At 48.8% G+C, this 57671-nt stretch carries 51 protein-coding genes and 1 pseudogene (1 of these 52 running past the window's edge); 25 read left to right on the top strand and 27 right to left on the bottom strand.

What is annotated here, in order from left to right:
- The 20 genes from rplT to M3090_RS10225 all read right to left on the bottom strand — a co-directional run.
- Positions 1–113 carry the 5' end (the start) of a 50S ribosomal protein L20 gene (gene rplT, locus M3090_RS10320; RefSeq protein WP_249055943.1) on the bottom strand. Its footprint begins 238 nt before the window's first position, so 113 of the gene's 351 nt are visible here — the first part of the coding sequence; its start codon is at positions 111–113; its stop codon lies beyond the left edge, outside the window.
- 98 nt (positions 114–211) lie between these two features.
- Positions 212–409 (bottom strand): 50S ribosomal protein L35, encoded by a 198-nt coding sequence (rpmI, locus tag M3090_RS10315; RefSeq protein WP_249055941.1) that lies wholly within the window; start codon positions 407–409, stop codon positions 212–214.
- Positions 410–486: 77 nt separating this feature from the next.
- On the bottom strand, positions 487–1077 hold the full coding sequence (gene infC, locus M3090_RS10310) for a translation initiation factor IF-3 (protein WP_249055939.1): 591 nt from the start codon (positions 1075–1077) through the stop codon (positions 487–489).
- 126 nt (positions 1078–1203) lie between these two features.
- Positions 1204–3144 carry a threonine--tRNA ligase gene (thrS, locus tag M3090_RS10305; RefSeq protein ID WP_249055938.1) on the bottom strand — a complete coding sequence of 647 codons (1941 nt, stop codon included), beginning with the start codon at positions 3142–3144 and terminating at the stop codon, positions 1204–1206.
- A 78-nt stretch (positions 3145–3222) separates the two neighbouring features.
- Positions 3223–5271 (bottom strand): tetratricopeptide repeat protein, encoded by a 2049-nt coding sequence (locus tag M3090_RS10300; RefSeq protein ID WP_249055936.1) that lies wholly within the window; start codon positions 5269–5271, stop codon positions 3223–3225.
- Between the two features lie 118 nt (positions 5272–5389).
- Entirely contained in the window at positions 5390–5947 is a 558-nt protein-coding gene (gene def, locus M3090_RS10295; protein ID WP_249055934.1) for a peptide deformylase, read from the bottom strand.
- Positions 5948–5978: 31 nt separating this feature from the next.
- A complete protein-coding gene (gene ruvX / locus M3090_RS10290; protein ID WP_249055932.1) occupies positions 5979–6395 on the bottom strand; it encodes a Holliday junction resolvase RuvX in 417 nt (138 codons plus the stop codon).
- A gap of 59 nt (positions 6396–6454) precedes the next feature.
- Complete coding sequence (locus M3090_RS10285; RefSeq protein WP_249055928.1) at positions 6455–7519, bottom strand: hypothetical protein; 1065 nt, start codon at positions 7517–7519, stop codon at positions 6455–6457.
- A gap of 449 nt (positions 7520–7968) precedes the next feature.
- Complete coding sequence (locus M3090_RS10280; RefSeq protein ID WP_249055926.1) at positions 7969–9159, bottom strand: OmpA family protein; 1191 nt, start codon at positions 9157–9159, stop codon at positions 7969–7971.
- A gap of 57 nt (positions 9160–9216) precedes the next feature.
- The gene (locus tag M3090_RS10275) at positions 9217–9966 is read right to left on the bottom strand and encodes a YjbH domain-containing protein (RefSeq protein WP_249055960.1); all 750 of its coding nucleotides are present in this window, start codon (positions 9964–9966) and stop codon (positions 9217–9219) included.
- A gap of 43 nt (positions 9967–10009) precedes the next feature.
- On the bottom strand, positions 10010–10933 hold the full coding sequence (locus M3090_RS10270) for a carboxypeptidase-like regulatory domain-containing protein (protein WP_249055925.1): 924 nt from the start codon (positions 10931–10933) through the stop codon (positions 10010–10012).
- 16 nt (positions 10934–10949) lie between these two features.
- Positions 10950–12179, bottom strand: coding sequence for a hypothetical protein (locus M3090_RS10265; RefSeq protein WP_410553229.1), 1230 nt, complete (start codon positions 12177–12179; stop codon positions 10950–10952).
- A gap of 249 nt (positions 12180–12428) precedes the next feature.
- The gene (locus tag M3090_RS10260; protein ID WP_249055923.1) at positions 12429–13397 is read right to left on the bottom strand and encodes a PCMD domain-containing protein; all 969 of its coding nucleotides are present in this window, start codon (positions 13395–13397) and stop codon (positions 12429–12431) included.
- 227 nt (positions 13398–13624) lie between these two features.
- On the bottom strand, positions 13625–14731 hold the full coding sequence (locus M3090_RS10255) for a sulfotransferase family protein (protein WP_249055922.1): 1107 nt from the start codon (positions 14729–14731) through the stop codon (positions 13625–13627).
- Positions 14732–14929: 198 nt separating this feature from the next.
- Entirely contained in the window at positions 14930–16396 is a 1467-nt protein-coding gene (gene cysN, locus M3090_RS10250; protein WP_249055921.1) for a sulfate adenylyltransferase subunit CysN, read from the bottom strand.
- 42 nt (positions 16397–16438) lie between these two features.
- Positions 16439–17347, bottom strand: a complete 909-nt coding sequence (cysD, locus tag M3090_RS10245; RefSeq protein WP_249055920.1) for a sulfate adenylyltransferase subunit CysD — start codon at positions 17345–17347, stop codon at positions 16439–16441.
- Positions 17348–17475: 128 nt separating this feature from the next.
- Positions 17476–18072: an adenylyl-sulfate kinase gene (gene cysC, locus M3090_RS10240; protein ID WP_249055918.1), complete on the bottom strand. Its 597-nt coding sequence runs from the start codon at positions 18070–18072 to the stop codon at positions 17476–17478.
- Between the two features lie 127 nt (positions 18073–18199).
- Positions 18200–19771, bottom strand: a complete 1572-nt coding sequence (locus M3090_RS10235) for an SLC13 family permease (protein ID WP_249055915.1) — start codon at positions 19769–19771, stop codon at positions 18200–18202.
- Between the two features lie 11 nt (positions 19772–19782).
- On the bottom strand, positions 19783–20625 hold the full coding sequence (cysQ, locus tag M3090_RS10230) for a 3'(2'),5'-bisphosphate nucleotidase CysQ (protein WP_249055913.1): 843 nt from the start codon (positions 20623–20625) through the stop codon (positions 19783–19785).
- A 312-nt stretch (positions 20626–20937) separates the two neighbouring features.
- Positions 20938–21459, bottom strand: a complete 522-nt coding sequence (locus M3090_RS10225; RefSeq protein WP_249055911.1) for an SPOR domain-containing protein — start codon at positions 21457–21459, stop codon at positions 20938–20940.
- Between the two features lie 574 nt (positions 21460–22033).
- Here M3090_RS10225 and M3090_RS10220 point away from each other — a divergent pair.
- From M3090_RS10220 to M3090_RS10210, 3 genes are read left to right on the top strand one after another with little or no spacing between them, the layout of a single operon-like run.
- Positions 22034–22243, top strand: a complete 210-nt coding sequence (locus M3090_RS10220; protein WP_249055909.1) for a YtxH domain-containing protein — start codon at positions 22034–22036, stop codon at positions 22241–22243.
- 39 nt (positions 22244–22282) lie between these two features.
- Positions 22283–22660: a phage holin family protein gene (locus tag M3090_RS10215; RefSeq protein ID WP_249055908.1), complete on the top strand. Its 378-nt coding sequence runs from the start codon at positions 22283–22285 to the stop codon at positions 22658–22660.
- Complete coding sequence (locus M3090_RS10210; protein WP_249055906.1) at positions 22657–22944, top strand: hypothetical protein; 288 nt, start codon at positions 22657–22659, stop codon at positions 22942–22944. The genes M3090_RS10215 and M3090_RS10210 overlap by 4 nt, the downstream gene beginning before the upstream one ends.
- 281 nt (positions 22945–23225) lie before the next feature.
- Here M3090_RS10210 and M3090_RS10205 read toward each other — a convergent pair whose 3' ends face one another.
- From M3090_RS10205 to M3090_RS10195, 3 genes are read right to left on the bottom strand one after another with little or no spacing between them, the layout of a single operon-like run.
- The gene (locus M3090_RS10205) at positions 23226–26666 is read right to left on the bottom strand and encodes a DEAD/DEAH box helicase (protein ID WP_249055904.1); all 3441 of its coding nucleotides are present in this window, start codon (positions 26664–26666) and stop codon (positions 23226–23228) included.
- Positions 26656–27495, bottom strand: a complete 840-nt coding sequence (tatC, locus tag M3090_RS10200; RefSeq protein ID WP_249055903.1) for a twin-arginine translocase subunit TatC — start codon at positions 27493–27495, stop codon at positions 26656–26658. The genes M3090_RS10205 and tatC overlap by 11 nt, the downstream gene beginning before the upstream one ends.
- Before the next feature lie 9 nt (positions 27496–27504).
- Positions 27505–27723 carry a twin-arginine translocase TatA/TatE family subunit gene (locus M3090_RS10195; protein WP_249055901.1) on the bottom strand — a complete coding sequence of 73 codons (219 nt, stop codon included), beginning with the start codon at positions 27721–27723 and terminating at the stop codon, positions 27505–27507.
- 172 nt (positions 27724–27895) lie between these two features.
- Here M3090_RS10195 and M3090_RS15925 point away from each other — a divergent pair.
- Positions 27896–27994: pseudogene (locus tag M3090_RS15925) on the top strand (RNA polymerase sigma-70 factor); the annotation flags it as partial.
- Between the two features lie 5 nt (positions 27995–27999).
- Here M3090_RS15925 and M3090_RS10190 read toward each other — a convergent pair.
- Complete coding sequence (locus M3090_RS10190) at positions 28000–30492, bottom strand: bifunctional UDP-N-acetylmuramoyl-tripeptide:D-alanyl-D-alanine ligase/alanine racemase (RefSeq protein ID WP_249055899.1); 2493 nt, start codon at positions 30490–30492, stop codon at positions 28000–28002.
- A complete protein-coding gene (locus tag M3090_RS10185; protein ID WP_410553230.1) occupies positions 30468–31457 on the bottom strand; it encodes a GSCFA domain-containing protein in 990 nt (329 codons plus the stop codon). Before M3090_RS10185 ends, M3090_RS10190 begins: the two co-directional genes overlap by 25 nt.
- 567 nt (positions 31458–32024) lie before the next feature.
- On the opposite strand from M3090_RS10185, the gene dxs reads away from it, so the two are divergent.
- From dxs to M3090_RS10095, 18 genes are all read left to right on the top strand, one after another.
- Positions 32025–33920 (top strand): 1-deoxy-D-xylulose-5-phosphate synthase, encoded by a 1896-nt coding sequence (gene dxs / locus M3090_RS10180; RefSeq protein ID WP_249055895.1) that lies wholly within the window; start codon positions 32025–32027, stop codon positions 33918–33920.
- Positions 33921–33930: 10 nt separating this feature from the next.
- Positions 33931–35271, top strand: a complete 1341-nt coding sequence (gene trkA, locus M3090_RS10175; protein ID WP_249055893.1) for a Trk system potassium transporter TrkA — start codon at positions 33931–33933, stop codon at positions 35269–35271.
- A 133-nt stretch (positions 35272–35404) separates the two neighbouring features.
- On the top strand, positions 35405–35755 hold the full coding sequence (locus tag M3090_RS10170) for an NADH-quinone oxidoreductase subunit A (protein ID WP_249055890.1): 351 nt from the start codon (positions 35405–35407) through the stop codon (positions 35753–35755).
- On the top strand, positions 35746–36333 hold the full coding sequence (locus M3090_RS10165) for an NADH-quinone oxidoreductase subunit B (RefSeq protein WP_249055888.1): 588 nt from the start codon (positions 35746–35748) through the stop codon (positions 36331–36333). Before M3090_RS10170 ends, M3090_RS10165 begins: the two co-directional genes overlap by 10 nt.
- A gap of 3 nt (positions 36334–36336) precedes the next feature.
- Positions 36337–37929 (top strand): NADH-quinone oxidoreductase subunit D, encoded by a 1593-nt coding sequence (locus tag M3090_RS10160; RefSeq protein ID WP_249055886.1) that lies wholly within the window; start codon positions 36337–36339, stop codon positions 37927–37929.
- Positions 37930–37968: 39 nt separating this feature from the next.
- Complete coding sequence (nuoH, locus tag M3090_RS10155) at positions 37969–39045, top strand: NADH-quinone oxidoreductase subunit NuoH (protein ID WP_249055884.1); 1077 nt, start codon at positions 37969–37971, stop codon at positions 39043–39045.
- Between the two features lie 22 nt (positions 39046–39067).
- On the top strand, positions 39068–39559 hold the full coding sequence (locus M3090_RS10150) for a NuoI/complex I 23 kDa subunit family protein (protein WP_249055882.1): 492 nt from the start codon (positions 39068–39070) through the stop codon (positions 39557–39559).
- A 12-nt stretch (positions 39560–39571) separates the two neighbouring features.
- A complete protein-coding gene (locus M3090_RS10145; protein ID WP_249055879.1) occupies positions 39572–40084 on the top strand; it encodes an NADH-quinone oxidoreductase subunit J in 513 nt (170 codons plus the stop codon).
- Positions 40085–40092: 8 nt separating this feature from the next.
- Positions 40093–40401, top strand: a complete 309-nt coding sequence (gene nuoK / locus M3090_RS10140; RefSeq protein WP_249055877.1) for an NADH-quinone oxidoreductase subunit NuoK — start codon at positions 40093–40095, stop codon at positions 40399–40401.
- A gap of 39 nt (positions 40402–40440) precedes the next feature.
- On the top strand, positions 40441–42330 hold the full coding sequence (gene nuoL, locus M3090_RS10135) for an NADH-quinone oxidoreductase subunit L (protein ID WP_249055875.1): 1890 nt from the start codon (positions 40441–40443) through the stop codon (positions 42328–42330).
- Positions 42331–42388: 58 nt separating this feature from the next.
- On the top strand, positions 42389–43879 hold the full coding sequence (locus M3090_RS10130) for a NuoM family protein (RefSeq protein ID WP_249055873.1): 1491 nt from the start codon (positions 42389–42391) through the stop codon (positions 43877–43879).
- 34 nt (positions 43880–43913) lie between these two features.
- Complete coding sequence (locus M3090_RS10125) at positions 43914–45353, top strand: NADH-quinone oxidoreductase subunit N (RefSeq protein ID WP_249055870.1); 1440 nt, start codon at positions 43914–43916, stop codon at positions 45351–45353.
- A 395-nt stretch (positions 45354–45748) separates the two neighbouring features.
- Positions 45749–48445: a TonB-dependent receptor gene (locus M3090_RS10120; RefSeq protein WP_249055867.1), complete on the top strand. Its 2697-nt coding sequence runs from the start codon at positions 45749–45751 to the stop codon at positions 48443–48445.
- A 61-nt stretch (positions 48446–48506) separates the two neighbouring features.
- Positions 48507–49667: a hypothetical protein gene (locus M3090_RS10115; protein ID WP_410553228.1), complete on the top strand. Its 1161-nt coding sequence runs from the start codon at positions 48507–48509 to the stop codon at positions 49665–49667.
- A gap of 170 nt (positions 49668–49837) precedes the next feature.
- Complete coding sequence (locus M3090_RS10110) at positions 49838–50515, top strand: DUF2461 domain-containing protein (RefSeq protein WP_249055863.1); 678 nt, start codon at positions 49838–49840, stop codon at positions 50513–50515.
- A 12-nt stretch (positions 50516–50527) separates the two neighbouring features.
- A complete protein-coding gene (locus M3090_RS10105; RefSeq protein WP_249055862.1) occupies positions 50528–51205 on the top strand; it encodes a glycine zipper family protein in 678 nt (225 codons plus the stop codon).
- A gap of 34 nt (positions 51206–51239) precedes the next feature.
- The gene (locus tag M3090_RS10100; RefSeq protein ID WP_249055859.1) at positions 51240–51425 is read left to right on the top strand and encodes a hypothetical protein; all 186 of its coding nucleotides are present in this window, start codon (positions 51240–51242) and stop codon (positions 51423–51425) included.
- Positions 51426–52116: 691 nt separating this feature from the next.
- The gene (locus M3090_RS10095) at positions 52117–53730 is read left to right on the top strand and encodes a pseudouridine synthase (RefSeq protein WP_249055857.1); all 1614 of its coding nucleotides are present in this window, start codon (positions 52117–52119) and stop codon (positions 53728–53730) included.
- Here M3090_RS10095 and M3090_RS10090 read toward each other — a convergent pair.
- Entirely contained in the window at positions 53727–54515 is a 789-nt protein-coding gene (locus M3090_RS10090) for a M48 family metallopeptidase (protein ID WP_249055854.1), read from the bottom strand. The two genes, M3090_RS10095 and M3090_RS10090, sit on opposite strands and share 4 nt — an antisense overlap.
- 115 nt (positions 54516–54630) lie before the next feature.
- Between M3090_RS10090 and M3090_RS10085 the strand changes: the two genes are divergently transcribed.
- A complete protein-coding gene (locus tag M3090_RS10085; protein ID WP_249055853.1) occupies positions 54631–54936 on the top strand; it encodes a nitrous oxide-stimulated promoter family protein in 306 nt (101 codons plus the stop codon).
- Here M3090_RS10085 and M3090_RS10080 read toward each other — a convergent pair whose 3' ends face one another.
- Positions 54937–55404 carry a MaoC family dehydratase gene (locus tag M3090_RS10080; protein ID WP_249055851.1) on the bottom strand — a complete coding sequence of 156 codons (468 nt, stop codon included), beginning with the start codon at positions 55402–55404 and terminating at the stop codon, positions 54937–54939. It abuts the gene before it with no gap.
- Between the two features lie 168 nt (positions 55405–55572).
- Here M3090_RS10080 and M3090_RS10075 point away from each other — a divergent pair, with 168 nt between their 5' ends.
- Both M3090_RS10075 and M3090_RS10070 read left to right on the top strand, forming a co-directional pair.
- Positions 55573–56316, top strand: coding sequence for an SDR family NAD(P)-dependent oxidoreductase (locus M3090_RS10075; protein WP_249055846.1), 744 nt, complete (start codon positions 55573–55575; stop codon positions 56314–56316).
- Between the two features lie 228 nt (positions 56317–56544).
- Complete coding sequence (locus M3090_RS10070) at positions 56545–57525, top strand: lytic transglycosylase domain-containing protein (RefSeq protein ID WP_249055844.1); 981 nt, start codon at positions 56545–56547, stop codon at positions 57523–57525.
- Positions 57526–57671: the final 146 nt, after the last annotated feature.

Genomic DNA, 57671 nt, shown 5'->3' with positions numbered 1-57671 from the left:
GTATTTTTGGCAACGGTCCACACATTCTTTCTTGCACCAAAATAACCTCTGGTTAATTTCAGAATTTTTTTTCTTCTTGCTCTTGAAGCAACATGATTTACTGATCTTGGCATAGTTTTACTTGTTTTTTGAATGTTAGCGCCGTTGCTTCACGCAGCGGACTTAAAGCTAATACATTCGGTTAATAACTTTAAATACTTCGAAAAACGCTTTATTTCAGCACTAAGAGTTCTTTCACTTGGCGAACGTTTGCTGCATCAACCAACGTAGAATAACACAGATTTCTTTTCTGCTTCTTAGTTTTCTTAGTCAGAATATGACTATGAAAAGCGTGCTTTCTCTTGATTTTACCCGTTCCGGTAAGAGTGAATCTTTTTTTGGCACCGGAGTTAGTCTTGATCTTTGGCATTTTACTTGTTTTTTAATTATTAAACTATATGGCAACGCACTATACCCGAGGCGTTACACATTTATCTTTCAAACTTATCATTCATCTTCTTCTACCTTGGAAAGCTCGGCTTTCTGAGTTACAGGTTTAGAAGACTTTTTAGCAACACCCTTCTTAGGCGACAACTGAATCGTCATCCGTTTACCTTCCAGCAACGGCATCTGATCAACCTTTGCATATTCCTCCAAATCATTAGCAAAACGCAACAGCAGCACTTCACCTTGTTCCTTAAACAATATGGAACGACCTTTAAAGAATACGTAAGCTCTTACCTTATCGCCATCCTCCAAAAAGCCTTTGGCATGCTTCAGTTTAAAATTATAGTCATGGTCATCTGTTTGAGGACCAAAACGTATCTCTTTCACGTTGACCTTTACCTGTTTTGCCTTCTGTTCTTTCTGACGTTTCTTCAGCTGGTAAAGAAATTTAGAGTAATCAATAATTCGGCACACAGGAGGTTGTGCATTAGGAGAAATTTCTACGAGATCCGCTTCATGTTCTTCGGCCAGTTTTAACGCTTGTGCAATCGGATATACCTTCGATTCCACTTCATCGCCCACAATGCGGACTTCTTTGGCACGGATTTGTTCATTAATCCGATGTTGCCCTTTTAAATTGTCATTCTTCATTAATACGTTTACTTCCGTTTTTCCTTTTTTTAATTACTCTTTGAGGTTACTTTTTTTAATGCAAAGGCAGTCCCTGACATTTTTATATCTTTATGCAGGGCCATGCCTTTACAATTGGGCGCAAAGTTACCATTTATTTATCATATTCTGAACTTCTTCACTTATTTTTTTAGCAAAATCTTCGATTTTTACCGTTCCCTGGTCACCCTCGCCTTGCTTACGAACAGCTATTTCACCATTCTCTGCTTCTTTTTCGCCAACAACCAACATATAAGGTATTCGTTTCAGCTCATTGTCACGGATTTTGCGACCGATTTTCTCATTGCGCTCATCCACGATGGCACGAATATCGTATTTCTTCAATACTTGTTTCACCTCATTGGCATAATCATTGAACTTCTCACTGATAGGCAAGATAGCTACCTGATCGGGGGTCAGCCACAAGGGGAACTTACCGGCCGTATGTTCAATAAGCACAGCCACAAAGCGTTCCATCGAACCGAAAGGTGCACGGTGAATCATCACAGGACGGTGTTTCTGATTATCTGCTCCTGTATATTCCAATTCAAAACGCTCAGGCAAATTGTAATCAACCTGAATAGTACCCAACTGCCAACGACGGCCAATGGCATCTTTCACCATAAAGTCCAATTTAGGCCCATAGAAAGCAGCCTCGCCATATTCAATCTTAGCCTTTAGGCCTTTTTCTGCACAAGCTTCCACGATAGCTTGCTCGGCTTTCTCCCAATTTTCGTCGCTACCGATGTATTTCTCGCGATTTTCCTTATCACGCAAAGAGATTTGAGCCTCAAAGTTTTCAAAATTCATAGAGCGGAAGACGATGGAAATAATGTCCATCACTCGCAAAAACTCTTCTTTCACCTGATCGGGACGGCAGAAGATATGGGCATCGTCTTGCGTAAAACTGCGCACACGTGTCAAGCCGTGCAACTCACCGCTCTGTTCGTAACGGCATACTGTACCAAACTCTGCTATGCGTAAAGGCAAGTCTTTGTACGAACGGGGAGAATTCTTATATATCATGCAGTGGTGCGGACAGTTCATTGGCTTCAGGAAATATTCTTCTCCCTCTTCCGGCGTATGGATAGGTTGGAATGAATCTTTCCCATATTTGGCATAGTGCCCGGAAGTGATATACAATAATTTATTGCCAATAGGCGGGCAGATCACTTCCTGATAGTCATAGCGAGCCTGAATACGACGCAAGAACTCTTGCAAACGCAAACGGACAGCCGCTCCTTTCGGAAGCCACATCGGCAAACCTTTGCCCACTGTATCCGAGAACATGAACAAATCCATCTCCTTACCAATCTTGCGATGGTCGCGTTTCTTAGCTTCCTCCAAAAGGACCAGATACTCATCCAGCATTTTTTTCTTCGGGAAAGTAATGCCGTAGATACGAGTCATCATCTTACGATCTTCCTGTCCACGCCAATAGGCTCCGGCAACAGAAGTCAGTTTAATAGCCTTGATAGGAGCCGTTGTCATCAAGTGCGGCCCACGGCATAAGTCTGTAAAAGAGCCTTGCGTATAAGTCGTAATATGACCGTCTTCCAATTCGGAAATCAGTTCACATTTATAAGTTTCTCCACGTTCGCCAAACATCTTCAAAGCATCGGCTTTTGTAATGTCTTGACGCACCACAGATTCTTTCTTGGCAGCCAGTTCCGCCATTTTCTTCTCAATAGCAGGCAGGTCTGCTTCCTTGATAGGCGTTTCGCCCGGGTCGACATCATAATAGAAGCCGTTTTCGATGGCAGGCCCTATGCCGAACTGTATGCCCGGATACAATTCCTGCAACGCCTCAGCCAACAAGTGGGCACTGGTGTGCCAGAATGTATGTTTACCTTGTTCGTCTTCCCATTTGTACAAGACTACATTAGCATCCGACATAATAGGACGCCCCAAATCATAAGTTTCACCGTTTACGCCACAAGCCAATACCTCTTGTGCCAACCGGGTGCTGATGCTTTCTGCTATCTGCAAACCCGTTACTCCTTCGTTATACTCGCGAACAGAGCCGTCAGGAAATGTAATTTTTATCATAATCAATCTTTTTCGTCTTTTTCAGCTCGCAAAAATAACTAATTATTCGCTGATTTTCTATTTTTTATTTGAAATTTGTCACTCCGAAACGTCAGTAAAACGCTTTATGACATTATAAGCAGAAACAATACCCAACTCACCGGCTTTACTTAAGTCGGCAATGCCTTGCTTATTATTGCCTAAGAAAATGCGTGTCAAACCACGATTGAAATAAGCTTCCGCAAAATTAGGATTTAATTCTATGGCTTTGTCATAATCGGCCAACGCCGCACGATAATCCTTCAGCATCGAAAGGACATTCCCCCTGTTATAATACCCATATACAAAATCCGGCGCCAAACGTATGACATTATCCAGGTCACTACGCACAATTTCGTAATCCACAGCTTTCACTTCTGGGTTTTGGTCGGCTGCTTTTACCTGTTGTCCTGCATCTTCCCGCAAAGCTGTTTCTGCTTTTTTGTATTCCAATTCTTTATAGCGCACCAATGCACGCATAAAGTAAGCAGGGAAAAAATGATCGTCTAACAAAATACTTTGGGTAAAGTCGTCTATCGAACTGGCAAAATCTTGCACCAGATAAAAATCCAATCCACGCATAAAGCGCTTCACTGCATCTTGAGGACTTTCCACAATCTCCGTCGTATGTGAATTGATCAGGTCGAAGTGAAAGCGCACTTGTTCCTCGGTCAAAGGAGCTTCCATGTTCGTAATGCGCAACGGCCTCGGGAATACCTTTTCTTGGTTCAGCGAATCAATGAAACTATAAAAATGCACCGTATGCTTCACGTCGCTCACCTTTTCATAATAAGTCAATGCATACAACGGCTCCAATTTTATCGTCACATTCCTATTTTGCACTCGGCCACGATAATCGCTGGTGTAACGTTGTCCCATCTCAGAATCGTCTGCCACAACCACCTTGCGGTAATTACGTATATTCTTATCCGATTTTTTGCGCGTCTTCCCTTCACTCGATTCTTCATCAGCACCATCTTCTGCGTTCTTGTCACCGGTGTTCTGAGCCGTAAGAGCCCCATTGCGCCGATCTATCTCCATCTGCATCAATTTAAGCTCATCCTGCTCAGCCCCTTGTATATCGCCCATTTTCCGACGGGCCTCTGCCCGATAATAATAACCGGTTGCGAAATTGGGATATTCTTCTATAACCTTTGAATAATCACTGATAGCTCCCCGATAATCACCTGTTTGCGCACGAAGCAGACCTCTGTTGAAAGCTGCCATCATATTATCAGGCTCCATCTCCAAAACAAAATCAAAATCCTCAATCGCCCGGTTATCATCTCCCACTTGTGCACGTAACAAGCCACGGTTATAATGCCCCAAAAAATTATTAGGATCTATATCAAGAGCCAGATCATAATCGCGCATAGCTCCCCTCAAATTATTCTGATGAAAACGCGCCAATGCCCGGTTTATATAATACCCTGCGTTGCGGGCACTCAAATGGATTGCCTGGTCCAAGTCATCCTCAGCTTCCTTGTATTTACCCTGAGACAAATAGACAATTGCCCTTGCCCCCCAACCGTCAGGTTCGTATTTTTCCAAGTCAATGGCTTGATTAAAATCCGCCAATGCCTGTATCGTGTCATTCTGCCGCAAGTTCACTTCTCCCCGCATCAGATAAGCAGGCATATAACGAGGAGAGATTTTCAGCAAATTACCCAAATCCTCCTTGGCCGCCACATAATCCTTCTTCTGTATATGGCACAAAGATAAATTATGCCATAACACCAGATTCTCCGGATCATATTTCAAAGCAATCCGATAATCATCAATAGCTCCATCAAAATTGTTCTGCCGGATACGCGCCAATCCCCTTATCTGATAAGCTCCTACGACAAACGGATTCCGACGAATGGCTTCGTTACAGTCAGCCTCTGCTCCCTGATAATCATCAAGATTTATTTTGGCTAAACCACGAAAAAAATAAGGTTCAAACAGATAGGGCTTGGCATTTATGACCTGATTGAAATACTGGATGGAAAGCACATAATCCTCAAAATACAAAGCATTCCGGGCAATGGTCATCACTCGTTCCGTATTGATTTGCGCATATAGCAAAGTGGGCAACAGCAAGATAGCCGTCAATATTTTTCTAATCATCTCGTGTCATGAATGCTTGTAAACGAGGACAAAAATAATGCTTTTCATTTATTTGGCAGGATAAACAAAATACTTTTTATATTTTTTGAGCCTTTTACACCTTCTTATATAAGCCCGTCTATTTATGTACAGTCTTCACTTTATACGTACAAGATACTTTGCCCTTCAGCATAGCATTCAACTTGCCTTTCAGCATTTGCCGACGAAGAGGAGACAAATGATCGATGAACATTTTTCCTTCCAGATGGTCAAATTCATGTTGCATCACACGCGCCAAATAACCTTCAACGATCTCATCATGCGCCTCCAGATTCTCATCCAAATATTGCACACGAATCTTATTACCACGTTTTACCGTCTCATGAATACCCGGCAAGCTTAAGCAGCCCTCATCCATAGGCACTTCTTCACCGCCCACTTCCAGAATATGGGCATTAACATATGCTTTACGAAAGCCTTTATACTCAGGAAAATCTTCCGCCAGAACGTCCAAATTGATAACCACCACACGAATAGGCAATCCGATTTGCGGAGCTGCCAGCCCCACTCCATCGGCCTTGTCCATCGTTTCAAACATATTATCTATCAATTCCTTCAGATTCGGGTAATCTAGTTCAATGTCTTCTGCAACTTTTCTCAATACGGGTTGTCCGTACACGTAGATAGGTAAAATCATATTTCTATAGTTTTCTTTATTTTATTCGTGATCATTGTCGCTTATACTCCAAGTATGTCTGTAAAATAATAGTAGCACTAATTTCATCCACCAACGCCTTATCCTGACGATCTTTCTTTTTCAATCCGCCATCTATCATTGCTCGATGTGCCAAAACAGAAGTGAAACGTTCGTCTACATATTCCACGGGGATATCTGGTAAACGTTTCTGCAAAGAACGCACAAAAGGCTCGATATACTTCATGTTTTCCGAAGGCTCGTTGTTCATTTGCTTAGGCAATCCCACCAATATACGCTCCACTGATTCATGAGCCGCATAGTCTACGACAAACTGCAACAACTGGTGCGTCGGCACAGTAGTCAAACCATTTGCAATCAATTGCAACGTATCAGTCACCGCAATGCCCGTACGTTTACGTCCGTAATCTATGGCCATTATTCTACTCATATTCGGGCACAAAAATACAACAAAATTTTGGAAAGAGAGGAAACGTGTGTCGCATTCTATTACCGTCCATCTAATAAAGAATCCACCAGTTCTTTCGGGACAGACAAAATTTTGGCAATCTCAGCAACAGTCATACCACGCGAAGAAAGATTCCGCACTGTTACACGCAAAATAGTCCTTTGGTGCTCTATCTCTTGGGACTTCCGTTCTATCTCCTGAGATTTCTGTTCTATCTCCTGAGTTTTCTGCTTTATCTCTTGGGACTTCTGCTTTATCTCTTGGGATTTCTGTTCTATCTCCTGAGTTTTCTGCTTTATCTCTTGGGACTTCTGTTCTATCTCCTGAGATTTCTGTTCTATCTCCTTGTCTTTCATCATAATGGTCGTATCACGAGCCTCGATTTCAGACAAGATTTCATCCTCCACTTGCATATCACGCCTGATCTCTGGAGAAGCTGCAGCCATTACCAGGCGATTCACCAACAGACGTCCCTCACTGTCCATTCTCTCATCATCTATTTGGAGCAAATGCTCGTCCGCAGCCACACGATATTCCTGATCGAACACGCTCAACAATCTCTCCAAATGATTACGGGCACGACCACGCAAATAAGGAAGCTGCACAATCACACTGTCATGTGTCAAGCTCTCAATAAAAGGGTCCGGAACACCTTCTTCTATCACATTACTGTCATAATCCAAATAACGGCGGCGGACATAAACCACCGGTTCCTGCAAATCACCTAACTTATGACCCAAGATATAAATCGAAATGATGGGCAAGCCATAGCCGCCGACATTCTCACCCGAAGGCACATTCTCATTGTTCAGGTATTGCGCACCAAGATACTGACGGAACCTTAACGTCTCCGTGGCCAACCAAGTTTTCTGCAACTCAATCAGCACCAACTGCTCCTTTCCCGCCGAATCATGTATCTTGGCAGAAAAGTCAATGCGAAACAACGAAATGCGTGTCTGACGGATATTCGTATATTCATTTCTCCGCATTTTCAGTTCACGGACCTCCTGCTTCAACAATGCGGAAAGCAGCACCTTGGCTGCACGCTCATCTTCCATCAGGAACTTGAATACTGAATCGTAAATCGGATTGGCAATGATAGTCATACACTTCTAATATGAATTACAACTGCAAATATAAAATATTATGGCGACTTCTCCATGCAAACAAGAAAATAATCACCGCTTCAGAGCTTGTCGTTCAAAAATCGCTTGCTGTCATATTGAATATTGCCCCTCTGCAAACGGGAGAAGTAAGAGAGGATGCAAAATGAAATCGATACACCTTCCGAAAGACACGGGTTCCCTGAGCAGCGCACGTAGTGAGATTCTTCGACTACGTCCTGCGGACTTCGCTCAGAATGACAGATACTCCCCCTCCTTATAGTATACCCAACATCAACTTATACCTGCAAACATCCACTTCAGCATTGTAAACATCTACTTTAGCGTCGTAAACACCTACTTTAGCATCGTAAAGTAACACTTTAGACAACGAAAAAGGGACATCCTCTGCGGATGCCCCTTCTACCTATTATACTACTTATCGGATAGTATTACTCAAGAATAACCACACGGTTCAAGAAGTTCTTACCGAACATATTCTCAGTACCGCCGAAGCCTACGAGTTCGAGTTGGTCTTTATCAACGCCCTCAGCAATCAGAGCATCGTAAACCACCTGAGCACGTTTTTCAGACAACTTCTGGTTCCAAGAAGCGCTACCTGTAGCCTTATCAGCATAACCGGCAACTTTGTACTTCTTGTCCGGATTTTCTTTCAGAATCTTGGCAGCCAACTTGATATTCACCTTGCCATAATCATCCAGACGGGCACTACCAATCTTGAAGAAGATAGCACGCGGACCTGCAACCTGTACTTCCTTCACTACTTCGCGAACCTCCGGCTCTACATTTGCAGCAGCATTCTTAGCACTTGCCAAGTCTGTCTGTGCCTGCTCAAGTTCACTTCTATACTTGTTGATTTCTGCATTCAATGCGTCTATATCAACCTTAGATGTATAAGGCACAAACTTCTTGCCACCAAAAGTATAAGTAGCACCTACGCCAAAGTAGAGACCACCTACCGTACGAGAAGAAGACAAATAACCCAAGTAAGAAGAAGCCAACTCACCGCGAGCTTCTACATCAATATCCCAATACTTATTAACATTGAACTTACCCTGCAAACCAACAGAACCGTTCACATAAGCACCCACATTGTTATCTCCACTTTGAACTTTAGACCAAGCTGTATTAGTGGAATTATTCACTACGTCAAATGAGCCATTACCTTTAGCAATCGTTAAGCCTGGGCCTGCGAAAACCGACAAGTTAAACAGACGATCAGGATTATAGCCCCAAATAGCATTAGAAATATTGAACATAGCATCCAAGCGCAACTGTCCCACATTCTTGTGATAGCTATTGTCAGAGCCAAGCATATCACCATTTTCTGCATATGTGCCTTTCGACCAGAATGTATCGAAATTAGTTCTCCACAGACCTCCCTGAGCACGAACAGCCCAAACGGGAGTAATCCATTTACCAACCGACACTGTAATGTGGGGAGCCGGGCTACCAAACTTGCCCTCACTCTTACCCGAGTTCGTCATAGAAATACCGCCCGTAACACTCACGAATATATTATCCGAAGCTTTTTCGTTGACGTATTTCTCTTTTGTTTGTGCATTTACAGTCATTACTGCACCTGCCAACATCAAAGATAATATTACTAATTTACTTTTCATTGTTTTTTGTTTTTAATATTTCAACTCTTTTTATTCATATTTGCTCCGACCATTTTCTTACTTCAAATAAATCTTATAAGTAAGACCGCCGGTAAAGTACTTCATTTTTTGCAATTCTACCTGCGCGTGCAAATGGTTGAAAAGCAAATAGGTGGCACCCACTGCGACATCTTTCGCGTCGTATTCTGCAATCACTCTCAACTGAGGGTGGAACGACGGATTCCACGTCAACCCTACAGCCGGTCCATTGAGCGGATAGTCTTTGCGGTGGTTGAAAAGCCAAGACAGGTGCACACCTATCTGTTCTTTCTTGCCTACCGGGATGAACTTGGTAGCAGCCACGTAAAAGCGGCAAAAATACCCGTTTCCTTCCGTCGACGAAATCTGTCCGTCTCCTGACTCTGTATAGGGGTCCGAGGTTCCCACTACCACTGCCGGCATATACTTCCAAAACTGGCCTTCCTTCAGCAACCGAAGCCGGAAAGAGAAGTATCGGTCTTGGTTGGTAAAACCGGAATAACCATAGGGCTTCAGACCCAATGCTTCCGCTTTAAAGAGGGTACACGTATAGGCAACCTCCAACCACGGAAAGATGGTTACATTCAGAAAGTAATTGTACGTATGGTAATACCACGTAGGAGGAGTAATCTCCTTGTTCAGAAAGTTACCACCGATCATCACCGTCTTATCCCGCTGCATCTCTGCCGAGGGGGCATGGAGAAGACCGGTGGTGCCATACGTCAATTGAGCAGAAAGCAAGAGAGGAAAGCATAAAACTACACCAAATAATAATATTTTCTTTAACATCATTATTCTTCCTAACTTTACTTTCTACTTAGTTCCTTTCAATTTACATTTCGGAAGTTAAGATACCGCCACCAGCATTCAGTGCACCATTTTCTCCATGCCCGTGTCCATGAGTATGGCTAAAATTATGGTTAGGTACAAAATTCGTACTGAAAGTATATGTCCTTACACCTTTAACCGAAACATTATAAATGTCACCTTTATATTCAAACGTATAAAGTGTTTCTACAATATTATAAGTAATAGTGACATCCTCAACGCATTGGTAAGGAGGAATAGAAATCGTATAAGGAACTTCTATCTGTTGCGCTTTACCGAACATTCCAATTAAAGCGCCCAAATAACTTTTGGCATAATCAATCAAACCAGAAGGAGCACCGGCAAAGGCTTCTTCGATATCCTCAGGATCAGTAACAGCGCCGACTACAACCTTGAAATTACGCACAAAAACAGCTTCATTTTCATCCGCAGTCAGATCCAATCCTTTAAATTCCTCCCCTTCAGGCTTCAAAACTTTAGGTATAGCTGCAGCCTTTGAATCACCGACAGAAACCTTAACATTATTAATATTAATAGCGCCAGTTTTAGTTAAAGCCACATTCACTACGGTAGTAGAAGCTTGCCCCTTCTCCAAAGGTGCAATAGTGATGTCACGAGTCACTTTATCATAACCCTCAGCTTCAACTGTAACAGTTTTACTGCCGGAACTATTTACTTGCACAGAATAAGTTCCTGCCTTCCATTCCAGGTCGCCTTTGCTATCCGATACCGTAACCCTAGCAGTCTCAATTACATCACCTGTCAAAGCATCCGTTACGGTACCTGACACAGTATACACTGGATCCGGTGCAACATACGGCTTCGTAACATCACCGTTTTCAGAATCATAGCAGCCAGTAAACATCGCACCCACTGCCAACACAGCTAATGCCAACTTGGCATTCAGCCCGAAAAATTTACTTTTCATTTTCATCTCAATAAAATTAAAAATTTAACAATTCACTCTTTATAAAATATGGGTTCAGACTATTCTCTTGCGCTATGGTATTGCCCAACACCGGGGTGTAGGACTTGCCATAGTAGCGTTCGTTCCCTGCGTTGTATGACATTCCGAATGACCGGGAAGGCAACACACGCGGGATATAGCCTCTTCTCTTATACTTATACGGAGGCAAGTTTATCTGAAAACGGAAACCTGCATTATAACCATTGTTTCCGGCATATTGCACTTTCATGCCATAGAAACCGATGGAAGTATAGCGAAAGTTACGCGTCATTTCAAACCGGACTCCCTTTTCCCCCAACAAATACTGTTCCACTTTCAGTTTGAACTGCGTATTGTATTGAGGCCAATAGAAACCGCCTCCCAATGTCCACGTTAACCGTTTCAACGGACTTACCTTCCAACGCCAATTATGAAAACGCGATGCACCGGTATACCCGATTCGCCCCTCCACGGAAAAGCGTTCGTCCTTAAAATAGTGTATCGCGCTCAAGTCGCCTCCCCAACGGTTGTTGGTAAACGAACCTACGGCTGCCGTCAGGAATGTATTCCACGGCAACCGCACTTGCTGGCTTAGTCCGATATATCCTTGCCGGACTTGCCCGTATGCAGAACCATATTCATTATAAACAGGAATAATGACTTGTGCAGTAGCCTTTCCCCCTTTCCACAAAGAAACCTCTATGGTGGGATCTAAGTTGAACAAGAAAGTGTACATCTTATTTATAACCAGATTCTGCATAGATAACTCAGGATACACCACTATATCAACCTTGAACAAAGAACTATTTTTCTTCTTCACCTTGCGCACTTTCTTCCAAGCCCCGTCTAAATCATAACTGACATTCCAGTCGCGGCGTTCGGCTTCCGGCACGCTGTCCCCAATAATGGGATGGTAGCAAAGAGAAATCTGAGGTACGTTATTATCCAGAACAATAATGCGACACGATTTGTTTTCGGGCAGCCCTATTTCCTGAATCACGTCGACGGCTTTACCGATTCCGATACCATGCAGGCGATATGCAGTGTTTTGCAACACATACACGCGTTCTTCGGCATCTTCCGTCCAGCCGACATTCTCAAATCCCATTTCCACCAACGCATCTACCGTTTCCTCTCCCGTCTGAGCCAATCCTTTCTGTATCCACAGGCAACACAGGCAAAATCCAAACAGTAGTGCTATTGTTTTTGTAGTCAGGCACTTTCTCATGTCAGCGCTTTTGTTTAACCTCATTTTTCAATCTCTATTTGTATCTATTACGACACAAAACTCGGTGCAAAAATAGACACTTTTTTCATTACACCAAAGAAATAACAGGGAAAAATAAAAGTTTTTTCCCCGCTCTCTGAAATGATGTCACCTATTTAACACATTTCCCGCCATTTTGTGCAATGACTGAACAAACGACGGGAAAGCACATTCTTTACAAAATTTTTATCGATAATCCCGTGCAAACAGTCAATAAACCAAACGGACATTATCCACCCAAAATGAATTACCGGGCGAACCGATATAGGCGCCTCCATGACTGGACGTGAACTGAAGTTGCAGGTGGGTGGGTACATCGTCTGCTGTCCCCCAACCTACTTCCTGAATAGGCACACTCTTACCTTTACTGTTGACGGCATATCGTTCTTGCACCTGAAGGCGCATCATATCGGGATTATAATCAGGATGATTCGTGATGTCACCATAGAGAATGGTGTACGTCACGTTGTTCTGCCAATCAGGAGTAGTCTGGTCATAACGTACAACCAACGTTCCGATGCGTTTGGCGTAAATATTGCCATCTTCATCTTCCCAACGCTTTTGCAGATACAAGTTAATTTCGGGGAAGTCGCGCCCTTCCACATCTTTGATACGGCTGAAGCCGGTAGCTCGGATGCGATGAGGGCTGTCGGCCATCTTGACCTTATAGTCGAAACGGATGGCCTTGGGCTTCTTGGTGAAGGGGATGCCGGTGTCCAGTTTACGCATCGGATCCTTGGTGCTGGTGATGGGTTCGTGCATCTCGCCCAGGAAAACGGAACCAGCGGCCAGCACGGTGATATTGACCAGCCCCAGCACCTTCACGCTCTCCATACGGGTATCCATACGGGCACAGTAGCCGTTACCCCGCTTCTCTGGGAAAACCGAGGTGTTAGTCTTCGTGACACCGGCCACACGAGCCATGACGTTGGACGATGCCCAAGGCGAGCCGCCCATATTTCGGTAGGCTTCATTGTTGGTGATGGTTTGCGTAGGGCCGATGGCATAGACATGCTTGGTGTCGCCGCCGATGATGCCGGATTCTTCAATCTGCCGGTCAATCCACTGGTCCATGTTGCCGAAGGGGATTTCTTCCACCACTTCAGCGTCTTGAGCAGCCAAGCGGCCGCAGGCCAGGAAGACGAGGAGAAGGCTTAATAAATAAGATTTTGGTTGCATAATTAAATGATAATTTATCGGGAGTGACCACTGATGGCACAGATAATACAGATTTACACAGATTTATTAAACAGATTTTTTAATATGTATCTGTCATATCGAGCTTGTCGAGACATCTCACGTAACGCATGATGTAAGTCCCCTCGACTACGCTCGGGGTGACAGATGCTTCTGTGCTCATCTCATTTAATCCGTGTTATCTGTGGTTTAATTTCTCAGTTTTACCATTATATTTCGTACTTCCACTGCTCCAGCGCGAAGCCCCAGTTGTCCTGCACGAGCTGCACGGTGCGGTCGTCATACTTGTATTTGTTCTTTTTATATCCTTTCTTCGCGCCCACATATTTCTCGATGGCGGCGCGGGCTTCGGGGAATCCGGGCAGACTGAGCGCCTGGTAGATGTGATCGGTCATGCCCATGGCATCGGCCTCGAAGTCCTCGAACTTCACTTCGATGAGGTTGCCTGCGGGGATGCACGCCTTGTCGGCCTCGTACTTGTGGTAGAGCTTGGCATAGACGGACAGGATGTTCTGCTCCAGCTCCGCGGGCGTGATGTCCTCCAGCTTCAGGGGCTGGATGGTGTTGGTGAAGAAGCTGCGGGTGCTCTCGAAGACGGTGTAGGGATTGCGCATCAGGTAGATGAACTTGGCGTTGGGGAACATCTTGACCAGTTCGCGGACGCGCCCGGTGTGCGGCGGGTTCTTGCTGAGGAACTGCGTGCCATGCGTGTTCCACAGGGAAATCTTGATGAGCTTGATGAACGTGTCCTCAAACGCCTTCAGTTCTTCCGGCGTGATGTCGTTGAACAAGAGGTACTTGTCGGCATACTCCTGCTGGTACTTGGGGAAGAACCAGAAGTTGTAATAGGTGTAGGGCATCATGTTGGCCAAGGCGAACTCCTCTTCCTGCGGCAGGTCTACGGCCAGTTCCATGTTGTCCGTCGGACGCTTGTCGGGCATCAGCCAGCTCATGTTTTTCTTGAAGAACGGTTGTCCCCACATCATCAGATGCGGGAAGACGGTCTGATAAGTGGTGTTGTAGCCGAAATGGCTGTCACACGAGAAGACATTGTGCACAAAAGTCGTACCGCTGCGCCAATGACCGAGAATGAAGAGCGGGTCGTGCTCCAAGGGTTGGTCGGCCAGGAGTTTTTCGTAGCGCTTGTCCTGCAGGGAAGTCAGCGTAGAAAGCAAACGGCAGACAGCCTTGGTCAACCGATACTTGTTGCGGTAGGCCGGGTCAATCTGTCGCCCGGCGGTCACCGCCTTGAAGGTTTTCCAGTCGGCCCCCACCAAGGTGTTGATGGGGAGTTTATTGAATTCTAATAAGCCCATAGCTTCAGGTATAGTTCGTTATACAAATAGGAATTTAGCGGGCTTTGCCCGCAGGAGTTAAAAGGAGTTAGACGGAGTTATCGCTTCGCTTGGGGGAGTTAAAGGCCAATACCTTTGCCATTATCGACGGACCAACTATCGGCCTATAACTTCCTATGACTCCTTATAACTCCCTCTAACTCCTCAAAAATAAATTATTTATCGCTTCACCACAATCTCCAGCCCTTGACGGCTCAGTTCCTTTACCGCGCGGTCAATGGCTTCGTAGTGTTCGGGGGCGATGCCCAATTTTTGCAGGTCGAGCACGGGCAATCCCGCATCGGCATGCATCTCCTCTTCAGGCACCGGACCGATAATCATGCCCACGGCACTGGTATTGTTGGTAATGGGGTCTATCAGGATAAAGGCACCCGTGGCCTTGTTCTGCCGGTAGGAGTCGAAGAACATTTCCTGCGCAGTGGTCATCACCACACGGGCAATCTGGTTGAGCTGCATGGGCAGGGTTTCCCGGGTCAGCTTGCCGTTTTCCAGCGAAAGATGCTCCATCGTATTGACATCAACCTTATACTTGATGCTGTCCACGTGTGAACGGCTGGTGTGAGTAGTCTGCTTGATGAAGAACGACTTGCGGAAGTCCATCGGCTCCTCGTCCATCCATACCAGCATCGCCTCGAAGTTGCGGCCTATCGTGGGCTGATTATCCGGATGCACCAGCATCTCTCCACGCGACACGTCTATCTCGTCCTCCAAGGTCAAGGTAACGGATTGAGGAGGGAAAGCATAATCCAACTCCCCATCATAGGTGACGATGCTCTTGATATGCGACTTTTTGCCGGATGGCAGGGCCACCACCTCATCGCCTTTGCGCACCACGCCCGAAGCGACTTTGCCGCAGAAGCCACGGAAATTCAAGTTGGGACGCAGTACATATTGCACGGGGAAACGGAAATCCTGCAAGTTATGGTCATTGCCGATATGCACCGTCTCCAGGAAGTCCAGCAAAGCCGGCCCTGCATACCACGGCGTGCGGGCGGACTTCTCCACCACATTGTCGCCATCGAGGGCAGACAGCGGGATGCAGGTGACGTCGGGGATGCCCAACGGCTCAATAAACTTCTTATACTCGCCTACAATCTCACTGAAACGCTCTTCGGAGAAATCCACCAAGTCCATTTTGTTCACGGCCAGCACCACGTGCTTGATGCCCAGCAAGGAGACCAGGAACGTATGTCGCCGCGTCTGCGTGATGACACCCAATCTTGCATCCACCAGGATGATAGCCAAATTGGCCGTGGAGCCACCGGTTATCATGTTGCGTGTATATTGCTCATGTCCCGGCGTGTCGGCAATGATGAACTTGCGCTTGTTGGTCGAGAAATAGCGATAGGCCACATCAATGGTAATGCCCTGCTCACGCTCGGCCTTCAACCCGTCCAACAGGAGGGCATAGTCTATATGGTCGCCCGCATTGCCCACGCGCTTGCTATCCCGCTCAAGGGCATCCAGCTGGTCCTCGTATATCTTCTTGCTATCGAACAACAAGCGCCCTATCAACGTAGACTTGCCGTCATCCACGCTTCCCGCAGTCAAGAAACGCAATAAATCCTTCTTTTCGTCATTATCCAAGAAGGTCTTTATATCTAATTTATCTTTATCGCTTCCCATAATTCTTCATTCTTAATGCTTAATTCTTCATTCTTCATGTAATTAGAAGTATCCCTCGCGCTTCTTCTGCTCCATGCTGGCCTCCTGGTCGAAATCGATGACACGCGTGGTGCGCTCGCTCTTGGTGGTGGTCATCATCTCCTCCACAATCTTCTCGATGGTATCCGCCTCGCTCTCGATGGCACCCGTCAAAGGCCAGCAACCCAAGGTGCGGAAACGGATTTTCTTCATCTGGATTTTGTCGCGGTACTGTTCGGGCAGGCGGTCATCGTCCGGCATGATGAGGTTGCCGTCAATCTCCACCACCGGACGCTCTTTGGCGAAGTAAAGAGGGACGATGGGGATATTCTCCAGACGGATGTATTGCCAGATGTCCAACTCCGTCCAGTTACTCAGGGGAAAGACGCGGATGCTCTCGCCCTTGTGCACGCGAGCATTGTAGATGTCCCACAGCTCCGGCCGCTGGTTCTTGGGATCCCACTGGTGGAAACGGTCGCGGAAGGAGAAGATACGCTCCTTGGCGCGGGATTTCTCCTCGTCACGGCGTGCCCCGCCAAAAGCCGCATCAAACTTGTACTTGTCCAGCGCATGCAGCAGGGCCTGCGTCTTCATCAGGTCGGTGTGCACCTTGCTGCCGTGAGTGAAAGGCCCCACACCTGCCTTGAAAGCCTCCATGTTGCTCTCCACAATGAGGTTCCAACCATACTTTTTGGCATACTCGTCGCGGAACTGTATCATCTCCTTGAACTTCCACTTCGAGTCGATGTGCATCAAGGGGAAAGGCACCTTGCCGGGATAGAAAGCCTTCTCGGCCAGGCGTACCATGACGGACGAGTCTTTGCCGATGCTGTACAACATCACAGGATTCTCAAACTCCGCGGCCACCTCGCGGATAATGTGTATGGACTCGGCTTCGAGTTCCTTCAGGTGGCTCAGTTTATATTCTTCCATTTTTATTCTTTTAAGTTTTTAAGTTCTTGAGTTTTTAAGTTTATAAGTTACAGTTTTACCTTCATCTAAAAGTCCTCCAAATTAGAAACAACAAACTCATAAACTCAAGAACTAACAAACTAACAAACTCATCTACCTATCTTTGGCAATACAAGTTCCAGCAAACGATTGACCGACTCCTCCAGGCTGAGCACGGACGTATCCAAGGTCAAAGCCGGATGGGCAGGTGCCTCAAACGGAGCGGTTATGCCCGTAAAGTTCTTTATCTCTCCACGCCGTGCCTTGGCATACAGCCCCTTCACATCGCGGCGTTCACACTCCTCCAGCGGCGTGCTGACATACACCTCCAGGAAATCGTCCTTCCCAATGATACGGGCCGCCATCTCGCGAATGTCATTGTTGGGACTGATGAACGCCGCCAGCGTGACGATGCCCGTATCCACGAACAGCTTGGCCACCTCGGCGATGCGACGGATATTCTCCACGCGGTCGGCCTCTGTGAAGCCCAGGTTGTTGTTGATGCCGCTCCGGATGTTGTCCCCGTCCAGGATGCGGCAGAGGATACCCCGCCGGTGCAATTCGCGCTCCAAGGCTATGGCAATGGTGCTCTTGCCCGAACCGCTCAGGCCGGTGAACCAAATCATCAGGCCCCGCTGGCCCAGCAACTTCTCCTTATCTGCCCGCGCCAGCATCTTATCAAATATCGGATAAATATGTTGTTCCATAAAATAATAATTTAATAGTTGACAAGTTAACAAGGCTACAAGGTCTTGTAATAATGACGAATTGACAAGGAATAAGCTCTGTCCTCGTAGCCTTGTTAACTCGTCCCTTTGTTAACTAAATTTCTATTTACGCCACACTCGTAAACGGCCAAATCAACGGAATCAGTCCCACGGAAATAATCATCACTATCAAATCCATCGGAAGGCCCACTTTCACAAAGTCCGTAAACTTATAGTTGCCCGCGCCCTGCACAATCAGGTTCGTCTGGTAGCCAATGGGTGTGGCAAATCCGGCAGAAGCGGCAATACAGATGGCAATGAAGAACGGCATGGGGTCTACCCCAAACTTGGCTGCCGTCTCCAGCGCCAACGGGAAAGCCAAAGCAGCCGCGGCATTGTTCGTAATCAGTTCCGTAATGAGCAGCGTCACCAGGTACAGCAATCCCAAAGCGCCCCAGGCTCCCAAAGAGCCGGAAACACTCTTGATGAAGTCGGCTATCAATGCTGCCAACCCGGATTCTTCCATCGCCGCACTGATGGCAAAAGCGCACGCGATGGTAATCAGGATGTCCCAACTGATATATTTGGTGTATTTCTTGGGCGGAAACATCTTCAGCCAAGCCATCACCACTGCCGTCACCGAAGCAAAGAAGAACATATCCATCTTCACCTTGGGAAATTGTTCCTGAAAATAGGGCAATTCACCGATGGTGGCTCCAACAATCATCACGATGAGCAGTGCAAAGGCCGTCCACTTCTTCCATGCAGGCACCGGATTGGCCGGAATTTCCTGTCCGTTGGTCATCATCAGGAAGACAGACGAATCGCCCCAGGTACGTGTAAAGGCATCATCGGCCAGCAGCACCAGCGTATCCCCCTCCTGCAAACGCACTTCACCTATGTTTTCCGTTATCACCTGGCCGTTCTGGCGGATTTCTTTCACCTCCGCCCCATAACGGCGCTTGAAATCAAAGTTCTTCAGCTTGCGCTTCAATCCCGGGAAACGGGAGGCCAACACGACCTCCACCACGTGACGCCCCGTGTCCTCGGCGGCATCCGTCTCTTCTTCCTCGAAATTATCCGGGCGCTCGGCCGGAAGCAGTTTCTTGGAAGTCAAGATGATGAAGGCCAACCCCACCACCGTGATAGGGATGCCGATGTAGGCCAGGTCGAACATCTTCAAACCTTCCATTCCCTTGTCAATCATCATGCCGTGCACCACCAGATTGGTAGACGTACCTATAAGCGTACACAAACCACCTAAAATCGTGGCATAGGACAGAGGGATAAGAAACTTGGTACAAGACAAGCCTACCCGTTTGGCCCAATTCTTCAATATCGGCGCGAAGATTACGACCACCGGCGTATTGTTCAAAAAAGCCGAGAAAGCACTGACCACCGGCAATATGCGCATCTGCGCCTTGGTGACAGAAGTTCCCTTCTCCGGCAACAGTTTCTTGACCACCGTGCTCAAAGCACCGCTTTGGCGGATTCCCTCGCTGACCAGAAACAACAAAGCCACGGTTATCATTCCCCGGTTGCTGAATCCGGCCACCATCTGCTTAGGGGTAATGATGCCCGCCACCATGAACAATACCACCAGACTGAGCAACACAATGCCCGGGCGCATCTTGTCCATGATGAGCGCCACCAACATGCCAATCAGTCCAAGTAAGACAAAAATGATTTCAAAATTCATAATTTTCGGTATTAGTCATTGTTACTTACCATCAACTCCGGACTATCCTTAGGAAGCACAATGAACCACGGGTTCAACAAATCTTCTTTATTATAATAGAGAGGTCTTTTCAAATCCGTTTGCCAGATTTCTCCGCCTGCAGCCCGTACAATGGCATGCCCGGCTGCCGTATCCCACTCCATCGTAGGAGCAAAACGCGGATAAACATCCGCTTTCCCCTCGGCAACAAGGCAAATTTTCAACGAACTTCCACTGGACAAGAGCTCCACTTTCGAATGACGTTGTCTCAGGCGTTCGATGAAAGCTTCCGTTTCCGGTGTAGAATGTGAACGCGAAGCTACCACTACCCAAGAGTCACGTTTTTCCGACAGCGGCAAACGAACAGCTTGCTCCGCCAGTTCTTCCAACGAAGAAAATTCACGCCGGATGACATCAGACAACTTAAAAGCGCCAAACTTCTCAATGCCCAAATACAGCTCTTTCTTTACCGGGACATAAATCACTCCCACCACCGGAACACCTTGGCAAATCCATGCAATATTTACAGTAAACTCACCATTACGCTTTATAAACTCCTTGGTACCGTCCAACGGGTCAACCACCCACAGTTCCTTCCACGAAGCCCTTTCCGCGTAAGAGATATGTTTTCCTTCCTCACTCAATACCGGGAAAGGAGTAGCAGACAAAACGTCGGCAATAACTGCATGAGCCCGTTTGTCTGCTATCGTCAAAGGAGAGTTGTCTGCCTTCCGCTCTACCTGAAAGTCAGCATCCGGATCATCATAAACTCTTCGTATTTGTTCACCGGCCAGAAAAGCGGCATCAATCGCCTTCAATATATACTGCAATTCCATATTCTATATCCGTTCTATGAAGTCGCAAAAATAGAAACTTTTCCCACGGAGAAAGTTTTCACCATTTGTTTTATAACTTCTTTTAACGTCGCCCTATCCCGTTTTTCCTTTTTAGTTGCTTCTTCGGAATTTTAAACGACAGGCTCTTAAAATCTGTTCAACAATCGCCCCTTCCAAAAAAGGCTGGACGCCGTATGCACATGGACAGAGCATACAAAACGTCCAGCCTTTTATACTTGAAGAATCAAAATGCCCGCATATCCCTTTCTCAGCAGAAGGAAAAGAACGGGCATCTTGCATTTAAACATTTACTTATTTTACACGATATAACAGCCAAGAGCCCTGAAAATCTTTCCGCTCAGGATACTTAGCCTTAAATGCATCACGAGCCGCAGCCGCCGATGCCTTGTCTGCAAAAGTGCTTACCACTACGCGATACATCGCAGCATCAGCATTGAAAACGACAACAGGTGTATAACCTTCCTGCTCCAAGAAAGTTTTCAGTCCCTCAGCATTGGCTTTGATACCAAAACTGCCACACACAACGCTGTAATCCAACAGACCATTATCACCGGAAACGACCGTCACCTTTTCATGACGCACTTCTTCTTTGGGAGCTTCCACAGAAGTGCTTTCCACCACTTTGGGCTCTGTAACAGGAGCCGTTACCACAGGAGTAACCTCGACAGGTTCTGGAGCCGTCTGCTGCTCGGCCAATTCCTGCTGCTTCGCCTTTTCATACGCTTTGCTGTAAGCGCTCTGGCTTGATTTGCAAGAAGAAAATGCCAGCACCACGCATACTCCCATACCTACTAAAAATGTCAGTTTCTTCATCTTATTCTATTTTTTATTAACAATCATTTCAAACAAAGCAAATTGCCTTTCTCGCGTTTGTTTCAGGCAGCAAAATAACAGAAAATCCCCCAGCTATCAAAACATAATGAATAAAAATTTTCGCACCCCGTTCCACAGCATACCAAAGAATACTCTTTCTCCCAACCCGGTACACATCTCAAGCAAGGCACTCACTCCGTTTTTTCTCCTTTTGCTCCAACCTCCTCCTCATCTCACGACAAATCGGGCCAAGCATCCGTCCGCTGCTCCTCCAGCCGCTCGCATGTAAATTATTTTCAACATCGTCAATCCCCTATTCCCTTTTCCGGAACACCTCCGGACAAAGTCCTACCAAATTCGTTCCAAAGTCGTTCCAAATTCGAGTCCTTAGACTCGAACAAAAAACGAAGCAGGAAGGTATTTGGAAGGAACTTTATATATGCTTTTTTTACTGCAAACAAGCAACAGGCCAATAAGAACGGCCAAACGAATTTAGTAAAAAAACAGATAAAAAAGATACACCGTAAACAAGAAATCACTATATTTGTACTATCAACTTTAAAAAGACAGTATTATGAAAGGTTTAAATGTAGTAGCAGCTTTCTTGGGTGGCGCCGCAGTAGGTGCAGCCCTTGGCATTTTGTTTGCCCCGGAAAAGGGTGAAGACACACGCAGCAAGATTGCAGAAGCCTTGCGCAAAAGAGGCATCCGTCTGAACCGGAATGAAATGGATGATCTGGTAGACGAAATCGCCGCAGAAATCAAAAGCGAAGGAAATGAATAAATTCATTTTCGCTTAAAAGCAAGAAAAATCAGAGCCATCATGTTCAACAACGACAAAAGCATCGAAAATTTACGGCAGCTTTTTGTCGAGTTCAAGAAATACTTGAGCCTGCAAAAAGAATACACACGCCTGGAAATCACAGAAAAAGTTTCTGTGCTGCTTTCCATGCTCATCCTCATCCTGCTGACAGTCATTTTGGGCATGATGGCTCTGTTTTACTTATCTTTCACCTTAGCCTATCTACTGGCGCCAGCAGTAGGAGGAATAACTACCAGTTTCAGCCTAGTAGCAGCTTTATACGTACTATTGGCTATCCTTTTAGTGAGCTATCGCAAAAAACTTATCATCAACCCGATGGTAAGATTCATCGCCCGCTTGTTTATGAAAAATTCCGATAAGCCAGATACTCTCTTATGACAACCTCAAGCCGAAATACTCTCCCTGCTTCTGCATCACCGGTTCTGCCGGAATCGTTAGACCAGCTGATGCAACAAAAAGCTTCTCTCTTGCAAGAAATCAGGGAGCAGAAAAAACTCATGGCACAAACAGCCCACAACCTTGCAGCACCTTTTGCTCCTGCGACCCGTAAAAGCAATAGTTTCATGCATGCTTTCAACCGAGGAATGATAGTATTTGACGGCATTATCATGGGAATGAAAATGATGAGAAAAATCAGAAATCTCTTTGGAAGAAGAAGATAATCAAAGACGATTTCCCGATTATCAGTCTTCAGACTCACAAACCGCAAAAGTCCTAAATCTTTTTACACACCTTATTATTGTATCCATGTTTTCTCCAAACACAAGGATGCATAAAAGCCAAACTGCTATTCCTATATCCAGCATAAAAAAAGTGGAAGTCTCACGACTTCCACCATTCTTCTAACCTTAAATCTAAATCTCTATGAAAAAAACGTATGCAAATGTACGCATTTCTTCCAAAAGGAGGTGCTATTCAAATGTTATAAGAATAAAACAAATGCTTAATATTTGCTAAATTGGCGTTTTGTTTCTCTACTTTCTTCTCCACAAGCACACAACAGCTCTTTATAAATCGGATTCAAGCTCAATAACTGAGGCACCCCTATGATAAACATTTGCTTACGGGCACGGGTCAAGGCAACGTTCAACTTACGATCTACCCATACGCCAGCATCGTCAGTTAAATTTGCCATAAACTTAAGCTGATAAGAACGGTTTAAACAGAAAGAATAAATAATGACATCTCGTTCGCTACCCTGAAAGCGCTCGACCGTATCTATGAGGACATGTTTCAAATCAGCAATTTCCAATTTGGCAATTTCCTTTCTAATCAAAGCAATCTGACTACGATAAGGAGTGATAATTCCCAAAGTTTGCAAAGGATCAAAGCCCGTCGTATACAAATATTGCCGATAAATAGCAGCCGCCAGTCTGGCTACCAGAACAGCCTCTGAGTGGTTCATTTTAACCGATGCTGTTCCCGACTCAGCTTCAGATGGCAAAAAAGCCACTCTTTTTGTCAACAAATCAGCAAATTCACAGTCTGTCAGCTCAGGTGCCAACGCCAATGTCCCCGTCTGATGAGGAAGGCCGAGAGGCAGCAACAATCCTCCGTAAAACACGCGGTTGGGAAAATCTGCTACTTCCACATTCATTCGCCCCTGGCGGTGCAGCATATCGCAGACACGCTCCCGGCTCTTTTCTTCTGCCTGCAAAGAAGCCCGATAAAGACGTTCAAACAAAGAATCCTTCAGGTTATGCAGTCCTATGGCTCTCAACCTCTCTGAACGCACTTCAGACTGAGCAGAAGATTGCAACACCACTGCCGGTAATTGTTTGTGATCGCCTATCAACACAAATTTCCGGATAACATCCGTTCCTGTCATTCCCCGCAAACATAATAATCCCAATAATTGAGGTTCCAATATTTGCGTAGCCTCATCGACCAAAGCGACATCAAATGTTTTCAGACGGAACAACTCCGTCTTGGATGAAAGCGTTGCCACTGTTCCTACAAAGACACGGCAACAGGCAATGCGCAACTGTACAGCACGACGGTTCGGGCAATCCTCTAACACATTCTCTATCAGATAGGGCCTATAACGTTCTTCGCATGAAAGTTCACTGCCAATGCGTATAAAATCAATAGCAGGTGTGACAGACAATAACATCTTGCATATTTCATCTACCGCCCGATTGGTATATGACAATAACAAAATCTGCTTCCGCTCCTTGTAGAAAGTCTCAACCATTGCACGCAAAGCACGTGAGGTTTTACCCGTTCCTGGCGGGCCTACCAATAAGAAATAATCTTGAGCAGCTCTTGCCTTCCAGGCTATACGCGTAAAACCATCCGGCGCTTCCGCAATGGCCTGATCAAAAGACAAGTCAAATTCTGGCTCACGCTGCCCTAACAGCAGATCACGCCTTCGCTGTGTAGCAGATAAAAAAGCAGACAAGCCACGATACATGCTACGAAAAGAAGTGTCCATATAGTCATGCTCTACTGCATACAAGCTATGCTCGGGCAGCACAGCCATATTCTGTTGGGATGCGCGTAAACGAACACGTACTTTCTCCTCCGTTATTTCCTCAATATTGCCTTTAAAGACAAGCTTATTGGTCACATTGTCTGCATCAGAATTACGTTCATACAATACGACAGCATCTCCTTGACGAAAATTGGGAAGAGGAGCCTCGGCCTCTGCATCATTTATTTCGCATCTCAGCACCAGATATGGTTTATGGGCATCTGTCGCATGATTTTCACAAATAAAAAGGTTATAAAGAATTTCTCCTGATTCTATCTTTTCAGACAAGGTGGAAAGCCAAAGAGACGAAGCACCTGTACGCCCTTCATGAGCAACATCACCCGATTTGGAGGTGTAAAGTTCTTTTGTGATGAAATTATAGACCGAATAAAAATAATCCGATTCTAATGGCGAGAGGGCTTCCAACTGTTTTCTGACAGTATCAATATTCGGACAAAGATAGCGCGTCCACAACACATTGTGCAACCTCCGTTCATTCAAAGCATCTGGAGTAAAACTCTTCAGCAATTCTGCCGTGAATAGAGGGTCATTGTGCAACTGTATGCCATATTCATTGGCTACTATGCGATTACGCACATCCATAACACGACGCAACATGGCCCAGGAAGCACGGGCAGGGTAAAGTAAAGGATAGCGGGTATATAACAAATAGGGTTTTACCTGATGATGGTCCTGTTTCATCGAATACTCCAACACGGCTTGATAAAGCAACATCTGCACCCGATTGTTTTCTTTAGGCACTATCTTATGACGGACTGTGTATTCGTCTGCTTTTCCCGACTTCATTTCAATGAATGAAGACATATCCCGCTGCATGTAGTCCAACCGTCCTTGCAATCCGAGCGATTCACAGATATATGAAGGTTCCAATACGGCATCCTTCCGGTCCAATTCATAACCTGCCGCAGAAAAAGTTTCTGTTATAACCTGACGGATATGTTCAAAATGCGACTTGCAATCGGCAAAGAATACGGCCTCTTTTTCCATATCACGCAAATCTTCACAAGCTGCCAATTCTATGGGATAGGTACGAAAAGCTTTTTTCATGCAAGCCAGATAATCGGGCTCTCCTTTGGCATAAATCCATTCATCCAGGAAAAGGTTGACGATATTACCCAACAGCAAAGGGCGGGTATTGCCCTGCGGCTGCAAACGCATCAAAACATAATTGCCCGGATGACTGCCGTAATCTTTGAAACATTCGGCCAATGTGCTGATATCTATCAGATAGTCGGGTTCCAAGACAAAAAAGGAAGGAGTTAATATACCGGATTCGTCCACCGATATGTCCAGCAGATTCAGTTGGGCATTGGGCCATAGCAAGCGGCAGGTTTCTGCAAATTCTTCATTTACCTGCGGCACATGATAGCGCACGCGCAAGGGTTCTTCTGTCAACAGGTCTACGGGACGTACATATAAGAAGGATTCATCGGCATGAAGGAAGTTGACGCGCAGGCGGTTTATCCGTCCTTTAGCCGGCGAAGAGACGATGTAAGTGGCATCGGCCCGTGGCAATAGCTGATACAATGCATCGGGGATGTCTTGGGCTGTCAGCCTTTTGATGAAAAAGGCGAGCGTTTTGGCATCGCGCAAGAGGTGTTCACGGGTCGGTTCTGCCCGTCGGTTCAGTATGTCGTTCGAGGTCAGGCGGAAGGTATGCAGGCGATTCTGTTCGACCATGGAAAGGCCCATTTTCGCGCCCACGTAGTTGATGCGGGCGGCCAGGTCGGTCATTTGCAGGTGGCCATCTTCCATCTGTGAACGGCACAGGTGTTCCAACAGTTCGCGCATCTCCCGATAGGCATCGCGAAGGGAGGTGTCTTCGCGGCGGCAGAGGCTTCGGAGGAGGTCGTAGTATTCGCTGGCTTCGAGTGCTTCGTTATTCTCCATCGGGCGTCTGTTGCTCCTGCTCTTCGGCTGTGTCCTCTTCTTCTTGTGGTTTGTCTTTGACCATCAGGATGCTGAGTTCGTAGAGCAGGTAGAGGGGTATGGCTACTACGGACAAGGTGAAGGGGTCGCCGGTGGGGGTGATGACGGCTGCCAGCACGACAATGATGACGACTGCATGGCGGCGGTATTTGCGCAAGAAGGTCTTATGGACCAGGCCCATCAAGGAGAGGAGCCAGGTGACCAGGGGGAGTTCGAAGGCCAGGCCCATGCAGAGCACCAGCATCATAAAGTTGTTGATGTATGAATTGAGTGAGATTTGGTTCTCAATCAGTGCGCTCAGTTCGTAGGTGGACAGGAAACGCAGGGTCAGAGGATAGACCATGAAGTAGCCCAGCAGGACACCGAGAAAGAACATCACGGTGCCCAGGGCCAGGGCTTTCTTGACGCCTTGCACTTCGTTGGGATAAAGCGCGGGGCGGATGAATTGCCAGATTTCGTAGAACAGGTAAGGGGCGGCCGTGACGACAGACATCCAGAAAGCGGTGGACATGTGGATGAAGAAGGGGGCGGCCAGGTTGATGTTCACGAGCTTGACATGAAACTCTTGGGTGAAGAATTCGCCTTGCAGCCCCAGTTTCTCACCTATCCAGCGCAGGAGGTCGTAGAAGGCGAAGTCGTTGGAGCAGGGGGCCAGTATGACGTTGTCGAACAAATAGGGCATGGCTACGAAATAGGCTATTGCCAAGACGAACCACACGCTGATGATACGAATCAACGCCCGGCGCAGGATGTCCAGATGGTCCCAGAATGATAGTTCCTTATCTGCCACGTCTGTCGCTTATTGCTTCTTTTCTACGGGTTCGTCTATTTCTTCCTTGGCCTTGCTGATTTCCTCCTTAGCCTCGTTCACGCCTTCCTTGAAGCTTTTCACGCCTTTGCCCAAACCGCGCATCAGTTCGGGGATTTTCTTGCCACCGAAAAGCAGCAGGATAACAACCAGGATGATAATCCACTCGGAGCCACTGGGCAGGATGCTTAAAAACTGTACATTCGTCATAGTTCTATCGTTTTTTATTTTTCCGTGCAAAGATATAACAAAGAAACGGAACGGGAAACAAATCGCCCCAAAAGAATGTGAAGCGCCTGTTTTTCGTGCCGGCGGGCGAGGGACGGAGAGGGCGGAGAACAGTATTATACTGTTCCGAGATGAGTATTATACTCATCTCCGAAGGGCCGTCAACCGCCACAAACAGAAGACCATGGAAATCTTGCGTAACGAACTACGCGAATACCTGACGCTCCTGCTTCTGCTACTCGTCCTCAAATAAAACCCTCAGTCTTGGTAATAGACCCGCTTCACTCGTGTGGAAACGCTGGTCAGCACCTCATAAGGGATGGTGTCCAAGGCATCGGACAAGGCCGTCACAGGCAGATGGTCGCCGAAGATCTCCACCCGGTCGCCCTCCTTGCAATCGATACCCGTCACATCTATCATGCAAACGTCCATGCAGATGTTGCCCACGTAAGGTGCGCGCTGCCCGTTCACCAGGCAATAGGCCCGGCCATTACCCAAGTGGCGGTTCAGCCCGTCCGCATAACCAATGGGCAAGGCGGCGATGCACGAAGGGCGCTCCAAATGCCCACGGCGGCTATAACCCACCGTGTCTTGCCGGGGCACATCGTGAATCTGCAAGATGGTGGTGTACAGCGAACTGACATTGTGCATCACGGCATTGGTCACCGGATTGATACCATACAGCCCGATGCCCAAACGCACCATGTCGAACTGCGCCTCCGGGAAACGCTCGATGCCAGCCGAATTGCAGATATGACGCAGGATGCGATGCGGGAAAGCAGCCTGCAACTGGTCCGCAGCAGCCGTAAACGTGTCAATCTGCCCGTGCGTGAAATCATCAAACTGTGCAGCATCGCTGCCCACCAGGTGTGAGAATACCGACCGCACAATCACTGCATCCTGCCCCTTCAGACGCTCCACCAGCGCAGGCACCTCTTCCGGCAAAAAGCCCAGGCGGTGCATCCCCGTGTCAATCTTGATGTGAATGGGATAATTCGTAATGCCCGACTTCTCCGCCTCGCGAATCAACGCATCCAGCAGGTGGAAACTGTAAACCTCCGGCTCCAGATGATTGTCGAACATCGTCTTGAAAGCCGTCATCTCCGGATTCATAATCAAGATGTTGGTCGTGATGCCCGCCTTACGCAACTCCGAACCCTCGTCAGCCACCGCCACAGCCAGATAGTCCACCCGATGCTCCTGCAATGTCTTGGCAATCTCATGCGAACCAGCCCCGTAGGCCGAAGCCTTCACCATACACGTCATCTTCACTCCCGGCCGCAACAACGAACGGTAATAATTCAGGTTCTCAACCATCGCCCCCAGATTGACCTCCAGGATAGTTTCATGCACCTTCTTCTCCAATTCCTCAGTCAACGCATCGAAACCAAAGCGGCGGGCACCTTTAATCAGGACAATCTCATTCTCCAGGCGCAACTCCCCCTTCGCCAACGCCTGCAACAAAGCATCCGTATCCGTGAAGAAAGCCTTCTCTCCCCCGAACAACTCCGCATGGTTGTACAAATCATCCCCAACTCCGATGATACGCTCCACATGACGGCTCTCCAACAACTGAACCACCTGCCGATAAAGCATAGAAGCATTCTGCCCCGACTCCAGGATGTCAGACAAGATGAGCGTGCGCTTCAGGTTATTGGACAACGACCGCCGGTACAGAAAGTCCAGCGCAATGTCCAGCGACAGCAAATCCGAGTTATAACTGTCGTTTATCAATAGACATCCATTCTTTCCCTCCTTCACCTCCAGACGCATCGCCACCGGCTCCAGATGCGCCATACGCTCCGCAATACGTTCAGCAGGAACCATTAGATACAGACAAGCAGCCAGGCAATGAAGCGAATTTTCAATAGACGCGTCGTCAATAAAAGGCAACGTATAAGAATTGTCCATATCCAGATAACGGTAATTGATGACCGTACAATCCGCCTTCTTCTCCACCTTACTTATATATAAAGGCCGCTCCATGTCGCGACGGCTCCACGCAATCTCCCGTGCCGAAAACAAGTATTTGGACACACAACCGCTAATCAATTCATCATCGCCATTGTATATCAACACATCACAGTCCTTGAAAAGCGCCAACTTTTCAGCACACTTGTCTTGTAAAGAAAAGAAATTCTCCTGATGGGCACTGCCGATGTTTGTCAATATACCGATGGTAGGCTGAATCATGCTTTTCAAAGATTCCATCTCCCCCGGTTCGGATATTCCTGCTTCGAAGATGCCCAGTTCCGCCTGCTCGTCCATACGCCACACCGACAAAGGGACACCAATCTGCGAATTATAACTGCGGGGAGAACGCACAATCGCCCGGTCAGCCTCCAACAACTGATGCAACCATTCTTTCACAACCGTCTTCCCATTACTACCCGTAATGCCGATGACCGGAATCTGAAAACGTGAGCGGTGCTGCTCTGCCAACCTTTGCAAAGCCTTCAGCGTATTGCCCACCACCACGTAATTGGCATCCTGACAAATACCGCCAAAAACCCCGCTTTTCATCTTATCAAAAGCCTCTTCGCTGACCACAAAATTGCGCACACCCCGCACATACAACTCCGGCACGTAACGCATCCCGTCATTGCGTTTGGTCGCTAAAGCAAAAAACAAAGTAGCTTCCGGAAAACTTAATGAACGGCTGTCTGTCAACAACCAATCGACAGTGGCAGGCATGTTCCCGACAAGCCTGCCACCAGTCATTTCACTTATTTGTTCAATCGTGTAAGACATAATTTTCTTTCGTTTTGAAAGTCTAAGTACGGGTATTTTCCATTAAGTCGCTCTATTTTTAACAAAATTTGTCCTAAAAAACGCTTATAATCTTCCGAATCAGGACGCAGAGGTTTATGCAACAAGTCTTTATGTATTTGCTCACATTCCTGCATCACTTTACCGGTTTCCGGTGCCAGGCACCACTCCGTAAAACGCTCCCAGACATACTGCACAGCCACTTCTGAAGGATGCACCAAGTCATCCGCATAAAAACGATAATCCCGCAACTCATCAAGCAACAATTCATAAGCCGGGAAATAGAAGACACGCCGTGGGAAAGCCTCCGCTATTTGCTCGGCAGCCAACAGCAATGTAGCCTTGCTGAGCTGATTGTCATGCAACCCGTCACGCACATGCCGGATAGGACTCACCGTCAGCACCACTTGCAAGCGTTCGTTACGTGCAAACAGTCCTGAAAACAACGACACGCTGTCATTCACTATTTCCGCCACGCTCAGCCGACGCCTCCGGAAACACTTCTCCGGCAATTTGTGGCAATTCCCCACCACACGCCCTGTTTCCCTGTCCTCATACACCCAAGCCGTACCCCAAGTAAGCAACAGGAAATTCAGCCTGTCCATTTCACCCGCTGCCTGCCCCAGTCTGTCGTTGATCTGCCTCAAGGCCTCCTCCGGCAAAACATGTGAAAAATCTCCGTGGTGCATAGCGCTATGCCAAAGTCCTTGGTGCAGGAACAAGTCATCCGAGGCATAAACCTTGCCCGACAGCATCTCGCGCAAAGCCATAGATATAGACAATGGATTGTACAACACCCCATACGGGTTGACATCGCAACAGAACTTGGCAGCTTGCAGTCTTGTGCCGATATTCGTTGCAAAGCACGAACCCAACAGCATCAGGCGATGCGAGTAATCAATGCACGGGCAATCCTTAGGACGCTCTACTGAGGTATATAATTTCACCATCCCAATTAAGAACGAAATATATTATATGACATAGAAAAAAACAACCACAACCAACATGGGAATCATCAACTTAATCATTTTACACAAAAGCGTGAAACTATATGCTAGCTGTCGAAAAAACTTTCAAGCCCCTAAAAACAAAAAACGAAGCATACCGCTTCTTATTTTTATTAATCTCAAAAAAGATATGAAAGCAATAGCTTGCACTCCGACTGCAAAATTAGCCATTTCTTCTCAAGAAAGCCCACATGCCATTCTTTTATTTTTTAGTACCTACATTCTTTTTTACTTTCACCTCTTTATTATAACCTTTCCAACATACCAAAGTCGTATCTCCTCCCTACCTCGTCCTTGTGTAAGACAAGGACGAGGTAGGGAGGAGGTAGGTCGAAATCCCTAGAAAGTCCCGAAGCGGACCTGAAACGCAAACGCTTCAACAGGCCTGAAACCGCATTTTACGGCACCTGCACCACAAAAGGGTAAGGCTCATGTGCATTTTTTCCACAGAAGACGAGCGCATCCGATTTCTTTTTGCTATTTTTGCGCTCTGTTAAGAATTGAAAAATGGGAACAGAACCTACAAAATACAACCTACTGAATACCATCGATTCGCCTGCAGATTTGCGACGACTCCGGCCGGAACAACTGCCGGAAGTATGCCGGGAATTGCGTGAAGACATCATACAAGAGGTGTCGCAAAACCCGGGACACTTTGCCGCCAGCTTGGGTACCGTAGAGCTGACAGTCGCTTTGCACTACGTGCTCAATACGCCCTATGACCGCATTGTATGGGACGTGGGGCATCAGGCATACGGACACAAGATTCTAACGGGCAGACGAGACACTTTCTATACGAACCGGAAACTGGGCGGCATCCGTCCCTTTCCCTCACCCAACGAAAGCGAATACGACACATTTGCCTGCGGACATGCCTCCAACTCCATATCGGCAGCATTGGGCATGGCCGTGGCTGCTGCCCGAAAAGGAGAGAAAAACCGGCACGTAGTAGCCGTAATAGGCGACGGAAGCATGAGCGGCGGACTGGCGTTTGAAGGGCTGAACAATGCTTCGTCAACCCCGAACAACTTGCTTATCATCCTCAACGACAATGACATGGCCATTGACCGAAGTGTAGGAGGCATGAAGCAATATCTGTTCAACCTGACTACCAGCAACCGGTATAATCAGCTACGTTTCAAAACCTCGCGCCTACTGTTCAAGATGGGCATCCTTAATGAAGAAAGACGTAAGGCACTCATCCGCTTCGCCAACAGCCTGAAGTCGATGGCTGCCCAGCAGCAAAACATCTTCGAAGGGATGAACATCCGCTACTTCGGGCCCATAGACGGACACGATGTAAGAAACCTGGCCAGGGTATTGCGCGACATCAAAGATTTGCAAGGTCCTAAGATTCTACATCTGCACACGGTGAAAGGAAAAGGATTTGCACCGGCAGAAAAAGACCCGGGCACCTGGCATGCGCCCGGACGCTTCAATCCCGAGACAGGAGAACGTTATGTTACCGATGACACCCACCTTCCGCCACTTTTTCAAGACGTGTTCGGTGAAACCCTGGTGGAGTTGGCACAGCAAAACCCGCGCATCGTGGGTGTAACTCCCGCCATGCCCACCGGATGCTCGATGAACAAGCTGATGGAAGTCATGCCCGACCGGGCTTTTGACGTAGGCATTGCCGAAGGTCACGCGGCCACATTCTCTGGCGGAATGGCTAAAGAAGGCTTACAACCTTTCTGCAACATCTATTCTACATTTATGCAGCGGGCGTATGACAACGTCATTCATGACATCGCCCTGCTACGCCTGCCCGTTGTACTCTGCCTGGATCGTGCCGGGCTGGTAGGCGAAGATGGCCCCACACACCACGGTGTGTTCGATTTGGCTTATTTTCGTCCCATCCCCAATCTAACCATTTCCTCACCAATGAACGAGCATGAGTTGCGCCGGTTGATGTACACGGCACAACTGCCAGACAAGGGCCCATTTGTCATACGTTACCCGCGAGGCAGAGGTGTACTGACGGATTGGCGCTGCCCGTTGGAAGAAATCCCGGTAGGCAAAGGACGCAAACTGAAAGACGGCAAAGACATAGCGGTTATCACCTTGGGGCCCATCGGCAATCTGGCAGCCAAAGCCATCGGGCGGGCAGAAAAAGAGAAAGGACTTTCCATTGCTCACTATGACTTGCGCTTTCTGAAGCCGTTGGACGAAGACATGTTGCACGAAATAGGACGAAACTTCCGCCGCATTGTCACCATAGAAGACGGGGTTCTCAAAGGAGGCATGGGAAGTGCTATCTTGGAATTTCTGGCCGACAATGGCTACACGCCACAGGTGAAGCGCATCGGGGTGCCGGATACGTTTGTAGAACACGGCAGCATCCAGGAGTTGTATCACCTTTGCCACATGGATGAAGATGAAATTGTAAAACAATTAGAATAAGTAGACAGACGTGAAAATCATCATTGCAGGTGCCGGCGCAGTAGGCACACATTTGGCTAAACTGCTATCACGCGAGAAACAGAACATAACCTTGATGGATGATAGCGAAGAGCGGCTGAGTGCTCTCAGCTCTAACTTTGACCTGATGACCATCGTCGCCTCTCCCACTTCCATCAAAGGATTGGAAGAAGTAGGGGCAAAAGATGCCGACCTGTTTATTGCCGTTACTCCAGACGAGAGCCGTAACATGACTGCCTGCATGTTGGCCAGCAATTTGGGAGCCAAAAAGACCGTAGCCCGTATAGACAATTACGAATATTTATTGCCACGGAACAAAGATTTTTTCCACAAGCTGGGAGTCGATTCGCTCATCTACCCGGAAATGCTGGCCGCCAAAGAGATTGTATCATCCATCCGGATGAGCTGGGTCCGTCAGTGGTGGGAATTTTACGGCGGTGCCTTGATTCTGATTGGGACCAAAATGCGCGAAAAGGCCGAAATACTGGATGTGCCTCTATACAAGTTAGGAGGCCCTACATTGCCTTATCATGTGGTGGCCATTAAACGGGGAAACGAGACCTTGATTCCCCGAGGAGATGATGCCATCCGGCTGAACGATATTGTATATTTCACAACCACACGGAAATATTTGCCCTACGTGCGAAAAATCACCGGCAAAGAAGATTATGTGGACGTACGCAACGTCATGATCATGGGAGGCAGTCGCATTGCCGTCCGCACTGCACAGTATGTACCCGATTACATGCAAGTGAAAATCGTGGACAATGACCTGAACCGATGCAACCACCTGACAGAGTTGCTGGACGACAAAACGATGATAATCAATGGCGACGGGCGAGACATGGATTTACTGGTGGAAGAAGGATTGAAAAATACAGAAGCTTTCGTTGCATTGACCGGAAATTCTGAAACCAACATATTGGCCTGTCTGGCCGCCAAACGGATGGGGGTCAGCAAGACCGTAGCCGAAGTGGAAAATATAGACTATATCGGCATGGCCGAGAGTTTAGACATCGGTTCAGTCATTAACAAAAAGATGATAACAGCCAGCCACATCTACCAAATGATGCTGGATGCCGATGTGAGCAACGTGAAATGCCTGACGTTTGCCAATGCAGACGTGGCAGAGTTTACCGTAAAAGAAGGTTCTCTAATCACGAAACATCCGGTAAAAGACCTCGGTTTTCCCAAAGGGGTCACCATCGGAGGATTGATACGCAATGGCGAAGGTGTTGTGGTAATGGGTAACACACAAATACAACCCGGCGACCACGTAGTGGTTTTCTGCCTGAGCATGATGATAAAAAAGGTAGAAAGGTTTTTTAATTAAAACCAAAAATTGTAAAATATTAATTTTTTGTCACCTAGAGATAGCAAATGGCAGAGATAGTTGTTGTATCTTTGCGCGTTGTAATTTAATATTTATAACACATTAATATATATGCACAAAATCTTATAGATTTATGAACTTCATTTTTTTAGTCACCGTCGTGCTGACGGCCCTCATCTTTGTGGGACTCGTTGTCGTGATTGCCAACGCGATAGCGCCGCGCTCCTACAATCCGCAGAAGATGGAGCCTTACGAGTGTGGTATCCCTACACGTGGTAAGACTTGGATGCAATTCCACGTGGGTTACTACTTGTTTGCCATCTTGTTCCTGATGTTCGAGGTCGAGACCGTGTTCCTCTTCCCGTGGGCGGTCGTCACCGCCGAATTGGGCGTTGCCGGATTGTGTAGTGTATTGTTTTTCTTGTTTATCTTAGTTCTGGGTCTTGCATACGCCTGGAAGAAAGGAGCTTTGGAATGGAAGTAACAAAAAGACCCAAAATCAAGTCTATCCCCTACGAAGAGTTCCAAGATAATGAAACCTTGGAAAAAATAATCCAGGAGCTGAATGCCGGTGGCGTCAATGTCATGGTAGGAGCTTTAGATGACCTCATCGATTGGGGACGCAGTAACTCACTCTGGCCGTTGACATTCGCCACAAGCTGTTGCGGTATCGAATTCATGGCCGTGGCCTCTGCCCGTTATGACATGGCACGCTTCGGTTTTGAGGTAACCCGTAACAGCCCCCGCCAGGCTGACGTCATCCTGGTAAACGGTACCATCACCTACAAAATGGCTCCCGTACTGAAGCGTCTGTACGATCAGATGGCAGACCCGAAGTATGTAGTAGCCGTAGGCGGATGCGCCGTAAGCGGCGGTCCTTTTAGAAAGTCCTACCATGTTGTGCAGGGCGTGGATCAGATTCTTCCGGTAGATGTCTATGTACCTGGTTGCCCGCCACGTCCCGAAGCTTTTCTATATGGCATGATGCAATTGCAGCGCAAGGTCAAGATAGAAAAGTTTTTCGGAGGAGTTAACAGAAAAGAAAAGGAAACAGAAGAATAAGATATGGAAAATACGATATACGTAAAACCGGAAGACCTGCACAGCACCATGCTGCGCTTGCGCAAGGAAAAGCAAATGGACTTCCTGAGAAGCCTGACCGGCATGGACTGGGGAACTCCCGATGAGAAAGATGCGGAAGGCACCCTGCGCGGCTTGGGAGTGGTTTACCACTTGGAATCGACTGTAACCCAGGAAAGAATGGTGGTAAAGACATCCACCTTGGACCGCGAACATCCCGAAGTGCCCACCGTTACCGATATTTGGAAAGGCGCTGACTTGCCAGAACGTGAAGCTTATGACTTCTTCGGCATCGTGTTCATTGGCCACCCTGACATGCGCCGTCTGTTCCTGCGCAACGATTGGGTAGGTTATCCGTTCCGCAAAGACAATGACCCCGCCAAGGAGAACCCCTTGCGTATGGACAACGAAGAAACCATCGACGTAACCAGCGAAGTGGACCTGACTCCCGACGGAACTTCCAAAGAGAAAAAGAATGAAGTCTTCAACAACGAGGAATATGTGGTGAACATCGGTCCCCAGCATCCTTCTACGCACGGCGTGCTGCGCCTCCGCGTGTCGCTGGACGGTGAAATCATCCGGAAGGTAGACCCGAATTGCGGATACATCCACCGTGGCATCGAGAAGATGAACGAAAGTCTCACCTACCCTCAGACTTTGGCTCTGACCGATCGTCTGGATTACTTAGGTGCCATGCAGAGCCGCCATGCGTTGTGCATGTGCATCGAACAGGCCATGGGTGTGGAAGTGAGTGAGCGCGTGCAATACATCCGTACCATCATGGACGAGCTGCAACGTATCGACTCGCATATCCTGTATTTTGCTTGTCTTTGTCAGGACATGGGTGCCACAACGGCTTTCTTGTACGGCTTCCGCGACCGTGAAAAAGTGCTCGACATTTTCGAAGAAACCTGCGGCGGACGCCTCATTCTGAACTACAATACCATCGGTGGCGTACAGGCCGATATTCATCCGAATTTCGTACATCGCGTGAAGGAGTTCATCCCCTACATGCGCCACAACCTCCAGGAATATTTCGATGTGTTTATCAACAATGTCATAGTGCAGCAGCGTCTGAAAGGCGTAGGCGTGCTGAGCCGCGAAGATGCCATCTCTTTTGGTGCCACCGGCGGTACAGGACGTGCCAGCGGCTGGGCCTGCGATGTACGCAAGCGCATCCCCTACGGTGTGTATGACAAGGTGGACTTCAAGGAAATCACCTATACAGAAGGCGACTGTATGGCTCGCCTCATGGTACGTATGGACGAAATCCTGGAAAGCCTGCACATCATCGAGCAGCTGATAGACAACATCCCCGAAGGTCCTTACCAGGAGAAGATGAAGCCCATTATCCGTGTGCCTGAAGGTTCATATTATGCAGCCGTTGAAGGCAGCCGTGGCGAGTTTGGCGTCTACCTGGAGAGCAAGGGAGACAAGACTCCTTACCGTCTGCACTATCGTTCGACAGGCTTGCCCCTCGTAGGCACATTGGACACGCTTTGCCGAGGAGCAAAGATTGCCGACCTGATAGCCATCAGCGGTACATTGGACTATATCATCCCTGACATAGACAGATAATGAATACATTAGCACTTAATCATATTAATACGTTAAAAGATGTTCGATTTTAGTATTGTATCAAGCTGGATACACCAGATGCTGACATCTGCCATGCCCGAAGGCCTGGCAATCTTCATCGAGTGTGTAGTAGTAGGAGTATGCATCGTGCTGATGTATGCCATCCTTGCCATCCTGTTGATTTACATGGAACGCAAGATATGCGGTTTCTTCCAGTGCCGCCTGGGCCCGATGCGTGTGGGCCCTTACGGAACCATCCAAGTAATCTGCGACGTACTGAAGATGTTGACAAAAGAAATCTTCACGCCGAAGACCGTAGACAAATGGCTTTATAACCTGGCGCCTTACATGGTGCTGCTGGCCTCTTTCCTGACCTTTGCCTGCCTGCCCATAAACAAGGGTATGGAAGTGCTGGACTTCAACGTCGGCATATTCTTCGTGATGGCTGCTTCCAGCATTGGCGTAGTAGGTATCCTGCTGGCAGGTTGGAGCTCGAACAGCAAGTACTCCCTTATCGGAGCCATGCGTAGCGGCGCCCAGATTATCAGTTATGAACTTTCCGCGGGCCTGAGCATCCTGACAATGGTTGTCCTGACTGGCACCATGCAGATTTCTGAAATCGTAGGTGGGCAGGCAGACGGATGGCTCATCTTCAAGGGACATATTCCCGCCATCATTGCCTTCATCATCTACCTGATTGCCAGCAATGCAGAATGTAACCGTGGCCCGTTTGACTTGCCCGAAGCAGAAAGTGAGCTGACCGCCGGTTACCACACTGAATATAGCGGTATGCACTTCGGCTTCTTCTACCTGGCCGAGTATCTGAACCTGTTCATCGTATCAGCCATCGCCGCTACCGTGTTCTTGGGTGGTTGGATGCCTTTACACATTCCGGGATTAGATGGCTTCAACATGGTAATGGATTATATCCCCGGCGTCATTTGGTTCTTTGCCAAAGCGTTCTTCGTTGTATTCCTGATGATGTGGATGCGCTGGACGTTCCCCCGCTTGCGAATCGACCAGATTCTGAAGCTGGAATGGAAATATTTAGTACCGATCTCGATGGTCAACCTGCTGCTCATGGCACTGGTAGCCACCTTCGGATTACACTTTTAACCCCCAAAGTTTGTGACTATTTATGGAAGAAAAAGATACATATTTCAGTGGGTTGTCTAAGGGGGTGCGTAGCCTGTGCATCGGCCTGAAGACGACCATGCGTGAATTTTTCACGAAAAAAGTGACGGAACAATATCCTGAGAACCGGAAAGAACTGAAGATGTTCGACCGTTTCCGCGGGACGTTGACCATGCCTCACAACGAGAACAACGAGCACCACTGCATTGCCTGCGGTTTGTGCCAAATGGCCTGCCCCAACGGCACTATCAAGGTGACCAGTGAGACCATAACAACCGAAGACGGCAAGAAAAAGAAAATATTGGCCAAATATGAATACAACTTGGGGTCGTGCATTTTCTGCCAGTTGTGCGTCAACGCCTGCCCGCACAATGCCATCACGTTTGACCAGAACTTCGAGCACGCCGTATTCGACCGCTCCAAACTGATTCTCACGCTGAACCATCCGGGCAGTCACGTTGAAGAAAAGAAAAAAGATATTACTAATAAGCAATAAGCACTTATAGACATGGAAATAACACTCGAAACAGTAGTTTTCTACTTCCTTGCGGCTTTCATTGCCGTTTTTTCCATCCTGACGGTGACCACCAACCGCATTGTGCGCGCGGCCACTTACTTGCTGTTCGTATTGTTCGGCACGGCAGGATTTTATTTCCTGCTGGGATATACATTCCTTGGTTCAGTACAAATCATGGTCTATGCCGGGGGCGTCGTCGTGCTCTACGTATTCTCCATTTTCCTGACCAGTGGTGAAGGTGCCAAGTTCCAGAAACTGAAAAAAAGCCGTTTCTGGGCTGCCTTGGGAACTACACTCGCAGGAGGCATCATTGTATTGTTCGTACTGCTGAAGCACAAATTCCTGGCACCGACTGACATCGAATATGCCGAAACCGGATTCAAGGAAATCGGCACGCTGATGTTGAGCAGTGACAAATACGGGTATTTATTGCCGTTTGAAGCAGTCAGCATCCTGTTGCTGGCGTGCATCATCGGTGGATTGTTAATCGCACGTAAAAGATAAACATAGCTATGGTACATCTAGAATATTATCTGATAGTTTCAACTATCATGCTTTTTGCAGGTATCTATGGTTTCTTTACCCGGCGCAACACGCTGCACCTGCTTATTTCGATTGAATTGGTGCTGAATGCTACAGACATCAATTTCGCAGTGTTCAACCGCTATTTGTTTCCTGGCATGTTAGAAGGCTATTTCTTCGCTCTTTTTGCCATTGCCATTGCGGCAGCAGAAACAGCCATTGCAATCGCCATTATGATTAACATCTACCGTAATATACGCAGCATCCAAACCAATCGCTTGGAGGAGTTGAAGTGGTAATATCAATTGAAGTGAAAAACTAATAACTGAAATATTAATATGGAATATACAATTCTTATCCTACTGCTTCCGTTTCTCTCGTTTCTGACGCTCGGATTGGGAGGTAAATGGATGTCCCACCGGACAGCCGGTATGATTGGTACGGTGGTGCTGGGTGCGGTAACAGTGCTTTCCTATCTGACAGCTGCCCTTTATTTCAGCAGTCCCCGTCTGGCAGACGGTACCTTTGAAACGCTGATACCTTACAATTTTACTTGGCTGCCTTTCACTGACAGACTGAGTATTGACATGGGTATCTTGCTTGATCCGATTTCCGTAATGATGCTTATTGTCATCAGCACGGTATCGTTCATGGTACATATTTATTCGTTCGGCTATATGAAGGGCGAGGTAGGTTTCCAACGCTACTACGCTTTCCTGTCGCTGTTCACTATGTCCATGTTAGGCCTGGTGGTAGCTACCAACATTTTCCAGATGTATCTGTTCTGGGAGCTGGTGGGTGTTTCCTCCTATTTATTAATTGGATTCTATTACACCAAACCTTCAGCCATCGCTGCTTCCAAGAAGGCATTTATCGTAACCCGTTTTGCCGACCTAGGCTTCCTGATTGGTATCCTGATTTACGGTTACTTCGCCGGAACTTATACATTCGAACCCGATACATTGATGTTGGCAAAGGGTGGTGCTGCCATGATTCCGTTGGCACTTGGCTTGATGTTCATCGGTGGTGCCGGTAAGAGTGCCATGTTCCCGTTGCACATCTGGCTGCCCGATGCCATGGAAGGTCCGACGCCTGTCAGCGCCTTGATCCATGCTGCTACGATGGTGGTTGCCGGTGTATATTTGGTTGCACGCATGTTCCCGTTGTTCATCGAATATGCCCCCTCAACTTTGCACATTGTGGCTTATGTGGGTGCATTCACTGCATTCTTCGCAGCCAGCATTGCTTGTGTGCAGACTGATATCAAACGCGTACTAGCCTTCTCTACCATTTCTCAGATTGGTTTCATGATGGTTGCCTTGGGTGTTTGCTTCGCTGCTGATCCCCATGACGGTGGTTTGGGATACATGGCCGGCATGTTCCACTTGTTTACACACGCTATGTTCAAGGCCCTGCTCTTCCTCGGTGCCGGTAGCATCATCCACGCCGTACACAGCAACGAGATGTCGGCTATGGGAGGCTTGCGCAAGTATATGCCCATCACGCACATCACTTTCCTGATTGCCTGCCTGGCCATCGCCGGTATTCCGCCATTCTCCGGATTCTTCTCGAAGGACGAGATTCTGACGGCTTGCTTCCAGTTCAGCCCGGCTATGGGTTGGATTATGACCATCATTGCCGGCATGACGGCTTTCTATATGTTCCGCTTGTATTACGGCATTTTCTGGGGAACCGAGAATAAAGAACTTCATGCAGCCCACACGCCTCATGAGAGCCCCTTATCGATGTCCTTCCCGCTGATATTCTTGGCATTAGTGACCGTTGTAGGCGGATTCATTCCTTTCGGTGAATTCGTTTCCTCCAACGGACATGCTTACGAAATCCATTTGGACTGGAGCGTAGCTGCTACAAGCATTGTGGTGGCAGTAGTTGCCATCGCACTGGCTACATTCATCTACGCCAAGGAAAAACAACCGGTGGCAGATGCTTTGGCCCGTCGTTTCCGTGGATTGTGGACAGCGGCATACCACCGCTTCTACATTGACGAGATTTATCAGTTCGTGACGCACCGGATCATCTTCCGCTGCATCTCTACTCCTATCGCCTGGTGGGACCGCCACGTAGTGGACGGCTTCTTCAACTTCCTGGCTTGGAGCTCCAATGCTGGCAGCGATTCTATCCGCACACTGCAAAGCGGCCGCGTACAGCAGTATGCACTTGTGTTCCTGCTGGGTGTGCTGGCACTGATACTGATTCTGTTGCTGTAAGGCCATGGTTCAAGTGATTAATTAACATCGAAACAATAATTATTAAATACCACATAAGATGAACTTCTTATCATTATTTGTTCTCATTCCCCTGCTGATGTTGCTGGGACTTTGGCTAAGCCGCAACATCTCACAGATACGCGCGGTGATGGTGACAGGTGCCTCGGCTCTGCTGGTACTTTCTGTCGCACTGACCGTGATGTACCTCCAAGCACGTCAGGGAGGCGCAACGGACGAGATGTTGTTTTGCGCTGACGTAGCCTGGTATCCGGCTCTTAATATACATTACTCGGTAGGCGTAGACGGCATATCGGTAGCCATGCTGCTGCTTTCGTCGTTGATTGTATTTACAGGTACATTTGCATCCTGGCGTCTGCAGCCGTTGACAAAAGAATATTTCCTTTGGTTTACTTTCCTGTCGCTGGGCGTATTCGGATTCTTCATCTCGATAGACTTGTTCACGATGTTCATGTTCTATGAGGTGGCTTTGATTCCGATGTATCTGCTGATTGGCGTATGGGGTTCCGGTCACAAGGAATACTCGGCCATGAAACTGACATTGATGCTGATGGGTGGCTCGGCTTTCCTGCTGATTGGTATCCTGGGTATCTATTTCGGTTCGGGTGCGACGACCATGAACTTGCTGGAGATTGCAGATTTGCACAATATTCCTATTGAACAGCAACGCATCTGGTTCCCCTTGACTTTCATCGGATTCGGCGTATTGGGTGCTTTGTTCCCGTTCCACACATGGAGCCCCGACGGTCATGCTTCGGCGCCGACGGCTGTGTCCATGCTTCATGCCGGTGTGCTGATGAAGCTGGGAGGTTACGGTTGCTTCCGCATTGCCATGTACCTGATGCCTGAGGCTGCCAACGAATTGGCTTGGATATTTATTATCCTGACTGGTATTTCGGTTGTATATGGTGCGTTCTCGGCTTGCGTACAGACGGACTTGAAGTATATCAATGCTTATTCTTCGGTGTCGCACTGCGGCCTGGTGCTCTTCGCTATCCTGATGATGAATCAGACGGCCAGCACGGGTGCTGTGCTCCAGATGTTGTCGCACGGTTTGATGACGGCCTTGTTCTTCGCCCTTATCGGTATGATTTACGGACGGACTCATACGCGTGATATCCGTGAGTTGAACGGACTGATGAAAATCATGCCTTTCTTGTCTGTATGTTATGTGATTGCCGGTCTGGCCAACTTGGGTTTGCCGGGTCTGAGCGGATTTGTGGCCGAGATGACGATTTTCACGGGTTCGTTCCAACAGGCTGACACGTTCCACCGTGTGTGGACGGTCATTGCCTGCTCATCTATCGTGATAACGGCGGTCTACATCCTGCGCCTGGTGGGCAAGATTCTGTACGGCACGTGCACGAACAAGCATCACTTGGCTCTGACTGACGCGACGTGGGACGAGCGCACGGCGGTTATCGTGCTCATTGCTTGCGTAGCTGCCCTGGGGCTGGCTCCTTGGTGGATAAGCAACATGATTGGCGACAGCGTATTGCCGATAATCAATCATCTGGCAGCAGTTCAATAGTCATTAACCCGTAAATACTAATAGTTACAATAACATGGATTACAGTCAATTTCTACTGATGAAAGAAGAGCTCTCGCTGATTGCGGTCATCGTTATCCTTTTTGTGGCAGACCTCTTCATGAGTCCTGACAATCACAAGCGTGACGGGAAGCCGATGTTGAATACCATCCTCCCGGTAGCTTTGCTTCTGATACATACGCTCATCACCCTGGTGCCCGGCGGGGATGTCAATCTCTTTGGCGGCATGTACGTCAATACTCCGGTGCAGAGCATCGTGAAGTCTATCTTGAGTGTGGGCACGCTGGTGGTGTTTCTGATGGCGCACGAGTGGTTGCGCCGCGAGGAGAACCATATCAAGCAGGGTGAGTTTTATGTGTTGACGCTTTCGACCTTGTTGGGCATGTACTTTATGATTTCGGCCGGACATTTCCTGATGTTCTTCATCGGGTTGGAGACGGCCAGCATCCCGATGGCGGCGCTGATTGCGTTTGACAAATACCGCCAGCAGTCGGCCGAGGCGGGTGCGAAGTATATTCTGACGGCGATGTTCTCGAGCGCCCTGCTGCTGTTCGGTCTTTCGCTGATTTACGGTTCGACGGGGACGTTGTATTTCGAGGATATTCCGGCCGCGCTGGATGGCAGTGCGTTGCAGGTGATGGCCTTCGTGTTCTTCTTCTCGGGCATGGGCTTCAAGATTTCGCTGGTGCCGTTCCACTTGTGGACGGCCGACGTGTACGAGGGTTCGCCCAGCACGGTGACGGCTTATCTGAGTGTCATCTCGAAGGGTTCGGCTGCCTTTGTGCTGATGGTGGTGCTGGTGAAGGTGTTCGCGCCGATGGTGACGGAGTGGCAGACTATCTTGTATTGGATTATCATCTTATCCATCACGCTGGCCAACTTGTTTGCCCTGCGCCAGCAGAACCTGATGCGACTGATGGCTTTCTCGAGCATCTCGCAGGCGGGTTACATCATGCTGGGTGTCATTGCCGGGACGTCGACGGGTATGACTTCGCTGATTTACTACGTGCTGATTTACCTGTTTGCCAACCTGGGCGTGTTCACGGTCATCAACATCGTGATGCAGCGCACGGGCAAGGTGACGTTGACGGACTATAACGGCCTGTATACGACCAACCCGCGCCTGGCTTTCCTGATGACGCTGGCCTTGTTCTCGCTGGCCGGTATCCCGCCGTTTGCCGGGTTCTTCTCGAAGTTCTTCATCTTCGCCGCAGCTTTCGAGAGCGGGTTCCACCTGCTGGTGTTCATCGCCTTGGTCAACACGGTGCTGTCGCTCTACTACTACCTGAGGGTGGTGAAGTCGATGTACATCAACAAGAGCGACGAGCCCATAGCCGCGTTCCGTAGCGACAACTACACGCGTGTCAGCCTGCTTGTGTGCACGGCCGGCATCATCGTGCTGAGTATCGCGAGCGTGGTCTACCAACATATCGACCAGTTCTCGTTCGGTCTGTAAGACGAACGATTGGTAAAATATCCCTTGGTGTGTGCCGGGGCGCGTGAGCGTCCCGGCACTTTTTTTTCTGGCCGCGGCAGAAGAGGGCAAGCCTCCGTGCCCCTCGGAGGCCGACGCGGGACACGGTAGAGGACGGGCGGTTGCTACACTCGAGGGTAGCTCATCGCTACACTCAAGGGTAGCTCTTTGCTACACACCAGTGTAGGTCGATGCTACACTCGAGTGTAGCAACCGGCCACATCCGCAGTCTTGAAATCTCCCACATTGTAACCCCTTTGTCACACCCTGCCACACCTTTGTAACGCCGGCGCAAGAGAAACGTACCGGCCGCGCAATACCCCTGTAACACGAAAGCCTCATCTTTGCAGCGGAAAAAGAATCAAAGAACAAACAAGATGAGCACAAGACTGGATTTGGGAAGAATCCTCTTCCTTATTTTACTCTTCACACTCTCCTGCATGACACTGATGGCAGGAAACATCAAAGGAAACATCTGCGACAAAGAAACGCGCGAACCACTGACCGGCGCCACCGTGCAAGTGGCCGGGACAAGCCTGGGAGCCGTGGCCGACATCGACGGCAACTACCAGCTCAACCTGAGGCCCGGCAACTACACCCTGCAAGTGTCGTACGTGGGCTACCGCACCGAAACACGCGACGTGGCCGTCACCCAGGCCAACCTCGTGCTGAACTTCGAACTGGGACCCGACACCGAAGTGCTGGGCGAAGTCACCGTCACCGCCCGCAAGAACCTCGAAGGCGAACGCGCCCTCCAGATGGAACGCCAGAAAGCCACCCTGGCCATCGAAAACATGGGAGCCAAGGAGATGAGCCTCAAAGGCATCAGCAACGTGCAGGAAGGCGTCAAACAAATCACCGGCATCTCCATTGCCGACGCCGGACAACTCATCGTCCGCGGCCTGGGCGACCGATACAGCACCACCACCCTGAACGGACTGCCCATCGCCTCGCCCAACCCCGACAACAAACTGATACCCCTCGACCTCTTCCCCTCCAGCACGGTACAGAACATCACCGTCAGCAAAGTCTACGACGCCGCCGTCTTCGCCGACTACTCCGGCGCCCACATCGACATCAGCACCAAAGAAAACACCACGGGCAACTTCTTCAACCTCAGCCTCAACGCAGGCGGACACTTCAACGCCCTGGGCAAAGACTTCTACCACATGGACCGAGGCTCACTCTTCACCACCTCCACCCTGGCCGACCCCGTCTACAACCTCTCCACCTCCGACTTCCGCGACTACGTGAAACAGAACAACATCTTCGACACCACCTTCGACGTAGAACGCAAGAAAGCCCTGCCCGAACTGAGCGGAAACATCGGCGCAGGCCGCGACTGGACCATCGGCAACCAGACACTCAGCCTCCTGGCCTCGTTCAGCATGAGCAACGGAACCGAAATCATACAAGACGCCTTCTACCGCGACATGGACACCTCGGGCGACACCAAAAACGACTTCAGCTACGACAAATACACCAGCCGGCTCAACCTCACCGGACTGGCCTCCGCCAGCATCACCCTGCGCAAAGAAGACCGCATCGGCTACAGCTTCTTCTACGCACGCAACGCCGAGAACAGCTACCAAGACCGACAAGGCACCGACTACGAAGACAACCACCTGCTGGGCAACAACAGCGTCACACACATCTACACCCTCCAGAACCACCAACTCAACGGCCTGCACCACTTCGGACAACAATGGCTCCTCACCTGGGGAGGCTCATACGGCAAAACCAGCAGCCAAGAACCCGACCGACGCCAAGTGATGTTCGAACAAAACAACGACGGCACCCTCGAACTCTTCAAACTGAACCAACAAGAAACCAACCGCTACTTCGGCGACCTGACAGAAGACGAATGGGTAGGCAGCCTCGCACTGAAATACAACTGGAACGAAAACAACCACGTGACCGCCGGCTTCAACTACAAAGACAAAAACCGCGACTACTCGGCCACACGCTTCTACTACAACCTGCACGCCCTGAACCCCGAAATCGACGACATCCACCACACCAGCGACTACCTCAACCAAGAAAACATCGCCAACGGCACCATCATCGTAAACCGCAACATGCAACCCCAAGACCGCTACCGCGCCGGGATGAACATCTACGCCGGCTACATACAGACCGACTTCTACCCCCTCGCCTCACTGCTGGTCAACGTAGGCCTGCGCTACGAATACGCCCAACAATGGGTCGAATACGCCATCGAAGGCGAACGCCCCTACCAGCGCCGCCGCGACCTGGACAAACACGACCTCTTCCCGACCGTCAACCTGAAATACAGCATCAACAACCAAAACAACCTGCGCCTCTCCATCTCGCGCACCATCACCCGCCCCTCGTTCATCGAAATGGCACCCTTCCTCTACGAAGAATCCTACGGCTCAGCCCGCATCCGAGGTAACGAAAACCTGCAAAACGGCTACAACTACAACCTCGACCTGCGCTACGAACGCTTCGGCGACAACGGCGACATGTTCTCCATCACCGGATACTTCAAACACCTGGACAAACCCATCGAACGAACCCAAATCTACCAAGGAGGAGGCACCACACACTCCTTCCAAAACGCCGACCAAGGCATGGCCACCGGCATCGAAGCCGAAGTACGCAAGCAACTGTTCAAAGACCTGCGACTGGGAGCCAACATATCCTACATGTACACCAACGTGAAACTGCCCGAAAGCGGCGCCTACACCAACAAAGAACGCTCCCTGCAAGGCGCATCGCCCATCCTCCTGAACGCCGACCTCACCTACTCCCCCCGCTTCAGCGAAGAACGCGCCCTGAACCTCACCTTGCTCTACAACCTCCAAGGCAAACGCATCCACGCCGTAGGCCTCTCCGGCATGGGCGATGTAGAACAACAAGCCGTACACACCCTCAACTTCAACGCCAGCTACGCCCTGAACAGCCACTTCACGCTAAAACTGCAAGTAAACGACCTGCTGAACCGCGATGTCGTATTCAAGCAAGAACTGCCCCAAGCCGGGCAAACCGTCGAAGTGGAACGATACAAAACCGGCAGCAACTTCGAAGTAGGCTTCAGCTACCGACTCTGACCCAAACATAAACCAAACAAAAACAATTAAATAAACAATCTATTCAACAACACTTTAATTATTGAACATTATGAACAAAAAACTATTCTCAATGATGCTGATGGCCGGCATGGTATGCTTCTCGGCTTGCAGCGATGACAATGACAACAACGGCGGCGGCGACGGCGGCGGCGACACCACCCTCACAGGCGAAATCTCGCAGGACATGACCATCAATGCAGGCGAACAGTGGACCTTAGACGGCGTATGCCGCGTGAAATCCGGTGCCACACTGACCATCGGTGCCGGCGTGACCATCACAGCCAAAGACGACGATATCTTGGACTACATCCTCGTGGAACAAGGCGCCAAAATCATTGCCGAGGGCACAGCCAGCAACCCCATCATCATGACCACCGAACACCAGGCAGCCGGCGCATGGGGCGGCCTACACATCTGTGGCAGAGCCCACACCAACGTATCTGGCGGAACAGGTAACTCCGAAATCGGCGGCGCCACCTACGGCGGCAACGACGACAACGACAACTCCGGTTCGCTGAAATATGTCCGCATCGAATACGGCGGCTATCCCATCGACACTGAAACAGAAGCCAACGGCATCACATTCTATGGCGTAGGCAGCGGTACAGTAGTAGAAAACTGCCAAGCTTACATGTGCTCCGACGACGGTTTCGAATGGTTCGGCGGCTCGGTAAACGTAAGAAACCTCATCTCCGTAAACTGCAGCGACGACTCTTTCGACTGGACAGAAGGCTGGAACGGCACTGCCACCAACTTGCTGGCTTACCAAGAAGCAGAAAACACGCTGGGCTACAACTGCGACTGCCTCATCGAAGCCGATAACAACGGCAGCGACCCCGAAGGAGCTACTCCGGTTTCCTTCCCCACATTGCAAAACCTGCTCCTCGTAGGAAACGGCTCTGACACGCAAGGCATCCGCCTCCGTGCCGGCACGAAAGTCCACATCGACGGTGCCATCGTTTGCGGCAAAGGCATGCCCCTGACAGTAGAAACCACACAAACGGAAACTTCTTTGAAGGACGGTGAATCCACACTGCAAAACATGACCATCAGTGCCGACCTTGTAAGCGAGCAGGGCATCTACACCAACGCCGATTTCATCGCAGGCACAGGCAACAGCGTAAACGCCAACTTAAGCTACACTTTGGCTGAAGCCATCGACGCTTGCGATTGGATTACAGGCAACTGGGTAAAACAATAAGATTCTTTAAAATAACATTCTTATGATAAAAAGGATGCACTCAAACTCAGGTGCATCCTTTTTTTATACCCCTCCCGAAAAAAAAGCGCACCACAGCCCCCTTTTCCCAAAATAATTCCTACATTTGCGCTTATCGGTATCATACATTACTATTTTACAGAAGAAGCCTTATGAAGACCGTCATCAAATTTCTCGAACAACTGGAGCGCAACAACAACCGGACATGGTTCACTGCACATAAAGATGAATATCGCGCAGCCCAAACCCTGTTCGACAACCTGACTGAGCAACTCATCACAGGCATTGCCTCTTTCGACGAACGTATCAAAGACCTAACGGTAAAAGATTGTACTTATCGCATCTATCGTGACACACGTTTTTCGTCCGACAAGAGTCCGTATAAGACACACATAGGAGCTTTCATCTGCCCAGGAGGAAAGAAATCAGGATTTGCTGGCTATTACTTCCAAGTGGGGCCGGAAGAAAACGGTTATAATTCCGGTAACATGTTGGCTTCAGGACATTACATGATGGAACCACAGGCACTCCGCACACTTCGCGAAGATATCTGCAACGGAGATGGAGATTTCGAACAGGCACTACGCCAAGCGCCCGACTTCCAGTTGGACAACGACAATAAACTGAAACGCGTACCCAACGGCTATCCACGTGACACCGCCTTCTCCGAATATTTAAAATACCGAACCTATTGCCTGGTCTGTTCACCAGGGAAAGACTTTGCTTTGACGAACAATCTGGCTGAACGCACCATCGAATTGTTCCGTACCACTTATCCATTCGTTGAATATATTAACCGTGCCATCGCATTCACACGAGACGAATTATAAATATACATCACCATGAAACATAACAGCTTCATATGGATTACAATCTTTGTCTGCCTGGTAACAGTCTGCGGATGCGGAACTAGCCGGAACATAACGAGTGGAGACCCCGGTGCAACTTTAGCAGGGGCAGCCATTGGTGGAAACATTGGCGGCGCAATGGGTGGATTGATAGGTGAAAACCGACATGGCTGGCATGGAGGCTACCGTGGATCGGCCATCGGATCTATCGTAGGAACAGTGGCCGGTGCTGTCATCGGCAATGCTGTCTCACGCAACAAAGCTCAAGAAGGAAATATGTCCACAGAACCAAACGAAGAAGAAATCTACTCACACTCCTCGAATATAGAACAGTTACGAATACAAAAAATACGTTTCATTGACGATGACCGCGACCATGTCATTCGGTCAGGTGAACACAGCAAAGTGATATTCGAAATCATAAACGAAGGTTCACTTCCGGCCATCAATATCGTACCAATAGTAGAAGAAACCACGGGAATGAAGCACATTCACATTTCTCCCTCCATCTTGGTAGAAGAAATCAAACCTCACAATGGAGTGAAATATACCGCCACAGTCACAGCCGGAAAACGGATAAAAAGCGGGAAACTCATTCTACGTGTAGCCGTGGCCGACGATATCGGGCGACAATATGATTGGCAAGAGTTTACCATCGCTACTCAACGCTGAATACTTTCGTTTAACCCTTAAATACATACAGATTATGGCAGACAACTATCTGGAAAAACAGTATGAAGATTACCAGGCACGCAAAGCGGCTTGGGAATGGGAACGTAAACACGGTAAAAAAATGAAGAAGACTGCTACACAACAGCCGGAACCTGTGCTTCCCCCTCATCCCGATGATGCTGATTTTATCGAAGAAGAAGAAGAGGAAGAAAATCGTTAGTAGAATGGTAGGCGGGCATGTATCTGCCCGCCACCGTCAAGCTGTCCGCTGCCGGACATGCCAGCATATAAATCATATTCAAGAAAGTTTCGCTTTAACTTCTACATTACCCTTGCCTCCAAAGAGATGGCAGCATGAAAGACAAAAGTACTTGCCTATACTTTGGGATGTAACCCCTGACACATTGGCAAGAAAATCATCAAAGGATGATTACCCTCCTCATATATCCATCATTTGCCCATAACCACCGCTACATCATTATTACATCATCCGGCCTCTACAAGAAGCTGTTTTGATTTTATGCCCAACCTATTTTGTCCGGGCTTTCTGTGTAACCTGACGCCGTGAAGTACAGTAGTTCGGTATATGAAGTACAGTAGTTCGATATATGAAGTACAGTAGTTCGATATATGAAGTACAGTAGTTCGATATATGAAGTACAGTAGTTCATAAACTGATATAACTACTAAAATCATTGATATTCGGTTTATCCAATGTTCGGAGATATACTGAATAATCCATATAGATACGAACGAGGTACGGAATAGAAACATCGAAGAATGGCATGAAAACCGTTTCCGGCTTGTAGCAAAGAGAAAAAAGAACCATCCGCAGAAAAAAATCACAACCGCTTAAGCTTGCTTTCTTCCGGATGATTTGTATTTTTGCAAACTACATATTTTGATACACCATGTTTCACAAATTCTGTTCATCCATCGCTGATATTCCCTTACCAACACAATTCACCTACCCTTTTTGTTACACACCCCATCCGCTATGCATACGGGCAGCGGAAGAAGTACAACAGTATTTGCGTAAACATCCGGAATGGAACGAAGGCAAAATGTTTGGCGTACTTGTCATACAAACCAACGCCGGAGAATTAGGGTATCTGGCTGCCTTCTCAGGCATTTTAGTCGGCAGCAACCGATATCCCTTTTTTGTACCACCAGTGTATGACCTGCTTCAACCCAATGGCTTTTTCAAGCAAGAAGAGGCAGCAATATCTCTACTCAATACCCGTATCAAAGAACTGGAAGAAAACGATGCCTATCGACTGCAACAGCAAGAACTACATACTTTAGAGAAAGAAGCCACACAGGAATTGAATACGGAACGCCGCAAAATGAAGGATGCCAAAGCACGTCGAGAGGAAAGACGACGTTCTCCCCATTTTACGCAAGCTGAAGGTGAGCAACTTATCCACGAAAGCCAATATCAAAAAGCCGAATATAAACGTTTGGAAAGACGTTGGAAAGAACGCATTAATACAGTTCTACAAGCCGTAAATGCCTACGAAATGCATCTGCAAGCCTTGAAACACGAACGAAAAACACGCTCCGCAGACCTGCAACAGCGGCTTTTTGCCCAATTCCGGTTACTAAACCACCGCGGCGAGACAAAAGATCTGTGCGAGATATTTGCAGACACAGTACAACGAGTGCCACCGGCCGGTGCTGGAGAATGTGCAGCCCCCAAATTACTGCAATATGCTTATCTGAACGGTTGGAAACCAATAGCCATGGCCGAATTCTGGTGGGGAGCTTCCCCGCAAACTGAAATAAGGAAACAGGGAAATTTCTATCCATCGTGCACAGGCAAGTGTGGCCCCATCCTGCACCACATGCTGCAAGGGTTAGATGTAGAGCCAAATCCTTTGGCACAAAAAGGGCGAAAAGAAGAAACACTGCGCATCATCTATGAAGACAATGCTATAATAGTAATCGATAAACCGGCAGGAATGCTTTCTGTGCCCGGCAAAAAAGAGATAGATTCGGTTTACAGCCTGATGAGGGCGCGTTTCCCCCAAACGGAAGAGCCGCTGATAGTCCACCGTCTGGACATGGATACTTCGGGACTGTTGCTTCTGGCAAAAACAAAGGAAGCACATCAGCACCTGCAAACCCAATTTGAACAACGTCTCATCCGCAAACGATACATTGCCCTGCTGGATGGAGTAGTAACGTCGGATTCCGGACGTATCGATTTGCCTCTGAGTCCCGACTGGTACGACCGGCCACGCCAAATGGTCAATCAGCAATCGGGTAAAGCTGCCGTGACAGACTACCAAGTATTGGAACGACGGACAGACGGGCGTACTCTTATTGCTTTTTATCCTTTAACGGGACGTACGCACCAATTGCGCGTGCACGCCGCCCATCCCCTGGGATTGCATTGCCCCATTGTTGGCGACGCTCTCTATGGCCAACGGGCGGACAGGCTTTACCTGCATGCCGACATGCTGGAGTTTACCCATCCATCGACGGGACAGCTCATGCATTTCTGTGCAAAGAAAGAGTTTTAGTATTTGGCCTTAATCTCCGGCAATGCTTTCCGGATGTCACGAATGCGCTGGGCATCACTGGGATGTGTGCTCAACAAAGCTGGGGCAGCTCCTGTACTGCCGGAGGCCATCTTTTGCCAGAAGGCTACGGCCACATCGGGATTATAACCGGCCATCTTCATCAGGATAAGTCCCATGTAATCGGCTTCTGACTCGTGCTTGCGCGAGAAAGGCAGCATTACTCCTACCTGGGTACCGACACCATATACGATTCCTGCCAGTTTTTGTACAGCTATGTTTTTCTCGGATAAAGAATGGTTGAGGATTTGTGCGCCATATTGTGTCAGCATTTGCTGGCTCATGCGTTCGTTGCTGTGCTTGGCCACGGCATGTGCCACTTCGTGCCCTAATACCACAGCCAATTCATCGTCCGAGGATATTATCTTCATCAATCCCTCATATACCACAATCTTGCCCCCGGGCATGCAGAAAGCGTTTACCTGGTCGTCTTTTACCAGATTGAATTCCCAAGAGAAGTTTTTTATCTCGCCTGACAGGCCGTTCTGGCGCAGGTAGCGTGTGGTGGCAGCAGCCATGTTCTTCCCTACCCGCGTCACCATGGCAGACCACGCGGCAGAAGAGGATTTGGGAGCTGCCTTTATGTAATCCTTATACTGTGTCAGGCTGGATGAGAGGACTTCCTGGTCGGAGACCAAAAGTATCTGGCGACGCCCTGTGAGGGGGACTACACCGCAGGAGGAGAGGAAAAAGGCTAAGAGTATGATGAGAAGCAGTATCTTTATCATAGGGCTAAACGTTAACATTACGGGGCAAAGGTAAGAAAAAAGCCGCAGGTTGGTTGGGAGGATGGGCGGAAATCTTTTACCTTTGCGGGGATAAGCGTTATGGGAGGAAAGAGCTATGTCACGCATTGCACAGGAGAAACGTATTGTAGAACAGATGGTCCGCCTCTATTGCCGCCGCAAAGAGGGGAACGAGGTTTTGTGTGCCGAGTGCCGGGAGTTGTTGGAATATGCACGGCTGCGTCTGGAGCATTGCCCGTTCGGGGAGCGGAAGGGTACGTGCCGTGTCTGCCCGGTGCATTGTTATAGACGGGACATGCGGGAACGGATGCGCCGTGTGATGCGCTATGCCGGTCCCCGCATGTTGTGGTACCATCCGGTGGCAGCCGTGTGCCATGTGTGGCGGGAGTTCTTTGCCCGCTAATCAGTTGTTGAAATAGTAGAGGAATACGGCCACGCCTTCGAGGGCTTTCTTGCGTTCGCCTTCGATGTCGATGGAGAATTTGATTTCGGCTTTGGCCACGCCGCGCAGGTTGGCCAACGATTGCAGTTGGGCGTTCAGGCGTATGCGCTGGCCGGACAGGACGGCTTGACCGAAACGCATCTTCTCCATGCCGTAGTTAATCATCATCTTCAGGTTGTTCACTTCGATGATTTGGTTCCAAAGATAAGGCAGCATGGAGAGGGTCAGGTAGCCGTGCACGATGGTGCTTTTGAAGGGGCTTTCGGCCCGGGCGCGTTCTACGTCGACGTGTATCCACTGGTGGTCGGAGGTGGCATCGGCGAAGAGGTTGATGCGTTCCTGCGTTATTTCTACGTAGTCGGAGATGCCTATCTGCTGGCCTACCAGTTTTTCAAAATCTTCATACGAATTGACAATTACTTTTTCCATTCTTCTCTGCAGGTTTTTAGTGATTATGATGCTTATGATTGGTCCTCACCCGCTGGCGGGTGAAAAACGGAAACAAATATACTTCATATTCTGACAAATGCAAAGTTTTGCTGCGTATTTTATGGGGAAATGATGTACCTTTGCCCACGAATGAAGCCAAATGGGATAATGGAACGAATGGAAAGGAGACGAATCGTCATCGTAGGGGCCACGTCGGGCATCGGACGCGAGGTGGCCATGGAGTTGCTCCGGCAGGGGTGGCACGTGGGTGTGGCAGGCCGGCGGGTGGAGAGGTTGAGGGAGATAGAAGCCTTGGCTCCCGCCCGGGTGAAGCATCGGCAGATGGACGTCACCCGCGAGGATGCCCCGGAGCAACTGCACGGCTTGGTGGAAGAGTTGGGAGGGATGGACGTATTCCTGCTCTGCGCGGGCATCGGGAGACAGAACCCGACGTTGCAGGCCGACGTAGAGCTGGGCACGGCGCAGACCAACGTCGACGGTTTCATCCGCATGGTGGACGCGGCTTACGACTATTTCCGGCGGCGCGGGGGCGGGCACATCGGCGTCATCAGCTCCATCGCGGGTACGAAAGGGTTGGGCGCGGCACCGGCCTATTCCGCCACGAAACGCTTCCAGAACACGTACATCGACGCCCTGGCCCAACTGGCGCGGATGCAACGGCTGGCCATCTGTTTCACGGACATACGGCCGGGCTTCGTAGACACCGACCTGCTGCGGGGTGACAAGCGTTATCCCATGCTGATGAACCCTGCGCGGGTGGCCGCCCGCATCGTCCGGGCACTGGGGCGACGGGAGCGGGTCTGCGTCATCGACGGGCGCTACCGTTTGTTGGTATTCCTTTGGAGGCTCATTCCCCGGTGGGTATGGGAACGAATGCCTGTCAGGAACTGAAACGGGAATCTTCCTAATGGAAAAATCTATACAAACCCAGAGAGTAGCCAGAAAGCTCCCAAGGGAAAGGCAAAACAGTATTATATCGTTCGGGGATGAGTATTATAGTCATCCCGGATGAGTATTATACTCATCTCCACCCCCGCCACGAGGCATCCTGGAGGCATATAAGCCCTTTCGGCCATGAGACAGACAGATAAATAAAAACTATATACAAAACGAAAGACAATGAAACGACCTCTGAAACTCACCCTCCTCACCGCCTGCGCCGCCCTGTGCACGGGCATCAGCCTGCCGCTGCTGGTAGGCCACGCCACCTTCAACCCCGAGCGCGACTCCGTCCGTTCGGAAGTCCCCTCGCTCACCGCCCCGCCCTCGGTGCCGCAGAGCATAAGCTTTGCCGACGAAACCATCGCCCTCGACCGCTACGACCTGCGCGAGCGGCTGGACCGCGAACTGATGGCTTTCACCTACATGCACTCCTCCACCATGCTCACCCTCAAGCGCGCCAACCGTTACTTCCCCCTCATCGAGCCCATCCTGCGCGAAGAAGGCCTGCCCGACGACCTGAAATACCTGGCCGTCATCGAAAGCAGTCTCAACCCCCTGGCACGCTCCGGGGCCGGAGCCGCCGGCATGTGGCAGTTCATGAAAGGCACGGGACGCGACTACGGGCTGGAGGTGAACGACAACATCGACGAACGCTACCACATCGAAAAAAGCACCCGCGCCGCCTGCGCCTACCTGCGCGAAGCCTACGCCAAGTATGGAAGCTGGCTCTGCGTGGCCGCCTCGTACAACGCCGGACAAGGGCGCATCACCCAACAGCTCCAGAAACAAGGCGTCCAGCGCGCCGTCGACCTCTGGCTCGTCGAAGAGACCACCCGCTACATGTTCCGTCTCCTCGCCGCCAAGGCCGTACTCACCCACCCGCAACAATACGGCTTCCTGCTGAAACACTCCGACCTCTATCCCCCCATCCCCTGCACCACAGACACCGTCACCACAGGCATCGCCGACCTGGCCTCCTACGCCCGCGGCAAAGGCATCACCTACGCCCAACTGAAAGACGCCAACCCCTGGCTGCGCGACACCTTCCTCCAGAACAAAAGCGAACGCACCTATGTCTTGAAACTCCCCACCCAGGCCGGCATGCACTACGACCCGCAGAAGACACAGGCACACAACCGGGCATGGACGGTAGACTAAATTAATGAAGAATGAAGAATGAAGAACGAAGAACGACGGATAAGGAATGAATACTCGACCTTCCTGTCATGTTGAGCGGAGCCCGAAGGGCGCAGTCGAAACATCTCACCCATACTTCCCAAGCACGCCGGGAGATTCTTCGACTA

The organism is Bacteroides sp. ET71 (genome assembly GCF_023336905.1).
Classification (GTDB): Bacteria; Bacteroidota; Bacteroidia; order Bacteroidales; family Bacteroidaceae; genus Bacteroides.
This window is presented reverse-complemented; position numbering and strand designations above follow the sequence as displayed.

Bases quoted from the DNA above. Each gene is read 5' to 3' on its own strand.
- rpmI (WP_249055941.1), bottom strand. From the start codon at position 409: ATGCCAAAGATCAAGACTAACTCCGGTGCCAAAAAAAGATTCACTCTT.
- infC (WP_249055939.1), bottom strand. From the start codon at position 1,077: ATGAAGAATGACAATTTAAAAGGGCAACATCGGATTAATGAACAAATC.
- thrS (WP_249055938.1), bottom strand. From the start codon at position 3,144: ATGATAAAAATTACATTTCCTGACGGCTCTGTTCGCGAGTATAACGAA.
- M3090_RS10300 (WP_249055936.1), bottom strand. From the start codon at position 5,271: ATGATTAGAAAAATATTGACGGCTATCTTGCTGTTGCCCACTTTGCTA.
- def (WP_249055934.1), bottom strand. From the start codon at position 5,947: ATGATTTTACCTATCTACGTGTACGGACAACCCGTATTGAGAAAAGTT.
- ruvX (WP_249055932.1), bottom strand. From the start codon at position 6,395: ATGAGTAGAATAATGGCCATAGATTACGGACGTAAACGTACGGGCATT.
- M3090_RS10285 (WP_249055928.1), bottom strand. From the start codon at position 7,519: ATGACTATCATTGCCAATCCGATTTACGATTCAGTATTCAAGTTCCTG.
- M3090_RS10280 (WP_249055926.1), bottom strand. From the start codon at position 9,159: ATGAAAAGTAAATTAGTAATATTATCTTTGATGTTGGCAGGTGCAGTA.
- M3090_RS10275 (WP_249055960.1), bottom strand. From the start codon at position 9,966: ATGTTAAAGAAAATATTATTATTTGGTGTAGTTTTATGCTTTCCTCTC.
- M3090_RS10270 (WP_249055925.1), bottom strand. From the start codon at position 10,933: ATGAAAAGTAAATTTTTCGGGCTGAATGCCAAGTTGGCATTAGCTGTG.
- M3090_RS10265 (WP_410553229.1), bottom strand. From the start codon at position 12,179: ATGAGAAAGTGCCTGACTACAAAAACAATAGCACTACTGTTTGGATTT.
- M3090_RS10260 (WP_249055923.1), bottom strand. From the start codon at position 13,397: ATGCAACCAAAATCTTATTTATTAAGCCTTCTCCTCGTCTTCCTGGCC.
- M3090_RS10255 (WP_249055922.1), bottom strand. From the start codon at position 14,731: ATGGGCTTATTAGAATTCAATAAACTCCCCATCAACACCTTGGTGGGG.
- cysN (WP_249055921.1), bottom strand. From the start codon at position 16,396: ATGGGAAGCGATAAAGATAAATTAGATATAAAGACCTTCTTGGATAAT.
- cysD (WP_249055920.1), bottom strand. From the start codon at position 17,347: ATGGAAGAATATAAACTGAGCCACCTGAAGGAACTCGAAGCCGAGTCC.
- cysC (WP_249055918.1), bottom strand. From the start codon at position 18,072: ATGGAACAACATATTTATCCGATATTTGATAAGATGCTGGCGCGGGCA.
- M3090_RS10235 (WP_249055915.1), bottom strand. From the start codon at position 19,771: ATGAATTTTGAAATCATTTTTGTCTTACTTGGACTGATTGGCATGTTG.
- cysQ (WP_249055913.1), bottom strand. From the start codon at position 20,625: ATGGAATTGCAGTATATATTGAAGGCGATTGATGCCGCTTTTCTGGCC.
- M3090_RS10225 (WP_249055911.1), bottom strand. From the start codon at position 21,459: ATGAAGAAACTGACATTTTTAGTAGGTATGGGAGTATGCGTGGTGCTG.
- M3090_RS10220 (WP_249055909.1), top strand. From the start codon at position 22,034: ATGAAAGGTTTAAATGTAGTAGCAGCTTTCTTGGGTGGCGCCGCAGTA.
- M3090_RS10215 (WP_249055908.1), top strand. From the start codon at position 22,283: ATGTTCAACAACGACAAAAGCATCGAAAATTTACGGCAGCTTTTTGTC.
- M3090_RS10210 (WP_249055906.1), top strand. From the start codon at position 22,657: ATGACAACCTCAAGCCGAAATACTCTCCCTGCTTCTGCATCACCGGTT.
- M3090_RS10205 (WP_249055904.1), bottom strand. From the start codon at position 26,666: ATGGAGAATAACGAAGCACTCGAAGCCAGCGAATACTACGACCTCCTC.
- M3090_RS10195 (WP_249055901.1), bottom strand. From the start codon at position 27,723: ATGACGAATGTACAGTTTTTAAGCATCCTGCCCAGTGGCTCCGAGTGG.
- M3090_RS10190 (WP_249055899.1), bottom strand. From the start codon at position 30,492: ATGTCTTACACGATTGAACAAATAAGTGAAATGACTGGTGGCAGGCTT.
- dxs (WP_249055895.1), top strand. From the start codon at position 32,025: ATGGGAACAGAACCTACAAAATACAACCTACTGAATACCATCGATTCG.
- M3090_RS10170 (WP_249055890.1), top strand. From the start codon at position 35,405: ATGAACTTCATTTTTTTAGTCACCGTCGTGCTGACGGCCCTCATCTTT.
- M3090_RS10165 (WP_249055888.1), top strand. From the start codon at position 35,746: ATGGAAGTAACAAAAAGACCCAAAATCAAGTCTATCCCCTACGAAGAG.
- M3090_RS10160 (WP_249055886.1), top strand. From the start codon at position 36,337: ATGGAAAATACGATATACGTAAAACCGGAAGACCTGCACAGCACCATG.
- nuoH (WP_249055884.1), top strand. From the start codon at position 37,969: ATGTTCGATTTTAGTATTGTATCAAGCTGGATACACCAGATGCTGACA.
- M3090_RS10150 (WP_249055882.1), top strand. From the start codon at position 39,068: ATGGAAGAAAAAGATACATATTTCAGTGGGTTGTCTAAGGGGGTGCGT.
- M3090_RS10145 (WP_249055879.1), top strand. From the start codon at position 39,572: ATGGAAATAACACTCGAAACAGTAGTTTTCTACTTCCTTGCGGCTTTC.
- nuoK (WP_249055877.1), top strand. From the start codon at position 40,093: ATGGTACATCTAGAATATTATCTGATAGTTTCAACTATCATGCTTTTT.
- nuoL (WP_249055875.1), top strand. From the start codon at position 40,441: ATGGAATATACAATTCTTATCCTACTGCTTCCGTTTCTCTCGTTTCTG.
- M3090_RS10130 (WP_249055873.1), top strand. From the start codon at position 42,389: ATGAACTTCTTATCATTATTTGTTCTCATTCCCCTGCTGATGTTGCTG.
- M3090_RS10125 (WP_249055870.1), top strand. From the start codon at position 43,914: ATGGATTACAGTCAATTTCTACTGATGAAAGAAGAGCTCTCGCTGATT.
- M3090_RS10120 (WP_249055867.1), top strand. From the start codon at position 45,749: ATGAGCACAAGACTGGATTTGGGAAGAATCCTCTTCCTTATTTTACTC.
- M3090_RS10110 (WP_249055863.1), top strand. From the start codon at position 49,838: ATGAAGACCGTCATCAAATTTCTCGAACAACTGGAGCGCAACAACAAC.
- M3090_RS10105 (WP_249055862.1), top strand. From the start codon at position 50,528: ATGAAACATAACAGCTTCATATGGATTACAATCTTTGTCTGCCTGGTA.
- M3090_RS10100 (WP_249055859.1), top strand. From the start codon at position 51,240: ATGGCAGACAACTATCTGGAAAAACAGTATGAAGATTACCAGGCACGC.
- M3090_RS10095 (WP_249055857.1), top strand. From the start codon at position 52,117: ATGTTTCACAAATTCTGTTCATCCATCGCTGATATTCCCTTACCAACA.
- M3090_RS10090 (WP_249055854.1), bottom strand. From the start codon at position 54,515: ATGATAAAGATACTGCTTCTCATCATACTCTTAGCCTTTTTCCTCTCC.
- M3090_RS10085 (WP_249055853.1), top strand. From the start codon at position 54,631: ATGTCACGCATTGCACAGGAGAAACGTATTGTAGAACAGATGGTCCGC.
- M3090_RS10080 (WP_249055851.1), bottom strand. From the start codon at position 55,404: ATGGAAAAAGTAATTGTCAATTCGTATGAAGATTTTGAAAAACTGGTA.
- M3090_RS10075 (WP_249055846.1), top strand. From the start codon at position 55,573: ATGGAACGAATGGAAAGGAGACGAATCGTCATCGTAGGGGCCACGTCG.
- M3090_RS10070 (WP_249055844.1), top strand. From the start codon at position 56,545: ATGAAACGACCTCTGAAACTCACCCTCCTCACCGCCTGCGCCGCCCTG.